At 49.9% G+C, this 57,671-nt stretch carries 53 protein-coding genes and 2 pseudogenes (2 of these 55 cut by a window edge); 38 read left to right on the forward strand and 17 right to left on the reverse strand.

The genetic code is table 11. The features are described 5' to 3' along the window. From glmS to AYY17_RS12295, 8 genes are all read left to right on the forward strand, one after another. Window positions 1-357 carry the 3' portion of a methylaspartate mutase subunit S gene (glmS, locus tag AYY17_RS12260; protein ID WP_067424063.1) on the forward strand. It extends 87 nt beyond the left edge of the window, so only the last 357 of its 444 coding nucleotides appear in the window; the start codon falls outside the window, past its left edge; its stop codon occupies window positions 355-357. After that, window positions 357-1,748, forward strand: coding sequence for a methylaspartate mutase accessory protein GlmL (glmL, locus tag AYY17_RS12265; protein ID WP_067424065.1), 1,392 nt, complete (start codon window positions 357-359; stop codon window positions 1,746-1,748). Before glmS ends, glmL begins: the two co-directional genes overlap by 1 nt. Window positions 1,749-1,769: 21 nt before the next feature. Next, window positions 1,770-3,215 (forward strand): methylaspartate mutase subunit E, encoded by a 1,446-nt coding sequence (locus tag AYY17_RS12270; protein ID WP_067403516.1) that lies wholly within the window; start codon window positions 1,770-1,772, stop codon window positions 3,213-3,215. Continuing rightward, a complete protein-coding gene (locus tag AYY17_RS12275; protein ID WP_067424068.1) occupies window positions 3,215-4,456 on the forward strand; it encodes a methylaspartate ammonia-lyase in 1,242 nt (413 codons plus the stop codon). The genes AYY17_RS12270 and AYY17_RS12275 overlap by 1 nt, the downstream gene beginning before the upstream one ends. A 9-nt stretch (window positions 4,457-4,465) precedes the next feature. Continuing rightward, the gene (locus AYY17_RS12280) at window positions 4,466-5,839 is read left to right on the forward strand and encodes an acyclic terpene utilization AtuA family protein (protein WP_067403522.1); all 1,374 of its coding nucleotides are present in this window, start codon (window positions 4,466-4,468) and stop codon (window positions 5,837-5,839) included. Then, entirely contained in the window at window positions 5,836-6,153 is a 318-nt protein-coding gene (locus AYY17_RS12285) for a DUF4387 domain-containing protein (RefSeq protein WP_067368143.1), read from the forward strand. The genes AYY17_RS12280 and AYY17_RS12285 overlap by 4 nt, the downstream gene beginning before the upstream one ends. Before the next feature lie 238 nt (window positions 6,154-6,391). Beyond that, window positions 6,392-7,684, forward strand: a complete 1,293-nt coding sequence (locus AYY17_RS12290) for a dicarboxylate/amino acid:cation symporter (protein ID WP_067424070.1) — start codon at window positions 6,392-6,394, stop codon at window positions 7,682-7,684. Window positions 7,685-7,886: 202 nt separating this feature from the next. Continuing rightward, window positions 7,887-9,092, forward strand: coding sequence for a YjgN family protein (locus AYY17_RS12295; RefSeq protein WP_067424072.1), 1,206 nt, complete (start codon window positions 7,887-7,889; stop codon window positions 9,090-9,092). 70 nt (window positions 9,093-9,162) lie between these two features. On the opposite strand, the gene nirD is transcribed toward AYY17_RS12295, so the two are convergent. From nirD to AYY17_RS12320, 5 genes and pseudogenes are all read right to left on the reverse strand, one after another. Beyond that, window positions 9,163-9,501 carry a nitrite reductase small subunit NirD gene (gene nirD, locus AYY17_RS12300; RefSeq protein ID WP_067424074.1) on the reverse strand — a complete coding sequence of 113 codons (339 nt, stop codon included), beginning with the start codon at window positions 9,499-9,501 and terminating at the stop codon, window positions 9,163-9,165. 2 nt (window positions 9,502-9,503) lie between these two features. Further along, window positions 9,504-12,043: pseudogene (gene nirB, locus AYY17_RS12305) on the reverse strand (nitrite reductase large subunit NirB). A 219-nt stretch (window positions 12,044-12,262) separates the two neighbouring features. Continuing rightward, window positions 12,263-13,528, reverse strand: a complete 1,266-nt coding sequence (locus AYY17_RS12310; RefSeq protein ID WP_067424076.1) for an MFS transporter — start codon at window positions 13,526-13,528, stop codon at window positions 12,263-12,265. A gap of 217 nt (window positions 13,529-13,745) precedes the next feature. Next, window positions 13,746-14,717, reverse strand: coding sequence for a sugar phosphate isomerase/epimerase family protein (locus AYY17_RS12315; RefSeq protein ID WP_067424078.1), 972 nt, complete (start codon window positions 14,715-14,717; stop codon window positions 13,746-13,748). 20 nt (window positions 14,718-14,737) lie between these two features. Beyond that, window positions 14,738-15,448 carry a UTRA domain-containing protein gene (locus AYY17_RS12320; protein WP_067424080.1) on the reverse strand — a complete coding sequence of 237 codons (711 nt, stop codon included), beginning with the start codon at window positions 15,446-15,448 and terminating at the stop codon, window positions 14,738-14,740. A gap of 470 nt (window positions 15,449-15,918) precedes the next feature. On the opposite strand from AYY17_RS12320, the gene eutS reads away from it, so the two are divergent. The 23 genes from eutS (at window position 15,919) to AYY17_RS12430 (ending at window position 37,067) form a co-directional block, all read left to right on the forward strand. Beyond that, the gene (gene eutS, locus AYY17_RS12325; RefSeq protein ID WP_067403544.1) at window positions 15,919-16,254 is read left to right on the forward strand and encodes an ethanolamine utilization microcompartment protein EutS; all 336 of its coding nucleotides are present in this window, start codon (window positions 15,919-15,921) and stop codon (window positions 16,252-16,254) included. Between the two features lie 27 nt (window positions 16,255-16,281). Continuing rightward, entirely contained in the window at window positions 16,282-16,728 is a 447-nt protein-coding gene (eutP, locus tag AYY17_RS12330; protein ID WP_067424082.1) for a EutP/PduV family microcompartment system protein, read from the forward strand. Between the two features lie 12 nt (window positions 16,729-16,740). Continuing rightward, the gene (gene eutQ, locus AYY17_RS12335; RefSeq protein WP_067424084.1) at window positions 16,741-17,508 is read left to right on the forward strand and encodes an ethanolamine utilization acetate kinase EutQ; all 768 of its coding nucleotides are present in this window, start codon (window positions 16,741-16,743) and stop codon (window positions 17,506-17,508) included. 11 nt (window positions 17,509-17,519) lie between these two features. Beyond that, the gene (eutT, locus tag AYY17_RS12340; RefSeq protein WP_067403554.1) at window positions 17,520-18,365 is read left to right on the forward strand and encodes an ethanolamine utilization cob(I)yrinic acid a,c-diamide adenosyltransferase EutT; all 846 of its coding nucleotides are present in this window, start codon (window positions 17,520-17,522) and stop codon (window positions 18,363-18,365) included. Further along, window positions 18,355-19,377: a phosphate acetyltransferase gene (pta, locus tag AYY17_RS12345; RefSeq protein ID WP_067424086.1), complete on the forward strand. Its 1,023-nt coding sequence runs from the start codon at window positions 18,355-18,357 to the stop codon at window positions 19,375-19,377. The genes eutT and pta overlap by 11 nt, the downstream gene beginning before the upstream one ends. Window positions 19,378-19,415: 38 nt before the next feature. Then, the gene (gene eutM, locus AYY17_RS12350; RefSeq protein WP_067368103.1) at window positions 19,416-19,709 is read left to right on the forward strand and encodes an ethanolamine utilization microcompartment protein EutM; all 294 of its coding nucleotides are present in this window, start codon (window positions 19,416-19,418) and stop codon (window positions 19,707-19,709) included. A 143-nt stretch (window positions 19,710-19,852) separates the two neighbouring features. Beyond that, window positions 19,853-20,140, forward strand: coding sequence for an ethanolamine utilization microcompartment protein EutN (eutN, locus tag AYY17_RS12355; protein ID WP_067368098.1), 288 nt, complete (start codon window positions 19,853-19,855; stop codon window positions 20,138-20,140). Window positions 20,141-20,178: 38 nt separating this feature from the next. Next, window positions 20,179-21,612 carry an aldehyde dehydrogenase family protein gene (locus tag AYY17_RS12360; RefSeq protein WP_067368091.1) on the forward strand — a complete coding sequence of 478 codons (1,434 nt, stop codon included), beginning with the start codon at window positions 20,179-20,181 and terminating at the stop codon, window positions 21,610-21,612. Between the two features lie 68 nt (window positions 21,613-21,680). Beyond that, entirely contained in the window at window positions 21,681-22,526 is an 846-nt protein-coding gene (gene eutJ / locus AYY17_RS12365) for an ethanolamine utilization protein EutJ (RefSeq protein WP_067424088.1), read from the forward strand. Then, the gene (locus tag AYY17_RS12370; RefSeq protein ID WP_067424090.1) at window positions 22,516-23,718 is read left to right on the forward strand and encodes an iron-containing alcohol dehydrogenase; all 1,203 of its coding nucleotides are present in this window, start codon (window positions 22,516-22,518) and stop codon (window positions 23,716-23,718) included. Before eutJ ends, AYY17_RS12370 begins: the two co-directional genes overlap by 11 nt. 45 nt (window positions 23,719-23,763) lie before the next feature. Beyond that, window positions 23,764-25,035 carry an ethanolamine utilization protein EutH gene (gene eutH, locus AYY17_RS12375; RefSeq protein WP_067424092.1) on the forward strand — a complete coding sequence of 424 codons (1,272 nt, stop codon included), beginning with the start codon at window positions 23,764-23,766 and terminating at the stop codon, window positions 25,033-25,035. Further along, on the forward strand, window positions 25,032-26,450 hold the full coding sequence (gene eutA / locus AYY17_RS12380) for an ethanolamine ammonia-lyase reactivating factor EutA (protein WP_067424094.1): 1,419 nt from the start codon (window positions 25,032-25,034) through the stop codon (window positions 26,448-26,450). The genes eutH and eutA overlap by 4 nt, the downstream gene beginning before the upstream one ends. 11 nt (window positions 26,451-26,461) lie before the next feature. Beyond that, a complete protein-coding gene (locus AYY17_RS12385; RefSeq protein WP_067403575.1) occupies window positions 26,462-27,823 on the forward strand; it encodes an ethanolamine ammonia-lyase subunit EutB in 1,362 nt (453 codons plus the stop codon). Between the two features lie 18 nt (window positions 27,824-27,841). Beyond that, window positions 27,842-28,735 carry an ethanolamine ammonia-lyase subunit EutC gene (gene eutC / locus AYY17_RS12390; RefSeq protein WP_067424096.1) on the forward strand — a complete coding sequence of 298 codons (894 nt, stop codon included), beginning with the start codon at window positions 27,842-27,844 and terminating at the stop codon, window positions 28,733-28,735. Window positions 28,736-28,748: 13 nt separating this feature from the next. Next, a complete protein-coding gene (gene eutL, locus AYY17_RS12395; RefSeq protein ID WP_067424098.1) occupies window positions 28,749-29,405 on the forward strand; it encodes an ethanolamine utilization microcompartment protein EutL in 657 nt (218 codons plus the stop codon). A 40-nt stretch (window positions 29,406-29,445) separates the two neighbouring features. After that, window positions 29,446-30,018, forward strand: a complete 573-nt coding sequence (locus AYY17_RS12400) for a BMC domain-containing protein (RefSeq protein ID WP_067424100.1) — start codon at window positions 29,446-29,448, stop codon at window positions 30,016-30,018. Further along, window positions 30,011-31,363 (forward strand): 4Fe-4S dicluster domain-containing protein, encoded by a 1,353-nt coding sequence (locus AYY17_RS12405; protein WP_067424102.1) that lies wholly within the window; start codon window positions 30,011-30,013, stop codon window positions 31,361-31,363. Before AYY17_RS12400 ends, AYY17_RS12405 begins: the two co-directional genes overlap by 8 nt. A gap of 2 nt (window positions 31,364-31,365) precedes the next feature. Continuing rightward, window positions 31,366-31,920: a BMC domain-containing protein gene (locus AYY17_RS12410; protein WP_067368057.1), complete on the forward strand. Its 555-nt coding sequence runs from the start codon at window positions 31,366-31,368 to the stop codon at window positions 31,918-31,920. Between the two features lie 34 nt (window positions 31,921-31,954). Then, window positions 31,955-32,989 carry an HTH-type transcriptional regulator EutR gene (gene eutR / locus AYY17_RS12415; RefSeq protein ID WP_235845374.1) on the forward strand — a complete coding sequence of 345 codons (1,035 nt, stop codon included), beginning with the start codon at window positions 31,955-31,957 and terminating at the stop codon, window positions 32,987-32,989. A gap of 462 nt (window positions 32,990-33,451) precedes the next feature. Then, a complete protein-coding gene (locus tag AYY17_RS22325; RefSeq protein WP_235845375.1) occupies window positions 33,452-34,438 on the forward strand; it encodes a TonB-dependent receptor in 987 nt (328 codons plus the stop codon). Window positions 34,439-34,546: 108 nt separating this feature from the next. After that, on the forward strand, window positions 34,547-35,413 hold the full coding sequence (locus AYY17_RS22330; RefSeq protein WP_235845376.1) for a TonB-dependent receptor domain-containing protein: 867 nt from the start codon (window positions 34,547-34,549) through the stop codon (window positions 35,411-35,413). 12 nt (window positions 35,414-35,425) lie between these two features. After that, window positions 35,426-36,145, forward strand: coding sequence for a (2Fe-2S) ferredoxin domain-containing protein (locus AYY17_RS12425; RefSeq protein ID WP_067424104.1), 720 nt, complete (start codon window positions 35,426-35,428; stop codon window positions 36,143-36,145). Window positions 36,146-36,173: 28 nt separating this feature from the next. Next, window positions 36,174-37,067: an ABC transporter substrate-binding protein gene (locus tag AYY17_RS12430; RefSeq protein WP_235845377.1), complete on the forward strand. Its 894-nt coding sequence runs from the start codon at window positions 36,174-36,176 to the stop codon at window positions 37,065-37,067. 8 nt (window positions 37,068-37,075) lie between these two features. Here AYY17_RS12430 and AYY17_RS12435 read toward each other — a convergent pair whose 3' ends face one another. Continuing rightward, window positions 37,076-37,798, reverse strand: coding sequence for an NUDIX hydrolase (locus AYY17_RS12435; RefSeq protein WP_067424108.1), 723 nt, complete (start codon window positions 37,796-37,798; stop codon window positions 37,076-37,078). Window positions 37,799-38,002: 204 nt separating this feature from the next. Between AYY17_RS12435 and AYY17_RS12440 the strand changes: the two genes are divergently transcribed. Both AYY17_RS12440 and AYY17_RS12445 read left to right on the forward strand, forming a co-directional pair. Further along, on the forward strand, window positions 38,003-39,025 hold the full coding sequence (locus tag AYY17_RS12440) for an SPFH domain-containing protein (protein WP_067424110.1): 1,023 nt from the start codon (window positions 38,003-38,005) through the stop codon (window positions 39,023-39,025). Then, window positions 39,022-39,948, forward strand: coding sequence for a diacylglycerol kinase catalytic domain-containing protein (locus AYY17_RS12445; RefSeq protein ID WP_067424112.1), 927 nt, complete (start codon window positions 39,022-39,024; stop codon window positions 39,946-39,948). The genes AYY17_RS12440 and AYY17_RS12445 overlap by 4 nt, the downstream gene beginning before the upstream one ends. A gap of 23 nt (window positions 39,949-39,971) precedes the next feature. On the opposite strand, the pseudogene AYY17_RS12450 reads toward AYY17_RS12445, so the two are convergent. The 11 genes and pseudogenes from AYY17_RS12450 to AYY17_RS12500 form a co-directional block, all read right to left on the reverse strand. Next, window positions 39,972-40,270: pseudogene (locus tag AYY17_RS12450) on the reverse strand (helix-turn-helix domain-containing protein). Beyond that, complete coding sequence (locus tag AYY17_RS12455; RefSeq protein WP_067424469.1) at window positions 40,258-40,611, reverse strand: type II toxin-antitoxin system RelE/ParE family toxin; 354 nt, start codon at window positions 40,609-40,611, stop codon at window positions 40,258-40,260. Before AYY17_RS12455 ends, AYY17_RS12450 begins: the two are co-directional and overlap by 13 nt. Window positions 40,612-40,908: 297 nt before the next feature. Continuing rightward, window positions 40,909-41,130 (reverse strand): hypothetical protein, encoded by a 222-nt coding sequence (locus tag AYY17_RS12460; RefSeq protein WP_067424114.1) that lies wholly within the window; start codon window positions 41,128-41,130, stop codon window positions 40,909-40,911. Window positions 41,131-41,566: 436 nt separating this feature from the next. Then, window positions 41,567-41,791: a hypothetical protein gene (locus tag AYY17_RS12465; RefSeq protein WP_067424116.1), complete on the reverse strand. Its 225-nt coding sequence runs from the start codon at window positions 41,789-41,791 to the stop codon at window positions 41,567-41,569. 214 nt (window positions 41,792-42,005) lie between these two features. Beyond that, window positions 42,006-43,373, reverse strand: a complete 1,368-nt coding sequence (locus AYY17_RS12470) for an NCS2 family permease (RefSeq protein WP_067424118.1) — start codon at window positions 43,371-43,373, stop codon at window positions 42,006-42,008. A gap of 61 nt (window positions 43,374-43,434) precedes the next feature. Continuing rightward, window positions 43,435-44,751, reverse strand: a complete 1,317-nt coding sequence (gene guaD, locus AYY17_RS12475) for a guanine deaminase (protein ID WP_067424120.1) — start codon at window positions 44,749-44,751, stop codon at window positions 43,435-43,437. Between the two features lie 62 nt (window positions 44,752-44,813). Further along, the gene (locus AYY17_RS12480) at window positions 44,814-47,684 is read right to left on the reverse strand and encodes a molybdopterin-dependent oxidoreductase Mo/Fe-S-binding subunit (protein WP_067424122.1); all 2,871 of its coding nucleotides are present in this window, start codon (window positions 47,682-47,684) and stop codon (window positions 44,814-44,816) included. Between the two features lie 3 nt (window positions 47,685-47,687). Next, entirely contained in the window at window positions 47,688-48,464 is a 777-nt protein-coding gene (ygfM, locus tag AYY17_RS21600) for a molybdopterin-dependent oxidoreductase FAD-binding subunit (protein WP_067424124.1), read from the reverse strand. 57 nt (window positions 48,465-48,521) lie between these two features. After that, entirely contained in the window at window positions 48,522-49,850 is a 1,329-nt protein-coding gene (ssnA, locus tag AYY17_RS12490) for a putative aminohydrolase SsnA (protein ID WP_067424126.1), read from the reverse strand. Window positions 49,851-49,853: 3 nt separating this feature from the next. Then, entirely contained in the window at window positions 49,854-52,964 is a 3,111-nt protein-coding gene (ygfK, locus tag AYY17_RS12495; RefSeq protein ID WP_067424128.1) for a putative selenate reductase subunit YgfK, read from the reverse strand. A gap of 336 nt (window positions 52,965-53,300) precedes the next feature. After that, the gene (locus AYY17_RS12500; protein WP_082981387.1) at window positions 53,301-53,963 is read right to left on the reverse strand and encodes an NTP transferase domain-containing protein; all 663 of its coding nucleotides are present in this window, start codon (window positions 53,961-53,963) and stop codon (window positions 53,301-53,303) included. A 73-nt stretch (window positions 53,964-54,036) separates the two neighbouring features. On the opposite strand from AYY17_RS12500, the gene yqeC reads away from it, so the two are divergent. The 5 genes from yqeC to AYY17_RS12525 all read left to right on the forward strand — a co-directional run. After that, the gene (yqeC, locus tag AYY17_RS12505; protein ID WP_067424130.1) at window positions 54,037-54,852 is read left to right on the forward strand and encodes a selenium cofactor biosynthesis protein YqeC; all 816 of its coding nucleotides are present in this window, start codon (window positions 54,037-54,039) and stop codon (window positions 54,850-54,852) included. A 39-nt stretch (window positions 54,853-54,891) separates the two neighbouring features. Then, window positions 54,892-56,508, forward strand: coding sequence for a selenium-dependent molybdenum cofactor biosynthesis protein YqeB (yqeB, locus tag AYY17_RS12510; RefSeq protein ID WP_067424132.1), 1,617 nt, complete (start codon window positions 54,892-54,894; stop codon window positions 56,506-56,508). A 157-nt stretch (window positions 56,509-56,665) separates the two neighbouring features. Then, window positions 56,666-57,211 (forward strand): toxin-activating lysine-acyltransferase, encoded by a 546-nt coding sequence (locus AYY17_RS12515; protein WP_067424134.1) that lies wholly within the window; start codon window positions 56,666-56,668, stop codon window positions 57,209-57,211. Beyond that, the gene (locus AYY17_RS12520; protein WP_235845378.1) at window positions 57,208-57,552 is read left to right on the forward strand and encodes a hypothetical protein; all 345 of its coding nucleotides are present in this window, start codon (window positions 57,208-57,210) and stop codon (window positions 57,550-57,552) included. The genes AYY17_RS12515 and AYY17_RS12520 overlap by 4 nt, the downstream gene beginning before the upstream one ends. 80 nt (window positions 57,553-57,632) lie before the next feature. Beyond that, window positions 57,633-57,671: the beginning of a PhzF family isomerase gene (locus AYY17_RS12525; protein WP_067424136.1), read on the forward strand. The gene runs 855 nt beyond the window's last position; only the first 39 of its 894 coding nucleotides appear in the window; it begins with the start codon at window positions 57,633-57,635; its stop codon lies beyond the right edge, outside the window.

Here is a 57,671-nt window from a genome sequence, read left to right on the forward strand (position 1 = left end):
CACAATTTCAACGTGATCAATCTTGGTGTCATGGTAAGCCAGGACGAATATATTGATGCCGCCATTGAAACCGGTGCACAGGCGATTGTTGTTTCTTCTATTTACGGACACGGTGAAGTTGACTGTTTAGGGATGCGTGACCGTTGCATCGAACGTGGTCTGGGTGAAATTCTGCTGTATGTCGGCGGTAACCTGGTTATCGGTAAACAGGCACCGGCTGAAATCGAGAAAAAATTCTCAGCTATGGGCTTTAACCGTGTGTTCTTCCCGAATACTGACCTGGAATTTGTCTGCGATATCATGAAGAAAGATATCGAGAAAAGCCTGTCAGCTAAAAAAGAAGGAATGACCGCGTAATGATCTCTGTCTCTATAGATATCGGTTCTACCTGGACGAAAGGTGCCGTGTTCGACGTGGGCAGTGATGATCATATTGATGTAAAGAATTATGCCCTGACCCCCACGACGACTGACCATCTGGCTGACGGATTTTTTACTGTACTGAATAAAATCCTCAATGTGTCTGATGCACGTCCTTTATTAGAAGCAGGAAAAATAGATATCAGTTATTCCTCTTCTGCAAAAGGCGGGTTAGCGGTAGCGGCACTTGGTCTGGTTCCGACTATAACCCTGGAGTCGGCGAAAGTAACCGCTCACTCAGCGGGCGCAAAAGTGTCACAGCACTTTGCTTATAAACTTAACCGGACTGATATCCGCGCACTCGAACAGACACCTCCGGATATTTTTCTCTTTACCGGCGGGACGGATGGCGGTGATGTCGGGTACGGATTACAAAATGCCAGAATGCTGGCGGAATCCGACCTGAACTGCTCCATCATTTATGCGGGTAACCGCGATATTCAGGATGATGTTGCTGAGATCCTCAGTGATAAAGATCTGACTATCGTAAACAACATTTTACCGAGTCTGGATAGCCCGAATCCGTTCGATGCACGTAAAGCTATCTGTGACATATTTCTTAAAAAGATTGTTAAAGGCAAGGGACTGGATGTCATTGTTGAACAGACAGGCGAAGAGCCTCGTCCGACACCATTTTCTGTCTTTGAATTAGTGCAGCAAATCCGTGACACCATTCCCGGTTGGGAAGAGTTTGTTCTGATGGATATGGGTGGCGCAACGACGGATATCTATTCGTCCTGCAACAACAGTTTACTGCCGGATACTATTTTACACGGTATTCCGGAGCCGAAAGTGAAGCGGACGGTGGAAGGTGACCTCGGTATGCGGGTGTCAGCAGTCATCGCCGGTGAAGCAGGCCGTGAGTTAGCAGAAGCACAGTTTGTCAACCATCCGGAGCAACTGGACGCGTTTTACCGGTATACCCATCACATCAATGCGCATCCTGATTATTTGCCGCAGACAGACGAAGAACGTGTTTATGACCATCTGTTAGCCGGAATTTGCGTCGCCCTCGGTACAGAGCGCCATGCAGGAACCAAGCAACAGGTCACAACATGTGCAGGAACGGTGGATTTACAGATCGGACGTGATTTATCACGCGTTCGTAAAATCATCGGCACCGGCGGCTGGTTATCACGCACGGATGATTTTGCCATTCAACAGTATATGAAGTACCGCAAATTCGATAACAAAGGCCGCCAGATTTTGCTGCCGGACGAATTTGAGTATTACCGGGATTCACAAGGACTATTTCCTCTGTTAGCCAATGTCGCCTGTCGGCATCCGAAAGCAGCAGCTCAGACTGGCGTACAGATTTTGACCAGATAGCGATATTATTGGAGCCATTAAATGGAACTGAAAAATAAAAAGATTGCGATCGATGACTTTATGTCTGAGCGCAAAGACGTTTTAAAGACCTGGGTAACAGGGAAAGATGTAACCAATTTCGAAGATGGTGTGAAATACCAGTCGACTATCTCTGCTGATAAAAACTTTGCGAAAAAATTATTTGAAGCAGATCGCGATGGCATCACATTAAGCCAGCCGCGTGCAGGTGTGGCATTAATCGAAGAGCATATCGAGCTGCTGAAAAAATTACAGGTTGAGTGTGACCTGCTGCCGACAACTATCGATGCGTATACCCGTCTGAACCGCTATGAAGAAGCGGCTGTCGGTATCCAGAAATCTGTTGAAGCCGGTACATCCAAACTCAATGGTCTGCCGGTGGTAAACCACGGTGTGGCAGCTTGCCGTCATATTACTGAATCCCTGGATAAGCCTCTGCAAATCCGTCACGGGACACCAGATGCGCGTCTGCTGTGCGAAATCTCCATGGCGAGTGGTTTCACCAGTTATGAAGGCGGTGGTATCTCTTATAACATCCCTTACGCAAAACGCGTCACCCTGGAAAAATCTATCCGTGACTGGCAGTACTGCGACCGCGTAATTGGTTTATATGAAGAAAATGGTATCCGCATCAACCGTGAACCATTCGGTCCGTTAACCGGTACGCTGATCCCGCCATTTATTTCTCACACTGTGGCGATTATCGAAGGTCTGGTTGCGCTGGAGCAGGGTGTTAAATCTATCACTGTCGGTTACGGTCAGGTAGGTAACTTAGTACAGGATATCGCGGCAATCCGCTCTCTGCGTGAACTGTCCCATGAATATTTCCGCGCTTACGGTTTCGAAGATTATGAACTGAGTACCGTATTCCACCAGTGGATGGGTGGCTTCCCTGAAGATGAATCCCGCGCAGCGGCAGTTATCTCCTGGGGTGCGGCAGTCGCCGGTATGTCCGGTGCAACTAAAGTTATCACCAAATCTCCGCATGAAGCATTCGGTATCCCGACTGCAGAAGCTAACTGTCAGGGTCTGCGTGCTTCAAACCAGATGCTGAACATGATGCGCGACCAGAAATTCCCGCCTTGTAAAGACGTCGATCTGGAAGTGGAACTGATTAAACGTGAAGTCCGCGCTGTCATGAAGAAAGTGCTTGAGCTGGGTAACGGTGACATTGCAGTCGGTACTGTCCGCGCATTTGAAGCCGGCGTACTGGATATTCCGTTCGCTCCGGCTATGTGTAACTCCGGGAAAATGCTGCCTATCCGCGACAACAACGGTGCAATCCGTGTGTTCGACGCAGGTGCGGTACCTCTGCCGGATGATGTACTGACTATGCACCAGGATTTTGTTGCTGAGCGCGCCCGTGTTGAAGGTCGTGAAGCTTCATTCCAGATGATTATTGATGACATTAACGCAGTATCTCACAGTAAATTGGTAGGAAGACCATAATGAAAATTAAACATGCATTGTTCACGGCGGGTAACTCATCTTTCTATTTTGATGATCAGCAGGCGATTAAAGACGGCGCAGGTCACGATGGTTTCGTTTATACCGGTAAGCCGGTAACGCCGGGCTTTACTGCAATTCGTCAGGCGGGTGAGTGCGTATCAGTTCAGTTAGTCCTCGAGAATGGTTCTGTGGCTATCGGTGACTGTGCGGCTGTTCAGTATTCAGGTGCGGGTGGTCGTGACCCGTTATTCCTGGCGGAAAACTTTATTCCGTTCCTGGAAAAACACATTAAACCACTGCTGGAAGGCCGTGATATCAGTGAATTCCGTGCTAATGCCAAGTTCTTCGATGAACTGAAAGTGGAAGGCAAACAACTGCACACTGCGATTCGTTATGGTCTGTCCCAGGCTCTGCTGGACGCTGCAGCATTAGCAACTAACCGCGTGAAAGCGGAAGTTGTCTGCGACGAATGGCATCTGCCGGTTGTCGCTGAGCCGATTCCTCTGTTTGGTCAGAGTGGTGATGACCGTTATAACGCCGTTGACAAAATGATCCTCAAACACGTTGATGTGCTGCCGCACGGTCTTATCAACAACGTAGATGAAAAACTGGGTCGTCAGGGCGAGAAACTGCGTGCATACGTTTCATGGCTGGCAGAGCGCATCGTTGAATTACGCACAGAAGACAGCTACAAACCTTCTCTGCACATCGACGTTTACGGCACTATCGGTATCATTTTCGACAAAGATCCAATCCGTTGCGCAGAGTATATCGCAAGTCTGCAGGAGCAGGCCGGTGATTTAGAACTGTACATCGAAGGCCCGATTGATGCCGGTAACAAACCAGACCAGATCCGCCTGATGAAAGGCATTATGGATCACCTGAAAAAAATCGGTTCAAAAGTCAAAATTGTTGCTGACGAATGGTGTAACACCTGCCAGGACATCATTGATTTCACAGATGCAAAATGCTGTGACATGGTTCAGATTAAAACCCCTGACCTGGGTTCAGTTCATAATATCGCTGACGCAGTGCTGTATTGCCAGAAGAACGGTATGGAAGCATACCAGGGCGGTACTTGTAACGAAACTGACGTCAGTGCACGTACCTGTGTTCACATCGCTATCGCAACACGTCCGATGCGTATGCTGATCAAGCCGGGTATGGGCTTCGACGAAGGTATGAATATCGTTAACAACGAAATGAACCGCACACTGGCTGTACTGAAAGCAAAAGGGTAAGGAAACATTATGTCTGAGACATTTAAAATTCTGTCTCCCACTGCCATTCTGGGGTACGGATTTCCCGAAGAGAGTTTCATGAAGGCGATGGAAGAATCGCCGGACCTTATCGCCGTTGACGCCGGGTCTTCTGACCCGGGTCCGCACTACCTCGGTTCAGGTAAAGCATTTACTGACCGTGCCGGTGTGAAACGCGACCTGCGTTACATGCTGAAAGCCGGTGTGAAAAACAACATTCCGGTTGTTATCGGGAGTGCGGGTGGTTCCGGTGCGCAGCCGCATCTGGAATGGTGCCGTGAAATCATCCTGGAGCTGGCAAAAGAAGAGAATCTCTCTTTCTCTATGGCGCTTATCCCGGCGGATGTTGATAAGAAAACCGTTCATGAAGCACTGGATGCCGGTAAAATCACACCACTGCATTTCGTGCCTGAACTGACTCATGAAGTTATCGACGAAAGTACCTATATCGTTGCTCAAATGGGTATCGAGCCGTTCCAGGAAGCTCTGGCAGCAGGTGCTCAGGTTGTTCTGGCCGGTCGTTCTTATGACCCTTGCTGTTTCGCGGCACTGCCGATTATGAAAGGGTTCGATGAAGGTCTGGCACTGCACTGCGGTAAAATCCTGGAGTGTGCGGCAATCGCTGCAACACCGGGCTCCGGTTCAGACTGTGCGATGGGTATCATCGACAAAACCGGCTTTACCCTGAAAGCGTTCAACCCGATTCGTAAATTTACTGATACCTCTGCAGCGGCGCATACCCTGTATGAGAAATCAGATCCTTATACTTTACCGGGTCCCGGCGGAGTGCTGGATCTGAAAGAGTGTAAGTTTGAAGATCTGGGTAACGGACAGGTTCGTGTAACCGGTTCACGCCACGTTTCAACACCGTATACGGTTAAACTGGAAGCAGCACGTCCGGTTGGTTATCGCACCATCACCATCGCGGGGACACATGATCCAATCATGATCGCCGGAATGGATAAGATTTTGGTTGAAGTGCGTAAGAGTGTTGAGAAAAACCTCAGCATTGACCCTGACAGTGTGAAAATGAATTTCCACCTGTATGGCAAAAACGGTGTAATGGGTGATGCAGAACCAGAAACCGTGACTAAGAGTTATGAGCTGGGAATTCTGTTAGATGTTGTTGCACCGACTCAGGAGCAGGCTGACAGTATTTGTTCTCTGGCACGTTCAACCATGCTGCACTACGGGTACGACGGTCGTATCGCTACAGCGGGTAACTTAGCCTTCCCATTTTCGCCATCGGATATTCGTGCCGGTAAAGTGTATGAGTTCTCCATCTATCACCTGATGGAATATACACCGGACATTAAATTCAAATTCCGGATGGAGAATGTGACACCAGAAGGAGTGGCGAAATGAAACAGTCAATTTTAGAATTAGCAAAAGTTGTGCGTTCTAAAAACTCCGGCCCGTATGAAATTGTAATGGATATTTTATTCAAGGATAAAGCAACTTATACCGCGGTAAAGAATTCAAAACAGTTTAATAAAGAAGTAGTGGCTGGTTTATATTGTGTCAAGCCTGACTTTATCGATAATATTGTTTGGTTTGACCCTGCTAATGCTGTGAAAATTGTAATGCCGAGACATATTGTTTCTGGTGCTGTCGGAGATACCGATGTTTATGGTGCTCAGCAACATGCGCCTTTGTTAAAACTGGAATTTGATATTTAATTAATATCAATACTCCATCATCTCTATAGCTAGACAACTCGGTGTGGTGAGTAGCGGGGCTTTCTCTCTATCGCCACATCGATTTCAGAAACAGAAATCGTCATTTTTCTCAGTAGGTTGTCTAAATTCGTTTAATATTTAAAGCCATGGAAGGCCGGGTAAAAATAACTGAAATAAAATTTCAGAGGATATTAAGTGAGTTGAGAATAAATGCGACCCAACACAGAATGGAATTATTATGAAATCGAAGAGTTTAACCACTTGGATAGTCATTGGTCTTATTGTCGGTGTAATTGTCGGCTTTAGTTTTAATGAAATGGCATCTGCTGAATTTACCAAGGTATATGCAAAAGATATTTCAATTATTACTGATATCTTTTTAAGACTGATTAAAATGATTATCGCACCATTGATTATATCAACACTGGTTGTTGGTATTGCGAAAATGGGTGATGCGAAAACGTTAGGTCGTGTTTTCTCTAAAACATTATTCTTATTTATCTGTGCATCGTTTATCTCAATCCTGTTAGGTCTGGTTATTGTTAACCTGTTCCAGCCGGGTGCCGGTATTAACTTTGTGGCAGATACTGCAGCTGCAGTTGAAGGTATGGTTGAGCCTGTTCCATTCTCATTCAAAACCTTTATTGCTCATGCTATCCCGACCAGTATCGTTGACGCCATGGCGCGTAACGAAATTCTGCAAATCGTTGTGTTCTCAATCTTCATGGGTATCAGTCTTTCCGCTATCGGCGATAAAGGTCTGCCAATCATCCATGTTCTTGAGTCTCTCGTTAGTCTGATGCTGAAATTAACCGGCTATGTCATGCTGTTCGCACCGCTGACTGTATTTGCCGCGATTTCAGGTATGATCGCAGAACGTGGTCTGGGTGTTCTGGTCAGTGCCGGTATCTTTATGGGTGAATTCTACTTCACACTGGCGCTGCTGTGGGTCATTCTGATTGGTCTGGCGGCCCTGGTTGTCGGTCGTTGTATCTTCCGTCTGACTAAAGGCATCACTGAACCTGCACTGCTGGCATTCACCACATCAAGTTCTGAAGCCGCATTCCCGGGTACCCTGGAAAAACTGGAAGAGTTCGGTGTTTCCAACAAAATTGCCAGCTTCGTACTGCCTATCGGTTACTCCTTTAACCTTGTCGGTTCAATGGCTTACTGTTCGTTTGCAGTTATCTTTATCGCTCAGGCATGTAATATCACCTTAACAACAGGTGAGCAGATTACCATGCTGCTGATTCTGATGCTGACATCCAAAGGGATGGCGGGTGTGCCACGTGCTTCTCTGGTGGTTATCGCCGCAACACTTAACCAGTTCAATATACCGGAAGCAGGTCTGATATTGCTGATGGGTGTGGATCCATTCCTCGACATGGGCCGTTCAGCAACGAACGTGATGAGTAATGCGATTGGTGCTGCAATGGTAGGTCGCTGGGAAGGTGAGCACTACGGTGAAGGCTGCCGTGGTAAACCAAAGGCCGGTATTGAGCCACCTGTGTCGCAGGCAACCTCTGCCTGACCACTGAGAGTTCAGCATAATGTAGTCAGCGCGGTACGGTAAGACATATCATCCGTACCGCCCGTAAAACAAATGTGTTGTTAGTGAAACGCAAAAGGACCTCCGCCTTTTGCGTTTTTTTATTGTTGAGAAATAGCGCAGTGCTTGTCCTTAAGTTAAATGTCATAATCGGGCTACGCTATAAATTTATGGGATATCATGGATGGACGATAATATTGCACTGAGTACTGAAGCCTTTCTCAAACAAAAATCACTGCTGCCGGACCAAACGATTAATAATGTGACATTTCACGGGAATGCCGGTGAGTATTTTTCTATCTGGCTGAAAAATATTATATTTTGCATATTGACGCTGGGTATTTACCTCCCTTGGGCGATGGTTAATCGCCGGCGTTATTTTATGAATGCCACTGAAATTAATCATGCCCGCTTTGAATATCATGCAAAACCGACAGAAATTTTATTTGGTTTTATTCTTACCGGTATATCGCTGTTGCTTATTCCGGTTTTAACATCGGTATCTCCGACATTAGGGTTACTGATGATGCTTGTTGTTATAATCCTGATGCCTTACGCCCTGATCCGGCTGTGGAATTTTAATGTACGAAATACCTCTTTCCGGGAATACCGTTTCGCCTACCAGTGTAATTACATGCGCCTTTATCTGGTGGTATTAATTCTTCCGGTTCTGCTGCTTGTCGTGACAATGGTGTGCAGCGTGATGTTTTCTCAGTGGTATGTAAAAGTATCCACAGGACCCGCAGTTGATAATGTATTCAATCTGATGCTGGTGACCAGTATCATACCGTTGACCGGATTATTTCTAATCTGGTCGGTGCAGGGTAAGCAGCTCTGTGAATTACTGGTTAATAATCTGTCATATAACAAAACCGCATTTTCACTCAGCCTGCTGTATAAACGGCTGATGCTGATAAGCCTGATCACGGTATTACTGTTATCACCATTTGTGGCAGCCGGATTTTCACAACTGAGTGACCTGACTTTTCTGATGATGATCCCGGAGGAAGTGTGGACAGCAAATCTCCGTGCGATGGTGATAATAAAAATTTCGCTGTTCTATCTGCTGTTTTTTTGCGGTGCGATGACTGCCGGTATCTATTTCCGGGTGTCCTGCCGGACATATGTCATTAATTCAATGACTCTGGGCAATCTGCGTTTTCGCTGTAATATGACGTATCTGTCTTATTTATTTCTGATCCTGAGTAATTTCCTGCTGATAATATGTACGCTGGGATTCGGTTCCGCTTACGCCGATATCCGCCATGCCCGTTATCTGGCACAGCATATTTGGATCATCGGTGATATGGATGCTATTTCAGACAGTAATAAAAGTGAAACCCCGGCGGATCTCAGTCGCTATGAGAATGTTGTGGTTTCGGCGGACTGACGGGCTATAAACGTCGTCACTGTCAGTGCGGTACGGTAATACATATTATCCGTACCGCTTTTTGTGTTTTTTATTGCTGTGGCGCGGTATGAATACGGATCTCCCCGCCTTCTGTCCGTACGGCAAAATGGGCAACAGAATAGGCGGCATCCTCAAGACACAAACCATCTGTTAAGCGAAAGTGCTGTTTTTTCAGCGGGCTGACAATCCACAACTCATTGTCATGTTCTGCGATTAGCCCGCGTGATAACACACTGGCTTTTGCAAAGGGGTCGATATTACTTAATGCAAAAATCTGGTCATCATTGTAAGGGCGAAACAGCGCAACCTGTTCACCATTTACCAGTGCACAAACGCCGGTTCCGGGCGTGATATCACTAACCTGACATACTGTTATCCAGTGGCTCATCATTACTCCTCCCCGATAAGTGTTACGGCTATCCGCTCTTCAGGACGGGCCGGGCGATGTTGTAAGCGCTCACTAACTATTTGTACATCCGGATCCGGCAGCGGGCTGTTAATAAAGTGATTAAAGCGCTGACGTGCGTGCGGGTTATCCACCGTTTCCTGCCATTCGCAGATGACTTTTTTGCGCAGATGGGTCAGCTCCTGCTCCAGCTGTGCATTCAGACCCAGTGTGTCGCTGACAATCACATCGCGCAGATAATCAATGCCACCCTCCAGGCTTTCAAGCCAGGTGGATGTCCGGTTCAGTTTGTCCGCGGTGCGGATATAAAACATCATAAACCGGTCGATATAATTTATCAGTGTTTCTTTATCGAGATCGGCCATCAGCAGATCGCCGTGACGTGGTTTCATGCCGCCGTTACCGCAGACATACAGATTCCAGCCTTTATCTGTGGCAATAATCCCGATATCTTTTCCCTGTGCTTCTGAGCATTCGCGGGTGCAGCCGGAGATACCAAACTTCATTTTATGCGGTGTGCGGATGCCTTTATAGCGGTGTTCGAGTTCAACACCCAGTCCGGTACTGTCCCCGACACCAAAGCGGCACCAGGTCGACCCGACACAGGTTTTTGCCATACGCAGTGCTTTGGCGTAGGCATGTCCGGTTTCAAACCCGGCAGCAATCAGTTTCTCCCAGATAGCCGGAAGATCCTGCTTATGCGCACCAAACATGGCCAGACGCTGAGAGCCGGTAATTTTGGTGTATAAATTATATTCCTGTGCAATGGTACCGACAGCAAGCAGGCCTGCCGGGGTGATTTCTCCGCCCGGTGAACGGGGGATCACGGAATAGGTGCCGTCTTTTTGTATGTTGGCGAGAAAATTATCATTAGTATCCTGGAGGGAAACCAAATCATCCCGCAGGATATAATCATTCCAGCAGGACGCCAGCAGAGAGCCGATAGTTGGTTTACATACTTCACAGCCATAACCTTCGCCGTATTTTTTCAGCAGATCATCAAAGGTCTTTATTTTTTCCACGCGGATCAGGTGATACAGCTCCTGGCGTGAATATGCAAAGTGTTCACAAAGATGATGATTAACCTCAATACCCAGGTTGGTCAGTTCAGCATTCAGTACCTGCGTTATCAGCGGAACACAGCCGCCGCAGCCGGTACCGGCTTTGGTTTGTGCTTTGATAGCCGCGACGGTTTGGCAGCCGTTTTGAATGGCCTGAATAATGTCACCTTTGGTGACGTCAAAGCAGGAGCAAATCTGCGCGCTGTCCGGCAGGGATTCAACACCAATAGCCGGTTTATTGCCTGCATGGGCAGGTAAGATCAATGTATCCGGATTTTCCGGCAGTTCGATACGGTTGAGGGATAATTGCAGCAGATTACCGTAATCTTCAGTATCACCGACCAGCACTGCTCCCAGCAGATATTTATTGTCCTTACTGACAATAAGGCGTTTATACACCTCGTTAGCTTCATCCAGATAAATATAGCTGTGGCAACCCTCTTCATGGCCATGTGTATCGCCGATCCCGCCGACATCCACACCCAGCAGCTTCAGTTTTGCACTCATATCTGCGCCGGTAAACTGATTATCATTGCCCAGCAGACTGTCAACCGCGACCTGTGCCATTTTATAGCCCGGGGCAACCAGCCCGTAGGTTCTGCCGTGCCATGATGCACATTCACCGATGGCATAGACATCCGGATCAGAGGTCTGACACTGGTTATTAATCACCAGACCGCCGCGCTCGGCAACAATCAGCCCGCACTGACGGGCAAGTTTATCCCTTGGGCGGATCCCGGTGGAAAACACCACAAAATCGGCTTCCAGTGATGAGCCGTCGGCAAAGTGCAGAATTTTGCGGCTGTTGCCGCTGTCTGAACGGGTAATTTCGGCGGTGTTTTTACGGGTGTGAACGGTTACACCCATCCGCTCAATTTTTTGTTTCAGTTGCTCACCACCGAGCGCATCAAGCTGCTCTGCCATTAACACCGGTGAGAATTCGATTACATGGGTTTCAATACCTAAATTTTTCAGTGCTCCGGCGGCTTCCAGCCTAATAATCCGCCGCCGATAACCACACCTTTGCGGCTGCGGCGGGCGCAGGCTTCAATGGCATTCAGATCTTCTATCGTCCGGTAGACAAAACAGTCCTGAGTGTCATTGCCTTTGATAGGCGGCACCCACGGGTACGACCCGGTGGCAATCACTAATTTGTCGTAATGGACGGTGCGTCCGGTATTGGTGTGCAGCACTTTTTCCTGCCGGTTAATGGTGATTACCCGCTCACCGGTCAGTACGGCGATAGTGTGCTTTTCATAAAAACCGGGTTTAACGAGGGATAACTCTTCCGCCGTGTGATGGGAAAAGTAAGAGGAAAGATGCACCCGGTCATAGGCTACACGCGGCTCTTCACAAAAAACGGTAATGTCAAAATGTCCGCTTCCGGCTTTATCGGTAAGCTCTTCAATAAAGCGATGCCCCACCATGCCGTTACCGATTATCGCTAACTTGACGTTGCTCATTTAAGCCTCATATTTTGTATGGATTAAGGCTAAAAATACGGCGATCCGGGTTTTTCTCATTGATGTATATCAAATGCAGCTTAATCAATTCAGCTAATGCAAAACAAAGATGTGATTATTTTTTGTCAATACCTCTCAGGTGGTAGGTATGACTCCGGTTTAATGCGTTTATGCCGCTGAATAGTCAGCGGCATAAACGGAGCATGAAAGAGTAAGCGATTACTGTGCAGCTAATTCAGCCCGTGCTTTACGCTTTTTAATATTAATAATTAAAATACCGGAAGCAAAAGCTCCGCAGAAAGCAAATAACGCCATTAAACCAAAGACGATTTTATAGCCCGTCATGCCCGGGTAGATATCCAGAATATGACCATACAGACTGAAGCAGAACATAGCGGGCGCATAGCCGATAAAGCTGCCCAACGCCATGGCGGAGCCGGTATTGGACTCTTTAATATTGGCTTCACCGATAGGTGCAAAGAAAATAGCACGTTGCGTGAAGACGATGGTTCCGAAGCCCAGTGTACATACCATACCTAAATAAACCGGCATACTTTCATGCGGCAGGAAAATAAAGACGACTAATACAATGACACTGAGAATAAAGGTATAGAACAGGTATTTTGTCGGTGATTTTAATATTTTATCAGCAATTAATCCGCCGATAGGGCCGCCGACCATTTTCAGACAATATTGATTCAGAATACCGTAAACACCGACTAATGCGATGGGCAGCGCATAAATATTACTCAGGAACGGAATGAAAAAGGTTAATCCGCAATAGACGGCGTAGACAAAGAAAATACTCAGAGCGATAAGCCACACTGTGCCGTCTTTTAATACTGCACCCACGCCCGGTTTTTTCTCTGTGCTTTCTTCTTTGGTTATCTCTGCCGGGGTAACTGTTTTGTCATCTTTCAGGAACAGGAAGATAACGCCACCAACAAGAATAGCCATGCCGGAATAGAATAAAATCCCCATTTTAAAGCCAAGTAAACCACTGCCGAACCAGGCAAATACTGCCAGCGCGGAAAATGCCACAATGGTATCGACAACACCGCGACCGGTTTCAAAGAAACCAAAGATCCGCCCTTGTTGCGAACTATTACCCAGCAAACTGACAGATTTTAATAATACCGGCCAGTTGAGCATGTCACAGGTAACACCAAATAATGCCCAGACAAATAATATTCCCCAATAACCCGGCATAGTGGATAAGTAAATACCCAGTAATCCGGTGGCAATTAATGAAAATGAAATTGTCAGGCGGCGGGGCAATTTATCTGAAAAATAAATAGATAAAAAGAAACCGATAGTGGTGACGACGGAGTTCACCGACATCGCATTACCTATCTGACCATTAGTCAGATGAAAGTATTCCTGCATCGGAATATAAAATGCATCTTTAAGTGAAGGCAGTTTATATATAGTACCGCCGCATAAAACTAATAAGCTGAATATTGCCCATCTTTTTTTATCAAGCATAGTGCCTCCCGCCTGAAAAGTAATTTACGTTTTCAGCCAGTGTGAATTGTTATTTTAAGAGTTTGCTGTGTGTAGAACAGGTAGTCGTTCTATTCTTTTATTTTTATACTCGTCATACTTCAGGATGCCCGGGTATTGACTGCGTTCAGCTTGCCAGGTCACATAGTTTATCTATGTTCCCCGTCTATCTTCACTTGTCGCCTACATGCATCCGGAATTATTCAGAGTATAGAATGGCCTCTGTTTTAATTTCATTTATTATTTTACGGACATAATTGATTTGATTAATGGCATCCTCTTTTTCCAGGGCTAAACGGGTACTTATTTCATTTTCCGGCAGCGGTGTTTCACTCATCTGACGCCACGGGATCCACGGGTCGGCAACTTCATCTGCAAAACGGAATGCCGGTGCGTAATAATCCACTTCTTCTTCCAGGCCGTAAGAAATGACCTGCGGACTCTTTTCACCCAGGCATATTAATGCCTGTAACATCTCTTTAAACGGCAGATTTCCTTCACCGGAACGACAGGCTTTATGACCAAAACCCTGTCCTTCTTCCAGGATCACCGCATCTTTGATATGCACCTGGGTAATATATTCCTGCATGGCAGAGAGTGCATCCATTGGTAATTCACAGGCATTAATCATATTACCGAAATCAAATAACAGGGTCAGCTGCGGAAAATCCGCATTTTTTATCAGCTCAACCAATTCATGACTTTTTAAATCTTCATGTTGTTCGAGGACAAATGTCAGGCCGCTGTGCTGATAATGTTCTTTAAGATAGCGCAGGTCGGCGGCAATGGTTTTTAACACGTCTGAAAGCGCACCTTCATAACGCGGATAGAAACGCACAGAGCTTGCACCGGTTTTCAGTGCAATTCTGACCGCGTCATCAAGGGTTTTATTATCTGACGCACTGGTTTCAATATTAATATCGAGATTATAACGCGTTGCTTTTTCGCCGAACTCGGCCAGTTTTTCATCATTCATGGTGGACAGCGATTGTGTTTCACCATCCAGCACATGTATTTTGACGCCCGGCAAATTATGCTCGTGTGCGATATCAAGAAGATCGCCGGGCAGCAATTTTTCAAAACGCATATTCAGGTGGTAAGCATACGCGTGCAGATACAGCGGCAAATTATCTGCACGTTCAATAATCCGGCGGGCTTCATCTGATGTCATGGGTATATTTCCTTTCTCTCTCAAAGCTCAACAAAAAAATTAACAGATTCAAAGCGCCAGTATTCGATATCTATCTGAACAATATTATGTGCAGGATCACAGCGGTATTTCTCGACCCGGATACCCGGCGAATTGGCAGTACAGCCGATTTCTTTACTGGCGGATTCAGGCATGCGGGCAGGTTTAAATGCCAGGCGTGCCGTGGTGGTGGTTATGTGGTATTCCTCTTCCCAGATAGCGGCAAAAGAGTGATTATCCAGTTTGTCAGTAAATCCCGGACCGACTGCCGGGTTGATATACGTTTGGTGCCAGAATACTTTGTGCCCGTCGAGTGCGCCCCAGCCGCTGATGCAGTAAACCGGCTCTCCCGCCGCAAGTCCCAGTTTTTCAGCTATTTCCGCAGGCGGATTGGTTATCAGTGATTTCTCACTGTATTCCCACGAAGGCTCACGCCCTTGTGCTCTCGCTGCCTGATTAAAACTGGCGGGTGATTTCGGGTTGTAATTAAACCGCGGAAGGGCGGCAAACCAGCCACTGCGGTTTTTGCGAAAAATCTTCCCGTCACTTTCCATACTCAGCAACGCCTGGCGCAGTGACATCCGGTTTACACCGAGTTGTTCTGTCAGCGCGCGCTCAGCAGGTAATTTATCACCGGGTGTTATTACACCGTCAGTGAGCAGTATTTCTAATTTTTCTCTGGCAAGGTCAGCTGCTGTTTGTGTGTTTTTCATATTAGTTATTTTTTTGGTTTAAACCAGATTGATTATAAGTTACGTGAGTCGCATTGTGCACGCAAGTGAGTAATCCCGGGATAAATGTCAATTTGGGAGATACTTCACAGTCTGGTGCTCACAGGTGACAGGGAAAATAACAGATCAATCCACTATCCGGTAAATATTTGCTGTTCATAAACTAAATTGTATTTCGGAATAATAAGCAACTCGTCGAACTACGTATTTATATGTAATTGATAATATGTGTTTTCGTTATTTCCTGCCGATTTATCTTTTTTGTCACAATACAGTCATGATGAAACCTCACTATTTACGCACTATTTCCTCCCGGTGATCTCCCGGTGTTACAAATTAACATTTCTGCCAATTAGTGATCTGTTTCAACTTTTAGGCGTACTTGCCGATTTTTGTTATCCCCTTTTTAAGAGTATGACTAGGATTGAATTAATTCTTATGAGGAGAGCACGATGGAAAAGGAACGTATCATCCAGGAATTTGTTCCCGGCAAACAGGTAACCCTGGCGCATCTGATTGCGCATCCCAGCCCTGATCTGGCTAAAAAAATCGGGGTTCCCGGTGCCGAAGCCATCGGAATAATGACACTGACCCCCGGCGAAACCGCCATGATCGCCGGTGATATTGCCACCAAAGCGGCCGGTGTTGAAATCGGTTTCCTTGACCGCTTTACCGGTGCGCTGGTGATTTACGGCTCAACCGGAGCGGTAGAAGAAGCTCTGGTTCAGACTGTACGCGGGCTGAGCCAACTCCTCAAATACGCTATTTGTGATATCACCCGCAGCTAGCCGGGTGCAGTTAAGGATGCCGTCTGAATGAAACGAATTGTGTTTGTGGGTGATGTGGGAGCAGGAAAAACGACATTATTCAATGCGTTGCAGGGAGATTTTGATCTCGCGCGTAAAACACAGGCGATTGAATTCAATGAAGAAGGTCGTGTTGATACACCGGGTGAATATTTCAGCCATCCCCGTCTCTACCACGCATTAATTAATACGCTGGCAGATTGTGATGTTCTGATTTATGTCCACGCAGCAAACAATCCGGAGTGCCGTATTCCGTCCGGATTACTGGATATCTACACTCACATGCGCCGTTTTGCCGTGATAAGCAAAATTGATGCAATTGATGCAGATGTGCCGGCAACCCGTGAACTTCTGGCCTCACGCGGCTTTGAAGAACCGATGTTTGCTATCAACAGCCTGAATCCTGACGACATTCTGCCAGTGAAACAGTTTTTGGCCTCACTCGACAGCCAATAAGAGGAATATCCGATGAAGAAATTAATAACGGCCAATGACATCCGGGATGCACACGCAGCGGGCAAAACCCGTCTCGATGTTGTGCTCAAAGATAGCATTATTACCCCGGAAGCCCATGTTGTGGCTGAACAATTGGGCTTTGCCATTTGCGAAGTGGCGACTGCACAAAATACCGCGCCGACAGCAGCGCCGGTTGCAGCAACCGCCGGAACAGAACCCAATATTTCATCCGCAGAGCGGCAGAAAATCCGTGAATGCATTATTGCCCAGCTGCCTGCCGGTAATGTGACTGAAACCCTGATCGCCCAGTTGGTTGATAAAGTGGTTCAGGAGCGTATCGCGCAGATCAAAGCGAAAGTGGCGGCATTCAAACCTGCCGCAGATGAGAGCACCGATACCCCGAATACCCAGAGCTACCGCAGCGTTACCGGCAAAGGCGGCATTAAAGTTGTCGACAGCAGTTCGGTAAAATTCGGTAATTTTGATGGTGCAGGTCCGCACCGTGTCGGGATTGCCGATTTAATCACCGCACAGGATAACAGCAGCATGGCTGCCGGATTTATGCAGTGGGACAAAGGCTTCTTCCCGTGGACACTCAATTACGATGAAGTGGATCTGGTACTGGAAGGTGAGCTGCATGTGCGCCATGAAGGCGAAACCATGATAGCGAAAGCCGGTGACGTGATGTTTATTCCGAAAGGCTCAGCTATTGAGTTCGGAACAACCTCCACCGTCCGTTTCCTTTATGTGGCCTGGCCGGCTAACTGGCAGGAGTGCTGAGGAGTATCGCCATGACCTTTATCACTGAAGACTGGCTGCGCGACAACTTTACCCTGAGTGAGGGCAGTGAAATTCATCTGCCCGCAGACAGCCGCATGACGCCGTCTGCCCGTGAGTTGATCGAAGGCCGTCGTTTACAGGTGAAATTTCAGGATAAACAAGGTCGTCTGTTTGTGGAAAAACCGGATGCGTCCGGTAAAACTGAAACAGCGGTTCCTGACCTGAAAGCGGTACACGGATTAACCAGTAAAGATAAAGCGGATGTTGCAGCCTGCGAGCTGTGCCATCAGCCGGTGGCGAAAAAGCCCGATACCCTGACGCACCTGAACGGTCATACGATGGTGGCAAAAAATGATCCGCGCCTGGCGTTTCGTGCCGCGCTGGATGCGACCATTGCAGAAGCAGTCTGGTTACAGACTGAATTTGCTCAGACGCCGCTGAAAGGCTGGCTGGCAGATATCCGCTCTGTTCTCGGCAACATTATGCGCGCCGATGCACTGAACGAGCCGTTAGACGACCAGCGTATTGCCGACCTGAGTGCGGATGAGCTGCATAAGCTCTCGCATAACCCGCTGAAATACCTGGGTCACGACCATATTGTTCCCGATGTGAGCCACGGGCGTGATTCCGCAATACTGAATCTGCTGCGCACCAAAGTCCGTGAAACAGAAGTCAGTGCCGCGCGTATTTATATTGATTGTTATTTTCAGGTCATCCGTCCGGACATTATGCAGGCGCTCAACCGCCTTTCAAGTGCGGTCTATGTCCTGATGGTGATGGTGGTCCGCGAAGGCGGCTTTATGACCACACAAGCCCTCAAACAGGCGCTGACCCAAGGAGAAACTCATGCTCATTGAACGATGCCGTCAACAGGCAAAACTGAACCCGCCACGGGTGGTTCTGCCGGATGCACTGGATGAGCGGGTTATCCACGCAGCGCGTTATCTGAAACAAAATGGTCTGGCTGAGCCAATTCTGCTGGCAAACCCGTTTGCACTGCGTGATTTCTCACTGCGCACGGGTGTCATTATGGACGGACTGACCACGATTGACCCGGACAATGCCGATGAGTGGCGGGCAGAATTTGCTGCCGCAATCACCGAACGTCTCGGCGAAAAAGCGCCTGAAGATGCAGACAAAGCGATGCGCCAGCCGCTCTGGTTTGCCGCAGCGATGGTTGCTGCCGGAAAAGCGGATCTGTGTGTGGCGGGAAATGTCTCGTCAACAGCTGCTGTCCTGCGTGCCGGACTGAAAGTGATTGGTCTGAAGCCCGGCGTCAAAACATTATCCTCTATTTTCATCATGTTGCCGCCGGGAACGGAAGGCAATGTACTCGGTTTTGCAGATTGCAGTGTCGTACCTCAACCCACTTCGGCACAACTGGCGGATATCGCGCTGAGCAGTGCTGAAACCTTCACCGCAATCACCGGCGAAACCGCGCGCGTCGCAATGTTATCGTTTTCATCCGCAGGCAGTGCCAAACACCCGAACGTGGCAATGGTGCAACAGGCAGTCGAAATGATCCACGCACGCGCACCGCAGTTAAATGTGGATGGTGAATTGCAGTTTGATGCGGCATTTGTGCCGGATGTTGCTGCAAAAAAAGCGCCAAACAGTGAGTTAAAAGGCCGCGCAAATGTCATGGTCTTTCCGTCACTGGAAGCCGGTAATATCGGCTACAAAATTGCCCAGCGTCTTGGCGGTTACCGGGCTCTCGGCCCGCTGATTCAGGGATTAAACGCACCGGTACATGATTTATCACGCGGTTGTAATGCCCGCGACATCATTGAACTGGTGCTGGTAGCACAAACACAGTTAGCTCAGGCAGAACAACCTGTTCTCCGCCCTGAAGCAGAAAACGTTATTTAAACCGGTCCCTGATGGGATCTCAATGAGAGGAAGATATCATGGAAGCATTAGGACTGATCGAAACTAAGGGTCTGGTTGCATTAATCGAAGCATCTGACGCGATGGTCAAAGCAGCACGCGTTAAATTAGTCGGCGTTAAACAAATCGGCGGCGGTCTGGTAACTGCTATGGTGCGCGGTGACGTTGCAGCATGTAAAGCAGCGACTGACGCAGGTGCAGCAGCAGCTCAGCGTATCGGTGAACTGGTTTCTGTACACGTTATTCCGCGTCCGCACGGTGACCTGGAAGAAGTATTTCCTATCAAAATGTCCAGCGATCAATCTATCGATTAATTGTTGTTAGCGTGGCGTAGATCTGACGCCACGCTTATTTAATCTCCCCGGTTTTTTTGCTGTCACTCAGACGGCAGGGGATTTTTTTACCTGAAATCCGTAGCCGGCTGTATTCAGGCTGCTGAAATAGAAAGGAGGTGAACATGAAACTCGCTGTTGTTATCGGACAGATCGTGTGCACCGTGCGTCATCCCGGATTGGATCACGACAAATTACTGCTGGTGGAAATGATTGACCGCCAGGGAAATCCAAACGGTGAGGTGGCCGTCGCAACCGACAGTATCGGTGCGGGTAATGGTGAATGGGTGCTGATCGTCAGCGGAAGCTCGGCGCGGCGTGCCCAGAACAAAGAAGCATCACCGGTTGATCTCAGTATCATCGGCATTGTGGACGAGGCCGTTATGGAAAGTCAGGTGATTTTTCATAAATAAATCGCCGCAACGAGTCACAGAAAGAGGCGTGGGTGAATATGGATCAGAAAGAAATTGAAAATGTGGTCAAAGCAGTTCTGGCCAGCATGAGTGCAGGCGCACAACCGGCTGCATCAGCAGCACCACAGCAGGCGTCAGCCTCACAGAATAATGGCTCCGGTGTTTTCGACTCATTAGATGACGCCGTACTTGCCGCAAAAGAAGCACAAAAATCATTAAAAACCGTCGAAATGCGCAAACGCTGCATCGATGCTATCCGTCATGCTGCCGCTGAACATGCCCGCGAACTGGCTGTTATGGCAGTTGAAGAAACCGGCATGGGCCGCGTGGAAGACAAACTGGCAAAAAACTTAGCACAGGCAAGCGGTACACCGGGTGTTGAGTGTCTGCGTCCGGAAGTTTTGACCGGCGACCGTGGTTTGACCCTGATTGAAAATGCACCGTGGGGCGTTATTGCCTCTGTTACGCCGTCAACTAACCCGGCGGCAACCGCAATCAATAATGCGATCAGTATGATCGCGGGCGGTAACAGTGTGGTCTTCGCACCGCATCCGGCAGCAAAAAAAGTATCACAGCGCACTATTACTGTTCTGAATCAGGCAATTGTTGCCGCAGGTGGTCCGAACAACCTGCTGGTTACCGTTGCAAATCCGGATATTGAAACCGCGCAGCGTTTATTCAAATACCCGGGGATTGGTCTGTTAGTCGTGACCGGCGGTGATGCAGTTGTTGAATCTGCCCGTAAACACACTAACAAACGTCTGATCGCAGCCGGTGCCGGTAACCCGCCGGTGGTTGTTGATGAAACGGCTGATATTGAACGTGCGGCAAAAGCTATCGTTCACGGCGCGTCATTTGATAACAACATCATCTGTGCTGATGAAAAAGTGCTGATCGCGGTTGACAGTATCGCTGACAAACTGGTCACAGAAATGCAGCGTAACCACGCGGTATTACTGACCCGTGAGCAAAGCGAAAAACTTATCCCTGTTCTGCTGAAAAATGTGGATGAGAACGGACACGGTACTGTAAGCCGTGACTGGGTTGGTCGTGATGCAGCGAAAATTGCGGCAGCTATCGGCATGACAGTTCCGGCGGATACCCGTCTGCTGATCGCAGAAACGGATTGCAAACATCCGTTTGCCGTCACTGAGCTGATGATGCCGGTTCTGCCGATTATCCGTGTGAAAGATGTGGATCAGGCAATCGATCTGGCGGTGAAACTGGAAGGCGGCTGTCACCATACAGCAGCAATGCATTCCAATAACATCAGTAACCTGAACCGTATGGCAAATGCCATCGACACCAGTATTTTCGTGAAAAACGGACCGTGTATTGCGGGGCTGGGTCTGGGCGGTGAAGGCTGGACAACCATGACTATCACCACACCAACCGGTGAAGGTGTGACTTGTGCGCGGACATTCGTTCGTCTGCGCCGCTGCACCATGGTGGATTCATTCCGCATCGTGTAAGCCACTGCGGTGGGATCTGTTATCCCGCCGCCTTTTTTCAGACGTTAGGTTTTTAACCGGAGGAACCGATGGTTCAACGCAATCAGGAATGGCTGGCATCACGCTTACAGCAGGCAGCGACAATCTGTAATCAGCCGGCAACGGATGATAAGAAAGATGCGCCGTTATGGCTGGGGATTGATCTCGGTACCTGTGATGTGGTGTCCATGGTGGTCAATGCAGAAGGTCAGCCGGTGGCGGTTTGCCTTGATTGGGCAGATGTTGTCCGTGACGGCGTTGTCTGGGATTTCTTCGGTGCGGTAACTATCGTCAATAAACATCTGGATACGCTGGAAAAGCAGTTGGGTTTCCGGTTTGACGTCGCCACTACCTCCTTTCCGCCGGGAACTGACCCGCGAATTTCAGTCAATGTGCTGGAATCCGCCGGGCTTACGGTCTCCAAAGTGCTGGATGAGCCGTCTGCGGTTGCTGACATGATGGGGCTGGATAAAGCCGCTGTTGTTGATATCGGCGGGGGCACCACTGGTATTGCTATCGTGCAGAACGGCGAAGTTGTCCGTTCCGGTGATGAAGCGACCGGCGGTCATCATATTTCTCTGACCCTGGCGGGTAATCAGCGTATTGAACTGGAAGTCGCCGAGCAGATGAAACGTGAGCGCGGCGAAAGTATCTGGCCGGTGATCCGTCCTGTTTACGAAAAAATGACGGACATCGTTGAACACCATATTCGCGGTGAAGATGTGACCGAACTCTGGCTGGCGGGCGGCTCTTGTATGCAGCCCGGTGTGCAGCCGTTGTTTCAGGCGCGTTTCCCGCATCTTAACGTAGTACTGCCACAGCAATCTATCTTTATGACACCGCTGGCGATTGCCGTCTGCGGTGTATCTCAGGGGGAAAAGCATCATGCCGGATAATAAATTACCTGCGGACGCGATGCAGTCTGCAATCTATCAGGCGCTGGATCTGGTCAATGCCCGTCAGGTGCGCGAGTTTTCTGTTCCGCCAACCACTTTAATCGGTCCGGGTGCGGTCGGGCGCAGCGGGGATGTTCTCGCTGAGCGCGGTATTAAGCACGTTTTCATTATGGTTGACGGCATGTTATTGCAGGCCGGACTGACCGATGTGCTTGAGCGTAATCTGACCCGCAGCGGCATTGCCTATGAAATCTGGTCGTGCCCGCCGGGTGAGCCGATGGACAAAGATGTCTTCAATACTGTTGATCATCTGCTGAAAGTAAAATGTGACGGGATCATCGCCCTCGGCGGCGGCTCTGTCCTTGATGCAGCAAAAGCGGTCGCTGTGCTGGCAGCAAATCCCGGTCTGCCGCTGGCAAATTTAATGCCCGGAGCAGCACTGAATCCGCGTCTGCCGTTTATCGCTATTCCGACCACTGCCGGAACAGGCTCTGAAGCCACCAATGTCTCCGTCATTATTGAAGCACAAAATCACATCAAACAAGTGCTGGCACACAGTCAGTTACTGCCTGACCTTGCGATTATCGATGCCTGTCTGACACTCGGCGTGCCGCCGCACATCACTGCGATGACCGGAATCGATGCCTTAACGCATGCCATCGAAGCCTATGTTGCCAGCAACGTGACTCCGCTGACACAGGCGCTGGCACTGCGGGCGATCACTATGATAAGCCACGCCCTGCCGGTGGCGGTTGGTCAGGGTCATGATATTAAAGCACGCGAAGACATGATGCTGGCGTCCTATATGGCGGGCATGGCGTTTTCCAATGCCGGTCTGGGATTGTGTCACGCGATGGCGCACCAGATTGGTGCGGCATACAACATTCCGCACGGCAAGGCAAACGCCATTATGTTGCCGTGGGTGATGCGTTTTAACCGCCTGGTGTGCAAACAGGCGTACAGCGAAATTGGTCATGCCCTGACTCAGCGTCAGATGACCGACATCGGGGCCATTGAGGCCGTGGAACAACTGATTAGCGACGTGGAACTTGCGCAAACGCTGCCATCTCTGGGCGGAAAACGTGAGGATTTTGATGGTTTTGCCAAAGCAGCATTGCAGGATATCTGCATCAAAACCAACCCGCGTGCGGTCACAGCGGCTCAGATAGCGGCGATTTACGAATCTGCCTGAGTCAAATAAGAACAGCCTGCGCGACAGGCACGGAAGGAGCAGGGTATGGGTATCAATGAAATTATCATGTACATCATGATGAGTTTTATGCTGATAGCAGCTGTGGATCGTATCTTTAATCAGTTCGGCGGTTCAGAAGCTATCCTCGGTAAAATTGGTCTGGGTAAAGTCGGGAAAGGCATTGCCGGTTCCGGTGAGCAGTTTGAAGAAGGCTTTATGGCAATGGGTGCACTGGGTCTGGCAATGGTCGGTATGACTGCGCTGGCACCGGTTATCGCCATGTTGCTGGGGCCGGTTATTATTCCTGTATATGAAATGCTGGGCGCGAACCCGTCAGTATTTGCGGGCAGTATCCTGGCTATCGACATGGGCGGTTTCTTCCTCGCGAAAGAGCTGGCAGGCGGTGACGCAGCAGCATGGTTATACTCCGGCGTGCTGTTAGCTTCCATGATGGGTGCGACTATGGTGTTTTCCATCCCTGTTGCACTCGGCATTATCGATAAAAAAGACCGTCGTTTTCTGGCACTCGGTGTGCTGGCGGGTATTGTCACCATTCCGATTGGCTGTATTGCCGGCGGGCTGGTCGCGAAGTTCTCCGGTGTTGAATATAACGGTCAGGTTGTTGATTTCAGCATGACCATGCTACTGGTCAATATGATCCCCGTGATCATTGTGGCGGCGCTGGTTTGCCTGGGTCTGAAATTTATCCCTGAAAAAATGATCAACGGCTTCCAGATTTTCGCCAAAATCCTGGTCGGTATCATTACTATCGGCCTGGCGGCTGCGGTGGCTAAATTCACTGTGGGCTGGGATATTATCCCGGGTCTGGACCCAATCTTTATGACAGAAGGGGATGTACCGGGACAAGTGATGCGCGCCATCGAAGTTATCGGTTCTATCTCTGCGGTGCTGTTAGGGGCTTACCCGATGGTGCTGCTGCTGACCCGCTGGTTTGACAAATCCTTTATGAAGATCGGCAGCCTGCTGAAAATTAACAATATTGCAGCCGGCGGTATGATCGCAACACTGGCGAACAACATTCCTATGTTCGGCATGATGAAAAACATGGATACCCGCGGCAAAGTCATTAACTGCGCATTCTCTGTATCAGCCGCATTTGCCCTCGGTGACCACTTAGGTTTCGTGGCAGCAAATATGGCACCGATGATTTTCCCGATGATTGTCGGCAAAATTGTGGGCGGTATTACGGCGATTATTGTTGCCATCATTATGATGCCGAAAAATATTGAGCAGGAAGATGTTGCAGCAGGCGCTGAAGCACAGGCTGACAATGCAGCGGAGGAAAGCCGCGCATGAAAACCCTCGAACTCTTAAGTGTCGGTATTGATGTGGGCACGACCACCACTCAGGTGATCTTCTCCCGTCTTGTTCTGGTAAACCGCGCGGCGGTGTCACAGGTGCCGCGCTATGAGTTTGTGGATCGCTCGATTATCTGGCAGAGCCCGATATTATTCACACCGGTGGACAAAGACGGTCACCTGCGTGAAGAGGAACTGCTGGCGCTGGTGCTGGCACAATATAACGCCGCCGGAATGGATCCGGCGACGATAGATTCCGGTGCCATCATCATTACCGGTGAAACGGCAAAAACCCGCAATGCGCGTCCGGCTGTGGTGGCGTTATCCCAGAAACTGGGGGATTTCGTGGTCGCGACCGCCGGTCCGCATCTGGAATCGGTGATTGCCGGTTTCGGCTCCGGCGCACAGACACTCTCTGAGCAGAAGATGGCGCGGGTGCTGAACATTGATATCGGCGGCGGCACCGCAAACTATGTGCTGTTCGAAGCCGGTCACGTTATCAGCTCCGCCTGTCTGAATGTCGGCGGGCGTCTGTTTGAAACCGATGCCAACGGGCGTGTCAGTTATGTGCATGCGCCGGGTCGTCTGATTGCCCGTGATTGTTTCGGGGAGCAGACAGATCCGATGTCGCTGACTGTCGCACAGCTCAATATCGTGGCTGATCGCATGAGTGAGCTGCTGTATGAAGTGATCAGCGGGAAGTTATCGCCGCTCGGTCGTGAATTACTGATGACAGATGGTCTGCCGGAAAACAGTTCTTATTATGCGGTAACACTTTCCGGCGGTGTCGGCGAGTGCTACAGCAATCCTGAAACCGGTAATGACTTCCGTTTCGGGGATATCGGACCTCTGCTGGCGCAGGCTATCCGCCGCGATGCCAATTTCAATGCATTACCGATGCGGACCCCGGCGCAGACTGTCCGTGCGACAGTGATCGGAGCCGGTGCGCATACCTTATCACTCTCCGGCAGCACCATCTGGCTGGACAGCATCACATTGCCAATCCGCAATATCCCGGTTGTCCATCCGGCACTCGGTCGTGCGGATGATGAAGATCTGGTCAATACCTGGAGCCGTGCCCTGACGCAGATGGATCTCAATCCGCAGCAGGATCTTTACGCGCTCTCTCTGCCGGACTCTCTGCCGACCAGTTACGCCTCGGTGCAGTTCTGCATTGATGCCCTGGAACGCTTTACAAAAATGTACCCGAATACCATGCCGCTGCTGGTGATCGCCGGTCAGGATTTTGGTAAGGCGTTGGGTATGTTGCTGCGCCCGCTGATGAACGGCCGCGAACTGGCTGTCATTGACGAAGTTATCACGCGCACGGGCGATTATATCGATATCGGCTCACCGCTGTTCAGCGGTTCGGTCGTCCCTGTTACTGTTAAATCACTCGCATTTCCTTCCTGAGGGAACGTTATATGAAATTAAAAACAACGCTGTTTGGTCAGACCTATCAGTTCCGGGACGTCAAAGACGTCCTCGCGAAAGCTAACGAACTCCGCTCCGGTGATATCCTGGCGGGTGTTGCGGCAGGTAACTCGCAGGAACGTGTGGCGGCAAAACAAGTGCTCGCTGACCTGACTATTGCTGATGTCCGCAATAACCCGGTTGTTCCGTATGAAGAAGACTGTGTTACCCGTCTTATCCAGGATGATATTAATGAGACGGAATATAACCGTGTCAAAAACTGGACTATCGGCGAGCTGCGCGAACACGTACTGAGCGACACCACGTCCCTTGATAACATCAACCTGCTGCGCAAAGGGCTGACGTCTGAAGTTATCGCCGGTGTGGCAAAAATCTGCTCTAACGCCGACCTTATCTATGGCGCGAAGAAGATTCCTGTCGTAAAACGTGCCAATAACACCATGGGTCTGCCGGGTCACTTCAGCGGCCGTTTACAGCCGAATGACACCCGCGATGAAGTGCAGAGTATTGTTGCACAAATCTATGAAGGTCTTTCTTATGGTTGTGGTGATGCGGTAATCGGCGTCAACCCGGTCACCGACGATGTGGATAACCTCAGCCGCGTGCTGGATGCTATCTACGGCATCATCGACAAGTACGACATTCCGACGCAGGGTTGTGTGTTATCACACGTTACCACCCAGATGGAAGCTATCAAGCGCGGTGCGCCGGGCGGTCTGATTTTCCAGAGTATCTGTGGTAGTGAAAAAGGTCTGCGTGAGTTTGGTGTTGAGCTGGAAATGCTGGATGAAGCCCGCCACGTAGGCGCGCAGTATAACCGCATCGCCGGACCTAACTGCCTCTACTTTGAAACCGGACAGGGCTCTGCACTGTCAGCAGGCGCGCACTACGGCGCTGACCAGGTCACCATGGAAGCCCGTAACTACGGACTGGCGCGTCATTATGATCCGTTTATGGTTAACACCGTTGTTGGTTTTATCGGACCTGAATATCTTTATAACGACCGCCAGATCATCCGTGCCGGTCTTGAAGATCACTTTATGGGTAAACTGAGCGGTATCTCTATGGGCTGTGACTGCTGTTACACCAACCATGCGGATGCAGACCAGAACCTCAACGAAAACCTGATGATCCTGCTGGCGTCTGCGGGCTGTAACTTCATCATCGGTATGCCGCTGGGTGATGACATCATGCTCAACTACCAGACTACCGCGTTCCACGATATCGCCACCGTCCGTCAGTTACTCGGTCTGCGCCCTGCGCCGGAATTCGAAGCCTGGCTGGAAACCATGGGGCTGATGGAAAACGGACGTCTTACCAACCGTGCCGGTGACCCGTCACTGTTCTTCTGATTGTTGAGGTAAATCATCATGGATCAAAAACAAATTAATGACATTGTACGCAGCGTGATGGCTCAGATGGGGCACACGGGTACCAATGCAGAAGCGGTTGCTGCGGCAACACATGCGGCGCTGAATCAGGGTAATACCTCTGTTGAGTCAGTTGCATTAGATCTCGGCTCTCAGGAAGCAAAACAGTGGATCGGGGTTCAGAACCCGCACCGCGCCGAAGTGTTACAGGAACTGCGTAACAGCACAGGTTCACGTGTCTGCTCCGGTCGTGCCGGTGTGCGTCCGCGCACACAAAGTCTGCTGCGTTTCCTGGCGGACCACTCCCGTTCAAAAGATACCGTTCTGAAAGAAGTCCCGGCGGAATGGGTGAAAAAACAGAATCTGCTGGAACTGCAATCTGAAATTGCTGACAAAAACCAGTATCTGACCCGCCCGGACATGGGACGTATTCTGAACAAAGAATCCATCGAACTGCTGAAAACCAAGTGTGTGCAGGCGCCGGATGTGCAGGTCATTATCTCTGATGGTCTGTCTACGGATGCGGTCACCGCAAACTATGATGAGATCCTGCCGCCGCTGATGAAAGGTCTGGAGCAGTCCGGTCTGAAAGTCGGTACACCGTTCTTTGTCCGTTATGGTCGTGTGAAGATTGAAGATCAGGCCGGTGAAGTGCTCGGCGCGAAAGTGGTTATCCTGCTGGTGGGTGAACGTCCGGGTCTGGGACAGTCAGAAAGCCTTTCCTGCTACGCGGTGTATGCACCGACGGTTGCGGGCACAGTAGAAGCTGACCGTACCTGTATCTCGAATATCCACCGCTCCGGTACACCACCGGTTGAAGCGGCAGCGGTTATCGTGGATTTAGCCAAACGTATGCTGGAGCAGAAAGCGTCCGGCATCAACATGAATCGCTAACGGGGAATTTACTATGCCTGTATTAGATCTTATCCGTCCGAACGTCACTGCAATGCGTCTGATTGCTAATGTACAGCAAGATTTCTGCCGTGAACTGAATTTACCGAAACACATCCGCAGTCTGGGTCTTATCACTGTTGACTCTGATGATGTTGCCTATATCGCCGCGGATGAAGCCACCAAGCAAGCGATGGTGGAAGTGGTGTTCGGGCGCTCCCTGTATGCAGGGGCGTCAAACTCACCGTCACCGACCTCCGGTGAAGTGATGATTATGCTGGGTGGTCCGAACCCTGCGGAAGTACGCGCAGGCCTGGACTCAATGATGGCAACCATCGAGTCAGGTCCGGCATTCCGCTGGGCGAATGACAAAGAAGATACTGCATTTCTGGCGCATCTGGTGTCGCGTACCGGGTCGTATTTATCGGGCGATAAAATCCGTGCCGGTGACCCGATTGCGTATCTGGTGGCTCCGCCGCTGGAAGCCACATTTGGTATTGATGCCGCACTGAAAGCCGCTGATGTACAGTTAGCAACCTATGTGGCACCGCCATCAGAAACTAACTACTCAGCCGCTTTCCTGACCGGCAGCCAGGCAGCATGTCAGGCTGCGTGTAATGCCTTTACCGAAGCGGTTCTGGATATTGCGCGCAACCCGATTCAGCGCGCCTGAGTCGGGAGAACTGTTCAGTCATTAACACAGGAGAAAGGTCATGATCGATTCATTGGGATTACTGGAAGTGTACGGTCTGGTGTCCGGCATTGATGCGGCGGATGCGATGCTCAAGTCGGCCAACGTCCGCATCCTTAATTATGAAATGGTGATCCCGGGGATGGTGACCCTTGTTGTTGAAGGCGACCTGGCGGCATGCCGCGCTGCTGTTGACGCGGGCATTGCCGCCGCGTCACGCACCGGCAAAGTGGTTGGTCACAAAGTGATCGGACGCCCTGACAGTGATACCGAATGGCTGGTCACCGGGTTCAGCGGTGTGCCGGTTAAGGTCAAACCGCAGTCTCCGGCACCGGCTGTTCCTGCTGCTGCACCTGTTTCTGCACCGGCAGCGCCTGTGGCTGAAGCCGCAAGCGCACCGGATTCGGATGAACTGCTGGCGTTTACCGCTAATGCGCAGCATCGTCATGGTGTGACCGCCGGTGAAGCCGCTATGCACTTCAGTTGCCTGATTGAAGAGAGCCGCGATGCGCTGGAAAGCCTGTTTAAACAGGGAAAACTGCGCAAACGCGGCAGTCGCTACCGGGTGAAACAGGAAGGAAACCGTGATGAGTAACCTGACTGCGGGTCTGCATGAGTGCGGGCCCGACATTATTCGTCAGCGGGTGCAGGATGCCGGTGTTGTCGGTGCAGGCGGGGCGGGTTTTCCCACTCACGTCAAGCTGGCGGCACAGGCTGAAATCTACCTTGTCAATGCGGCTGAATGTGAGCCGCTTTTGCAGGTGGATCAGCAACTTGCTGTCCGTGAGGCTGATGCCCTGATCCGTGGTTTGCTGTACGCCATGCGGGCGACCGGCGCAAAAGAAGGCATTATTGCCATCAAGGGTAAATATCAGGCAGCTATTGATATCCTGAATGCGCGACTGCCTGATACCCTGCGTCTGCATATTTTACCGGATGTCTACCCGGCGGGTGATGAAGTGATCACTATCTGGCTGGCAACCGGACGACGCGTACCACCTGCGGCACTGCCGCTCGCGGTCGGTGTGGTGGTGAGCAATGTCCAGACATTGATCAATGTGGCGTATGCTGTTGAAAAAGAACAGGCGGTCATTTACCGGGTCTTAACCGTTAATGGTGCGGTTCACCATCCGGTCACGCTTTCCGTCCCTGTCGGCACCACACTGCGTGAAGTGCTGGCGCTGGCGGGTGGTGTAACCATCAGTAACCCTGCTTATATTAACGGCGGGCCGATGATGGGGAAATTACAGACATCACTCGATGATGCGGTGACCAAAACGACCGGCGGATTATTAGTGCTGCCGGACGATCATATTTTAATTCAGCGCCGGACGCGCTCAGAGCGCACGGTGATTAACCAGGCGCGCACAGTGTGCGAACAGTGCGGAATGTGTACCGAGCTTTGCCCGCGCCATATTATTGGTCACGAACTGCCGCCGCACCTGATTGTCCGCGCGGTGGGTTATGAACAAATCTCGTCTCCGTCAGCGGTTGTGGCCGCACTGACCTGCTCGGAATGCGCGATCTGTGAAGCCTGGTCCTGCCCGGTCGAAATTTCCCCGATGCGCCTGAATCAGATGCTGAAAGTGAAGCTGCGTGAAGAAGGGATCCGCTACGAAGGTGAATTGCGCCCGGAAGATCCGATGGCACAACACAGGATGCTGCCGGTAAAACGCCTTGTCCGTCGTCTGGAACTGACTGAATTCATGCACAAAGCACCGATGACCGATGATATTTACGCGCCGCAGCAAGTCATTATTCCGCTGCGTCAGCACATTGGCGCACCGGCGGTTCCGGTGGTCAGTGAGGGTGATAAAGTCACCGCCGGTATGCTTATCGCAATGATTCCGGAAAAAGCGCTGGGCGCACCGGTTCATGCCAGTATCAGTGGCGTTGTCCGCCATATTGACAGCACCGCTGTCACGATAGAGAGAGAATAAATATGCACAGCGCAATTGCGATGGTTGAGCTTTCCAGCATCGCCAAAGGCATGGAAGTGACAGACTTTATGCTGAAAAGTGCCGATGTAAAGTTGCTGATGGGCAAAACAGTCTGCCCCGGCAAATATGTTGTCATGGTCGGCGGTGATGTTGCTGCTGCGCAGCAGGCGATGCAGTGCGGTGTTGAAAAGGGTGGCGCACAGGTGGTGGATGAATTTCTGCTCAGCAATATCCATCCTGACGTCCTGCCCGCTATCGGCGGTGTGACAGAGGTAAATGCCCGCGAAGCCGTGGGAGTAGTGGAAACCTTTAGTGTAGCGACCTGCATTGAAGCGGCAGATTTTGCTGTTAAAGCAGCCGGCGTCACGTTAATCCGTCTTCATATGGCGTATGGTATTGGCGGTAAGTGTTACTTTGTGATGAGCGGCGATGTCGCCGATGTCGAAACCGCGAAAAAAGCGGCATCACAGGTAGCTTCTGATAAAGGTGCACTGGTCTACAGCATGGTCGTACCTAACCCTCATCCTGATTTCTGGCAGCAACTGGTCGCAGGTTAATATGATGACGGCCGTCCATTTAGGGGAAAAACTGATGAAGAAAATCACGCCTGATTTACATCACCTTAATGATGACGTGCCGCAGGACCGCGATCTCAGCCCTATTGTGATCGAGCAGAATTTTACCCAGCGCTACACCCATGATGCCTATGATCAGGCCTGTGCTATCACCGCCTGGCAGCAGCTTTATGATCAGCTCACGCCGGGCCGGTTCGAGGGTGAACTGACAGAAACCCTGTTTGACGGGCTTCAGGTGTTCCATGAATACACTAACCTCTCTTTGCGCCAGTCCTGTATGGTCTGGCCGAACGCGTTCTGGTTCGGTATTCCGGGAGAGCAGCAGAATACCGGTTACATCGGTAATCAGATGCTGTGCAAACAGAAAATCGCGGTGCGTCCCGGTGGCAAAGAATTTGAGCTGAGCACGCCGGATGATTATCATATCCAGGGCTTGGTTATCTCCTACGATATCCTGAAAAAACATTCGGTTGTGCTGCAAAATCCGGAGCGGCTGATGAACCTGCTCAGTGAAAACCCGGCAATCGGTGTAAATCCATTTAAAAAAGAAGCGATCTGGCAATATATCCGCCATGCACTCTGGCACGCAAAAATAGAGCAGGAGCGTAATCAGAATGTCAGCCGTGTGCTGAGTCACAATCTGCTGACCTCTTTCCTGGGATTGCTGGAAGATGCCAGTACAGTTGCAGATGAACATTACACCAACCGCGTCAATTACCTGAAACTGGTCTCCAAAGCCCGCGAATACCTGTTTGAAAATGTATCAGAGCCGGTTACTGTGCTGGAGCTGTGTAATGAACTTTATGTCAGTCGCCGCACATTGCAGAATGCTTTTCAGCAGGTGCTGGGAATTGGTCCTAACGCATACCTGAAAACCATCCGTCTCAATGCCGTGCGCCGTGAGCTGGTCAGTCCGTATTCAAAACAGACGACAGTCAAAGACGCCGCCATGCAGTGGGGATTCTGGCATTTAGGTCAGTTCGCCACAGATTATCAGCGTTTATTTAATGAAAAACCGTCGGTGACATTAAGTAAGCGACTGTGCAGTTAATATAATTTATACCCTTATTCATTTAAGACGTTACAACGACCCTGCGGTTTGAATTAATAAGGATATACATCGTCATACCGGTATTATTTCTCACTGATTCCCTCTTTTATTGTTATTGATTCCGGCTGCCAAAAATACGGAGTGTCTTTCTGTAGATATTATTACCAGAATAATTCATTAATTATCCCTAATGTATATATCTATATGATTATTAAGCCAGATTATTTTAATTTACTGTAATTTAATTATTAACAAAAAAAACAATCACGCTACGCAATTCAACACTTCCTTAAAGAAATCCGCATCTTTCATTACCTTTAATTTGTCCGCTTTCACAAAGCAGTAAAAAGAATCGTTCTCATATTTACCCTTTGAATTTGTTCAGTATATTGACTGGCTATAAGTCAGGGATGGTTTTTAATCTGCCATATTTATCACGATAAAATAAAAAATGAGAAGGGTATGACACCAACTAAATTTGTACTTGCACCATTGGCCGCCATGGTGATTTTACCGCTTTATGTGCAGGCGAAAACAGCGGAGAAAAATGACACGATTGTTGTCAATGCCTCGACGATTGAATCGACAAAAGTGAATGAACTGGCAGATTACGGTAATAAACTGCATGTTATCACCCGTGATGAAATAGAACGCTCCGGTCCTTCTTCCGATTTAAATCAGGTATTACAGCAATATGTTCCCGGTTTATATGTCTCTATGGGACAGGGGGCTTTCGGGTACGGGAAATATTCTTTTATGGGCGGACGCCCGGATGACACCTTAATTTTAATTGATGGTGTCCGTCTGAATAACCGCCTGTTCGGCGGGATCTATCTTGATACTCTGCCGCTGGTCGCCATTGATCGTATTGAAATTCTTCAGGGCGCGCAAAGCCTCTCTTTCGGGACTCAGGCAATCAGCGGTGTGATTAATATTGTGACGAAAAAACCCACCTCTGAAACCCTGACCGGTGAATTCAGTGTCGGCGCTGACACAGACAAAGGTCGCTCCGGGGAAGGTTATGTTCAGAAAGCGTTTGATAATGACATTGGCAAAACCGGGCTGATGGCGTGGGTCAGCCGTCATAAATCTGAGGGCTATCAGCCATACCGTGACCGTGATTACAACGGCAAAATCGGTGATAAAAATCGCGGCTATGACCTGACCTCTGTCGGGATGCAGGTTACACAAGTCTTTGCGGATAAAGCACAATTACAGGCATTTTATCAATATACCGATGCCGATCTGGATATGGTGTCTCCGAATAATCACCGCAGCGCGGTAAACAAGCGCGACCATCATCTCGGCACGCTCTCTTTCGAGCACTTTCTGACCGCTGACACCAGTTATTCCCTGCGCGCACACATGAATGACTGGAACACCCGCTACGATCGCAGCCGGTATCTGGCGAACGGCTCAGTCGAGATCCAAAATGATGATTCATATTAGGGATTCCGTGATTACGGCATCCAGGCACAGTTAAAAAGCTATCTGTTTGGTGAGAATGAATTTGTCTTAGGCTCTGATAACCAGTGGTATAAGGGCAAAGATGAGGTGATGAAAATTGAGACGGATACAGCAAAAGCCAATGCGCTGTATTTACAGGTGCGCCCGGCGGTAGCCGCTCTTCCTGAATTAAAACCGAGCCTGGGTGTGCGCTATGAACGCTTTGAGGGCGGACAGGACGCAACTGTCTGGATGGCAAGCACGGCGTATGAAGCGAGCGATAACCTGACACTGCGCGGGCAGGTAGGAACAGCCTTCAAACTGCCGAATGCAGAGCAGTTATTTGTCAGTGATGCGGATAAACAGGTAGTGGGCGATCCGGATCTGAAAGCGGAAAAAAGTAAGAATATTGAAGCCGGTTTTGATTATCTGACGCAGTGGGAAAACGGCGGAGCGTGGCAGTTTGGTGCCACAGGATATGCCCGCGAAATCAATGATCTGATTACAACTGTTAAAGTCGGGAAAGTCGACCGCTGGGTTAATGGTGACGGTGAAATCCGCACCAAAGGCGTGGTGCTCGCTACCAAGCTGAATTTCAATGAAGAGTGGTATGTCTCCGCAGATATGACCCGCAACTGGCTCGATACCAAAAACGGCGCAACACTCAATGATATTCCGGATTTCTTCACCCGCGGGCGCGTTGGTTATGATGCGCCGGCGAAACAGTGGGGCGCAGAGCTGTCCACCCGCTATGTCGGTGAGCTGAAATCCGGCGGGGTATCTTACGGTCATTACACCGTGTTTGATGCCGGTGCGTATCTGTATGCCGACCACGCACAGCAGCACAAATTCTCTCTGTTAGTGGAAAACCTGCTTAACCGCGATTACCCGGCAGGGCTGACCAGCAACGGTCTGGTCAAAGTGGATAACCTGGGGCGTCCGTTAACCGCAGAACTGCGCTATACCTACCGTTTCTGAGGAGTCTGAAAAATGGGAAAGAGCATCACACTGTTTCTGGATACTTTACAGAACGCGGCTTTTTTATCTCCGGATTTCCGGGGGGCGCTCAGTGAGAGAGGCTTTCCCGCTGATATAGCCTGCTGCTCTGACAGTGAGATGGTATTGCAGCAGCTGGCACAGCAGATAACGGATAATACCCGGCATCTGCTGCTGCTGGTATTTACCGGTGCAGAACAATCTGCTGAGGCACTGATGTCTCTGACATCCGGGCTGGAGCAGCAAATAACGGCACAGTATCCGCAGTTACGGGTTCACCGAAGTTTGTGTGTACTCACCGGGGCGGATAACACACTGAATTCAAAACACGCCGCAGAGCTGCTGACCTGCCTGGAAAAGCAGTCGCAGAGCCGTGAACCGAAAGCAGAGTCTAATCCGAACTGGGAAAAAACACCGCCGCACCGCTATCACCTTTTCTTCTGTATGGGACCGCGCTGTGTTTGCCGTGGGGCAAAATCACTGCTGACACAACTGCGCCATCAGCTTGCGGCCCGTAATTTGTTTGAGAATGAAAAGGGCGTATTACTGACCCGCTCGCATTGTCAGTATCCTTGTAATCAGGGGCCGCTTGTCACTGTTTATCCTGATAATTTATGGTACCGGCTGACTACGCCGGAAGAGATACATCTGTTTGTTTCCGAGCAGATTGAACAGGGACGACCGGTGCCGTCTTTGCTGGTGGAGCATAAATAACATTATGTATATTCAGCATTTTTTAAGAGTGGCAATCAGTTCTGTATTTTTGTTTCTCTCTTTCTCTGTGGCTGCTGAAAAACAGTGTGATCCGCTGTGGACAAAAGCGACACCGCCGCAACATATCATTGCGATGAATCAGCACGCCGCAGATATGCTGCTGGCACTGAATGCCGGAGAGCAAATGCTGGGCGTCAGCTATATCGATGATTCAGCCGAAGCGATTAAAACCGGGTTCTATCATCAACTGCCTGTTTTTTCGGTTAAATATCCGGGATCGGAAAAGTTAATCGCCTCCGGTGCTGATTTTGTTGTTGCCGGGTTTTCTTCCGCATTTACAGCATCGGTGAGCAGCCGTGCCGATTTACAGCGGGCAGATATCGGCAGCTATTTGCTGACATTCGCCTGTGAACGTCAGGCGTACAGCGGATTTGACGGAATAAAAATCGATCTGCGCAAACTGGGTGCCGTTCTTCACCGGGAAAAAGAGGCAGATGCCGCGATAGCCCGCGTCGATGCGACTCTCGCACAGGTAAAAGCATTACCGCCGTTGGCGCGTAAACCGGTCATTTTTTACCTCGACAGCCAGAGTGATACTCTGATGTCGCAGGGGAAGAAAGGCTTTATGACAGAGATTATCCGTCTGGCGGGCGGTGAAAATGCGTTTATAAACATGCCGATGGCAGGGATCCAGGTATCTCCGGAGATCCTGCTCGGCAGTCAGCCGGACTATATTATCCTGGCGGATGCGGTTTGGTCGCCGGCAGAGAAGAAAAAAGCCTGGCTGGCAGATCACCCGGCACTTTCTCACCTGGAAGCGGTTAAAGCACAGCGCTACATCGTTATCCCTTTCAGCGCGATCTACCCGAATATTAAAAGCCCGGACGCACTGCTGACAGTGGCAAAGGCTATTCGTCAGTAAGTGGTCACTTACTCTTCATCTGTTTCCAGATTGCGGATAAACCGGTAATCCTTTGAGGCCGGTTTCAGGCGGTACAATGCCGCCGGACGCCCGCGATCAGCCCGTTTTTCTCCGGTCTCAATCAGTAAATCAGCCTGTTCCAGGCGGCGGCGGAAGGATTTTTTCTGAATCGGCTGCCCGATAAGAATTTCATGCACCTGTTGCAGCTCCGGCAGGGTAAAGGTTTCCGGTAACGCAAACCCCGGCACAACGGAATAGAGTGATTTCTGCCTCAGGCGCGCCTTTGCCTGTTGGATCAGTGACTGATGATCAAATGCCAGGCTTAGCTGTTCCGCCTCTTTCAGTGATACCCATTTCACATTACTGACGGTATCAATATGTTTTTCACATACCTGATGCGCGATCAGCGCGGTATAGCAAACCGTGACTGACCAGCCGCGCTTATCCCGGCTATCATTGCCGGTGGTGCATAGCTGCTCAATATACGGCGGCAATACCCCGGTTTTCTCGCGCAGTTTGCGCATCACGGTATCTTCCAGACTCTTATCCTGAGATTCATCGATAAACCCGCCCGGCAGCCCCCACTTACCTTTCTCCGGGTGCTCCGCGCGCTCAACCAGTAACACTTTGAGTGTCTCTTCGTGGCAGGTAAAAAGAACGGCATCCACGGTTATCAGCGGGGAGAGAAAGTCACGACGCTGATAGTGCGCAAGGTAAGTTTGTTCGTCCATAGGGTTATCCTGCTCAGATTCTGGAGATGTTCATTCAAACTGCCGGTTCTCTGCCTGCATCCTGAATAATATTGGGTTTATTGTAAGGCGCCTGCGACAGATTGCAAATTAAATGTCATTGAGACACTAATTCTGCTTGACATCAATAGTGTCCATGAGTCACTATCGCCTTGTTGTCATAAGGACACTTAATGGAGCGATATCATGTTAAATCTCAGATTCTTTAAAGCAGACCCGTCCACATTTGTTATTAAATCCGTCAACGGCACTATCCGTCATCAGGGAAAAGGACTGAGTTTCTGGTACAACACGGCGACAACCTCTGTTGCTGCGTTGCCGCTTAATGCTCAGGAAACACCGTTTATCTTTAATTTTCAGACTGCCGATTTTCAGAGCCTGCGGGTGCAGGGACAGCTCTCATTTCAGATAAGTTCGCCGGAAAAAACGGCCGGTGTGCTTAATTTCACACTGAATAAAGATGGCAAAACCTATGCTTCAGAAGACCCGATGAAACTGAGTGACCGGGTTGTCCGTGCCGCCCAGACCATCATTCAGGCCGAAATTCAGGCAACGCCTCTGCGCCGCGCGTTGTTACTCAGCCAGTCTCTTGTCGCCCTTGTGCAATCGCGTTTATCACAGCTGACCGCACTTGGGGCGCAGGGGCTGGCGGTACTGGATTTCTCTGTCACAGCTATTACGCCGACACCGGAAACGGCAAGAGCACTGGAAGCAGAAGCCCGCGAATCTCTGATGAAAGAAGCTGATGATGCTATTTATGCGCGGCGCAAATCCTCTGTTGAGCAGGAGCGGACCATCAAAGAAGCGGAGCTGGAGACTGACCTCTCTATACAGCAAAAGGAGCAGGAGATTGAAGAGGCCCGGCTGGAAAATGAACGCACATTGTTACGTGAACAGGCAGAAATGGCGCAGGAGCGGCTGGCTGCGGAGATTGGGGAAGAGGAGCAGCGCCGGACACTGGTTTCACTCAGTGCCGGGAATCAGCGGGTTCAGTCAGAGGCAGATGCATATTCCATTGAAACAAAAATGAAAGCATACCGTGAATTGCCGGTGGAGAATCTCAAAGCCCTGGCATTAAGCCGGATGGCACCGGAGCAATTGATGGCGATGGCATTTGAATCCCTGGCACAGAACGCAGGAAAAATTGGTGAGCTGAATATTTCACCGGATATGTTCAGTCAGATGATGAAAAAAGGGAGCAAAGCATGAGTATAAAAGAAGATGTCCGCGTGGTGCTGGTCACCCGGAAAACCCGTTTGCAGGAACTGACCGAACGTTTCAATACCTGGCCGCAGGCAAAATTTTATCTGGAACACAGCGGGGTTTCAGTCAGTGATTATCTTGCGGAGCATGACCGTTATCAGGCGCAACTGACACAAGCAAAACAGATCCTGCAACCCTTTGGTCACTTCCAGTTGCTTGAGCGCACATTGCTGCCGGGCTATCAGTTTTCTGCCCGTGATCTTGTGGTGGTGATAGGCCAGGACGGGCTGGTCGCCAATACACTGAAATATCTGAGTGGTCAGCCGGTTATTGCAGTTAACCCTGATCCGCAGCGCTGGGACGGGCCGCTACTGCCTTTTGAGCTGGCGCAATTACAGGATGTGGTGACGAACACGCTGAACGGAAAAATGGACTGGAAAACCCTGAGTTTTGCACAGGCAACCACCAATGACGGGCAGCAGATGCTGGCGGTAAACGATTTATTTATCGGACCTAAAAGTCACACCTCAGCGCGTTATGTTCTGAGCTGGTCAGGTAACAGTGAAACACAGTCCTCTTCCGGGATTATTGTTTCGACCAGTCTCGGATCAACCGGCTGGCTGCAATCCATTCTTGCCGGTGCGCTGGGTGTGACCGGTCAGGTATCTCACCCGCTACAGCAGGGGGTTAGCTGGTCAGATAAGCGGCTGCGCTTCAGTGTGCGTGAGCCGTTTCCCGGACGCACGACCGGCACCAGGCTGGTATTCGGTACAATTGATGATACCGCTCCGCTGCAACTGGAATCGCTGATGCCGGAGAACGGCGTGATTTTCTCCGATGGCATCGAATCTGATTTTCTGCACTTTAATGCAGGCTGTATTGTCACTATCGGGACAGCAAAAACAGAAGGGCGGCTGATATGGGGATGAAATTGTCTGCCGCTTCTGTTGTACTACAAATGGAGCGCTATTTTTTTCCCGTCCGGTAAGGTGATATCAAGAGCCAGTTCACCGCCGAGTGCTTTCACATAGCGTCTGAGAGTTGATAATTTAGGATCACTGCCTACCCGCTCCATTTTTGCCACCGCAGGCTGCCTGACACCCAGCTTATTGCCAGCTGAGTCTGAGAGATCGCCAGTTCTTCGCGTAGTGTTGCCAGAGTCAGTTCACGGCGGATTTCTTCTGTTCTTTTTTCTACCCGCATCCTGCTTTCAGGTGTGCGTTTTGCCAGCATTTCGTCTAACGTTGACATGTTTCCTCCAAATGCGCTTTATACTCTGTCTCAGCCTCTTTTATCAGCTTCTTATAGAAGCGTTTTTCATTCTGACCTTTTTTATTTCCTGCACATAAAATAACTGCTCTGCGGATAGGATCGAAAGCAAAACAGATCCTTACCGGGTGCCCGGAAACCTGTATTCTGAGCTCTTTTATGTTGCAATAGCAGGAGCCGGTTAGTGTATCAACCAGCGGACGACCAAGATGAGGTCCGTCTTCTCTCAGAATACAAAGGATAGCTAATATTTCTTCCTGTACGGCATTCGGCTGTATTTCAAACCAGTTATCGAAATGCACTCTCGTTATGATAGACCACATCGGAGAAGCCATAACCTCTGAGTTATATATTATAACCCTGAGGTTATAAAATGAGTATCAAAAATAAATCTGATTAACTAACATTATTAATTAATCTAATTTATTAACAATGAGTTAGGTTTCTATTTTAGATTTATTATTTTGGTGAAGCTATACCGGAAAACGTAGTCAGAGGTGGATTTTAACTATCGGGACAGCAAAAACAGAAGGGCGGCTGGTATGGGGATAAAATAACAAGAGGGACTTTAATTACGTAAAGTCCCTTTATAAAAATAACAGATTAATACGGCATCAATATTATTTACGGCTTGCTTTAGCCCATGATGAAATCAGGGAAACAGATTGATCTACGATAGTACCGATAGTTTCACCAAACTGTGAACCAATATCAGCACTCTGCTCTGTACCTCTGTAGTGGCCTACGATAGTACCAACACCGCGACCAATTAATGCACCTGCATCAGAATAGACACCGGCACCAGAAACCATATCAATTTCAATTACGCTTAATTGTTTCATTTTATATCCTTATTAAATTTCCATTATTAAAATACAGTACCCGCTATGTATCAGGTATATATTAACGCAACTGTTTTAAATCAATTCACAGAAGAGTAAGTTGCAAAAAATGCTAATCAGCATATATGAGGTTAAATAAAAGTAGATGCTTGTTTTTCATTTCTAACTTTAAGTATTAAAACCCATCATTAAATATACTATCCTGGCGGTGATTAAGAATTCCATGTGTGATGACGATTGTATTTTTATAATAAAATCATGCTGATGTATAATTATATTTCATTAAGTAAAATGACGCGTGAAATAAATAATTAAGTTAAAGGTATTTAAGAAGAACTGATTACATCAGGAGGGAAATACGGAGAAGGGGCCGGTAATATCCGACCCCTGAGATAACACGGTTATGGAACAAAGTATTTATAATACGCTGTGCATATTATTTTTTGATAGATTTAAACCATGAAGAAATCATAGAAATAGATTGGTCAACTGCAGTGCCGATAGTTTTACCAAAATCTAATCCAATCTGTGCGCTCTGCTGCTCAGTACCTTTGTAGTGACCAACAATACCACCGATAGCCTGACCAATTAATGTACCTGCATCAGAGAAAATACCTGCACCGGAAACTGCCTGAATTTCTGCTACGTTTAATTCTTTCATTTTATATCCTTATTAATTTTGTCCATTTTTAAGAGAAATTGTTCTGTACGCACGCTGCATTACAGACAACACCTTATTGTCTGACTTAAAAAAATAACAAATCAATTGGTAAGAGTTGTTAATATAATAATAAGAAGATTAAATACGTCACTGCCATATAATAAAAAAACCGGTGCTGAAAGGCACCGGTATATATACATCACTCAGAATACGATTAAATCGCCCAGCCACCCGCATAGAACGCGACTAACACAACAGCAATAATGACCGTACCTGCATTCAGCTTGCGCCACTCTTTGGCAACCAGACGCCCGATAACCAGGGTGACGTAACCCAGCATGATCCCGGTAACAATATTACAGGTCAGCACGATAAAGACAGCGCACACAAGCCCGGACATGGCATCCACAGAGTCATCAAAATCCAGTTTTGATACATTGCTCAGCATCAGCAGCCCGACATACATCAATGCCGGTGCGGTTGCATAAACCGGGATCAAATAAGACAGCGGTGAGAAAAAGAGAATAAGCAGGAACAATACGCCGACAGTGACGGCAGTCAGTCCGGTTTTCCCGCCCGCCGCCGTACCGGCAGCAGATTCGATATAAACTGCCGCAGGCGATGCCCCGACACAGCCTGAGACAATGGAGCTGACGGAGTCCACTGTCAGCGCTTTGCCGCCATTGATAATCTGATTATCTTCATCCAGCAGATTTGCCTGACCGGCAACCGCGCGGATAGTCCCGGTGGCATCGAAGACGGCGGTCATCACCAGCGCAAGAACACTCGGCAGAACGACAGGCTGTAATGCACCCATAATATCCATACTGAATATCAAGGAATTACCATTGTCATCATTCAGCGATGGCATCGCAATCAAACCCTGATAGGTAACATTCGGGTCGACTATCAGACCAATAACGGAGATCCCGACGATAACCAGCAGGATCCCGCCGGGAACGTGCATTTTTTCAAGGCTGACAATCATTGCCAGCCCGATCAGCGCCATGGCAACCGGGAAAGAGGTAAATGCACCCATTGCGACCGGCAGACCTTCCAGCGGGTTTTTGATAACCAGTCCGACGCCGTTTGCTGCGATCAGCAGCAGGAACAAGCCAATCCCTATCCCGGTGCCGTTTGCTATTCCCATCGGGAGATTACGCAGTATCCATTTTCGCACACCGGTGACAGAAATCAGGGTAAAAATAACCCCCATCAAAAACACAGCGCCGAGAGCGACCGGGATACTGATATGCTGACCAAGCACCAGACTGAAGGCGGTAAAAGCGGTGAGGGAAATTGCACAGCCGATTGCCATCGGCAGATTTGCCCACAGCCCCATCATGATGGAACCGATACTGGCGACGAGACAGGTGGCGACAAAAATAGCACCCGGCGGGAAACCGGCTTTACCGAGCATGGAAGGTACGACGATGACAGAATAGACCATGGCGAGGAACGTGGTCACGCCTGCCAGGATCTCCCGCTTGACACTGCTGCCGCGGGAGGAAATTTTAAAGTATGTATCAAGTGCGCCTTTAGCGGCGGCACCTGAACTATCCGGTGTTGTATTATCAGACATAATTGCAGACCCCGAGAATGAAATGAAAAAAATGTTTTTTTATTCACTACGCCGGTGTGCGTCAGGTCCGTTCATAGACCAGGCGTCCATCGATATAAGTCCGGTAAATCGTGCGGTCATCACCAAGCGCAATCAGCACAAATAGTTTTTCCGCCAGCGTGCGGGAGTTGTCATAACGCAACTGCTGGAGCGGGGTCGCGGTCGGTTCCAATACCACAAAGTCGGCTTCTTTGCCGATATCAAAGTTACCAATGCAGTTATCCAGTCCCAGTGAATGCGCGCCGCCGAGAGTGGCGAGGTAAAAGGCTTCAAAGGCGGATAAACAGGTTTTCTGCAACTGCATCACTTTGTATGCTTCACTCAGTGTTTGCAGCATATTGAAGGTCGTTCCGGCACCGACATCGGTACCAATCCCGACTTTTACTTTTTTGGCGAGTGCTTTTTTCAGATTAAACAAGCCACTGCCGAGATACAGGTTTGAAGTCGGGCAGAATGCCACGGAAGAGCCGGTATCGTGCAGGCAATCCCACTCTTCTTCCTCAAGATGGATACAGTGGGCAAACACACTGCGCTCACCGGTTAAACCATAATGGTGATAAACATCCAGATAGTTTTTACTGTCCGGATAGAGCTCTTTCACCCAGGCGATTTCATCTTTGTTTTCATTCAGATGCGTATGTACCCAGGTATCCGGATACTCTTTACGCAGGCGCTGACAGACAGCAAGCTGTTCCGGGCTGGACGTCGGGGCAAAGCGCGGGGTGATGGCATAGAGCAGACGTCCGTTTTTGTGCCAGCGTTCGATAAGCGTTTTGCACTCTTCATAACTGCTTTCCGGTGTATCGGTCAGGTAATCCGGCGCATTTCTGTCCATCATCACTTTACCGGTGATCAGCCGCATATTGAGCTGGCTTGCCGCATCAAACAGGGCATTGACGGATTCCGGGTGAACAGTACTGAATACCAGCGCCGTGGTGGTACCGTTGCGTAACAGTTGTTTGATAAAAAATGCCGACATTTCCCGTGCGTAATCAATATCCTGATACAGTTTTTCAGTCGGGAAAACGTGCTTATTCAGCCACTCAAGCAGTTGTTCGCCGTGAGCGCCGATCATTTCACTCTGCGGATAGTGGACGTGGGTATCGATAAAGCCCGGTACGACCAGTTTTCCGGTGTAATCACGCACGCGGACGGTGTCAGGAATAAGGTGTTTTCCCTCTTCCCACTGACCGAACCATTCTATTTTTCCGTGGCGAAGAAGCATTAACCCGTCATCAATCAGGCGGACTGCGCCGGGTAAATCATCCATTGAGGTTACTACACGGGAGATATCGAGAAATTTCCCGCGTACCGCCTTGACGGTATGTTCCGAAGACATAGCTGACTCCTCTGCTTACAAAAAGCCCTCACCGGAACCGGTGAGGGCGGGTGTTGGCCGGATTACATTTTGCCCATGCCGCGCAGAATTTTTTCCGGAGTGAAGTGCCATTCACGCAGCCAGACACCACAGGCGTCATGGATAGCGGTGGCGATAGCAGGAGAAGCCCCGTTGACGGCAATTTCAGAGATGGATTTCGCGCCATACGGACCAACTTTATCGTCACTCGGTACCAGGAATGCGCGGAAGTCACGCGGGATATCCCCGATTTTTGGTGCGCCGTAGGTTTTCAGGTCGCGAGTCAGCGGTACGCCTTTCGCGTCGTAGCGGATCTCTTCTGACATACTGTGACCAATGGCACGCATGGATGCGCCGTAAATCTGACCTAATGCCAGATCCGGGTTCACCGGGGTACCGCAGTCGAGCAGCGCATAGAATTTATCCAGACGAATTTCACCGGTACGGGTATTCACTGACACTTCAGCAAAGTTTGCGCCATACGGGAAAGCAAAGTCCGGCGTGATATAACTGGCGTTCGCCACCAGCACACCAAACCCGGTTCCGCCTTCGGCGGCGTGCGCCAGATCCCCGAAAGAGATTTCCCCTTTCTTACCACGCACCACACCAGGCGCGGCAAGTGTGACATCTTCCACCGGTTCACCAAGCTGTGCCGCGCCGTGGAACAGGATTTTTTCACGCAGATTTTCAGCTGCCATTTTCGCCGCGTTACCGGAGAAGCAGGTACCGGATGACGCGTACGCGCCTTTATCAAACAGGGCGTGGTCGGTATCACCTGAAATGACATGGATATCATCAAGGTTGCAACGCAGCACTTCGGCGGTCAGTTTTTTCACAACAGTATCAAGCCCGGTCCCGATATCCGCCCCGCCTGAGTGGACGATAAAGGTACCGTCGGATTCCAGTTTCACCATACAGTTTGCCTGGTCGATATCCGGAATACCGGATTTCTGCATGATGATGGCAACGCCGCGCCCGGTTTTCCAGTCGCCGTTCTGTTTGCGCGGGGAATCCCAGTTAATCAGTTCGCGGCCTTTTTTCAGGATAGGACCGAGGGCACAGCTTGCTGCGCGCGGTACGGAGGTCGGCATTTTCCCTTCCCCGATAGCGCCGAGGATCTTCAGTTCCTGACCTTCATGCACACGGTTTGTTTCAATCAAATCAAGCAGGTCGATATTCAGCTCTTTTGCCAGTTCTGCCAGGATCATAGTCAGCGCAAAGTTACCTTTTGGTGCGCCGTATCCCTGATAAGCCCCGGTCGGACAGATATTTGAGTAATAGGTGGTGACCTGAAAATCGACGTTATCACATGGATAAAGCGGCAGTGATAATGCAGGGCCGTTACTCGGTACAGTCAGTGAGTGGTTACCGTAAGGTCCTGTATTTGCCAGAAATTCCATATTGATGGCGGTGATTTTACCGTCTTTGGTGGCACCCAGCTTAATTTTCACTTTTGCAACGTGGCGGCTGGTATTGGCGATAAACTCTTCTTCACGGGTGTAGCGGAAAGAGACTGCACGCCCGGTTACATAGGTTGCCCATGCGCAGACTTCTTCCAGCAGGATGTCCTGCTTGGAGCCGAAGCCGCCGCCGACACGCTCTTTGATAACATGGACTTTATTTTGTTTCAGACCAAGAATGCGCGCCACCTGGCGGCGTAAGTGCCACGGCACCTGAGTGGAAGCATGAATAACCAGACGGTCGCCGTTCATATAGGTATAACAGATGTGCGGCTCAGTCGGACACTGCTGAACCTGGCGGGATTCGTATGTGCGCTCCAGCACAACATCCGCTTCTTTAAAGCCCTTATCCAGATCGCCGATATGACCATGTACACCGGCAGCGATGTTTTTGCACGGTTTTGAGCCGATAGGGAAGTTAATCTGCATGTGCTCGCCGCGATCGGCCGCATTCTTGTTTTGTTCAGCCAGATCCGCCGGAGCGCCGTTGACATAAATAACCGGCTCATCGTGCACCAGCGGTGCGCCGTCGGCTTTGGCTTCATCCACACTCAGCACATGTTTGAGGACTTCGTATTCCACACTGATCAGAGACAAGGCTTTCAGTGCAATCGCTTCATTTTCAGCGACAACAGCAGCAACCCGGTCACCGACGTGACGGACTTTTTTGCCGAACATGCGGCGGTCAAGCGGAGACGGCTCCGGTGCACTCTGTCCGCCCGGGGTGTAATAAATATCCGGACAGTTTTTATGTGTAATAACATGTACCACACCCGGCAGCGCTTCCGCTTTGCTGACATCCAGATGCGTTATCAGCGCATGTGCGTGCGGGCTGCGCAGCATTTTTATCACACAGGTATTAGCCGGAATGCGATCTTCCACATAGCAGGGTTTTGCCTGCACCATGACGGCGGCATCGGTTTTTGGTGTGACTTTTCCGACGACAGTCAGGTCATCGCGGAAGTCCGGTGCGGTATCCGCTTTATAATGCGGATCTTTGCGGCGTTTGACCAGTAATTCGATAACCTGATAAAACTGCTGATAACCGGCATCTCGGCTGAATAAACCGGAAAGTGCATCATCAATTTGTGCGCGATTTGGCTCCGGAATGCGGTTGATAAGATCCGTCAGGATCAGGGCTGCGGCAGGATCGTTATAACCGGACTGGATCACACCGACATCCACCATGGCCTGCTGTACATCACTCAGTTCATTCCATTTGCCGAGGGATTCGGCGGTTTCGATTACCGACCCTTCCAGTTGGGCGGCGATCAGCAGTGAGGCATTAACAATATTGCCGTTGAGTAAAATGGCATCAGAGCCGGCAAAACCAAAGCCGTCATCACTGTTGCGCACGGAGTGCATTCCTAAACCAAACAGAATATCGCGGACATTTTCGCCCGGGATGCAATCAAGTGAATGCGGGGTGCCGTTAAGTATAAAATGGACGTTCATCTGTTATTTCTCCCCCATTTGCCGGCAGTCTGTCAGCAGGTCTGATACTAAAATTCCGGTGATATAGCGTTTGTACTCTTCGCTGCCCGTCAGGTCAGCTTTCGGGTTTATTGCCTGACTGACCGCTTTTTCCAGCGCTTCGCCACTGAGCTGTTTTGCTTCAATCTGTGGCAGACGGGCAATTGTGCAACCAACACCATCCACTGCAATTCGTTGCTCATTGTTGCCGGTCAGAGCGACGGCAGCGGTAACGACAGCCCAGCCGTCAGCGGTTTCGCGGACTGTCCGGGTCGCGCAACGGCGGAACGGATCCTGTAATACCAGGTGCGTGATCAGGCGCTCATCCGGTTTAGCGAGGTAGCTTTCCAGTGAAATAACATCATTGCTGTTAGCGAGTTGTACCTGTGCATCCAGCACCAGCAGAACCGGCAGCAGCGCATGCTCGCGCTGGCAGGCGGCAATTTCCCCGCCGATAGTTGCCTGGTTGCGGATATGGCGTGAATAAACAAAACCCAGTGCGTCATACAGCGCGCGCGGAATAAGCGGGCTTTCACGCAGTGCTTCCAGCGTAACAGTGGCACCAATACGCAGAATACCGTCCTGCCATTCGATGGTTTTCAGCGGCAGCAGAGACAGCGAAATCGCAATATTGCGACTGGTTTTTGTCAGTAAGGCATTCAGTTTACTGCCACCGGCAAGCCAGACTGCGCTGTCCTGAAAGCGGTTTTTCAGCTCGGTTGCCTGCGATAAAGTGGCAGGGCGGAAAAATTGTTCGATCATGGGTTACCCCTACATTGCTCTTCAGGCCTGCGGTATCACCGCAGGCCATGGTTTTATTTATTTCAGTGCGTCCATCCGGGCCCACATTTTCTTCGCGGCTTTGCGCGCATCGGCAAAAATTGGTTCGATATCAAACGGGAACTGTCTGTCTTCATAAACCATCACGCCATCTACCATCACACTGTGAACGCTTGACGAGCCTAATCCGAACGCCAGATGACCCGGTAGATTGTCACCGACAAACGGGGTCGGCGGCATGTAATCACAAATAGTTAAATCTGCCTGATAGCCGGCTTCCACGCGACCAAACTGTTTACCGAAGTTGCGCGCCAGCAATTTGTTGCCGTTCCACAGGAAGCGGGTAAAGCTGTCCGGCCACATAGAACCACCCGCATCGCGGTGTTTGAAGAAAGCGAATTTAAGTTCTTCAAACATATCGGAGCCGATACCGTCTGTGCCGAGCACCAGATTGTTGTAATCACCCAGGCGATGGTTATAACCGACATGGTTATTCATATTGGAGCGGGCGTTATGAACCAGGAAGCCATCTTTTTTATTCAGCAGGTCAATATCTGCGGAAGATAAATACAGCCCGTGTGCGACAAGGGTTTTTTCATCGATAAGATCAAAATCACCCAGGCGGATCAGCAGGTCTTTGCCATATTTATCATGGCTGTATGATACATCGTAGCTGTCTTCTGCCGCATGAATGTGCAGCCCGCGCCCGGTCTTTTTAATCGCATCGCGCAGCATTGCCAGACCTTCGTCAGCAACAGTGAACGGTGCGTGCGCCCCGATATGTGCTTCCACCAGATAGCGGGATTTACCGCTTTTGCGCTCACTGTCAATCAGCTCTGCGAAGGCGATATTTTCTGCCACACCGGCTTCCAGCTCTTTCAGTCCGCCGTTGCGATCAGTGGTTTCATAACAGGTCATGCCGCGCAGACCGGCTTTCAGGAAGCCGTCGCGCAGTGTTTTCAGTGAGCCGGAGATATAATCAGGTGACGCGTGATGATCGATTACGGCGGTACAGCCGCTTTTAATCGCTTCAAGTGAGCAGATAAGCCCGCTGTAATAAAGAGACTCTTCATCCAGCGCGCGATCCAGCCGCCACCACAGATTTTTCAGTGTGGAAATAAAATCAGGGCTTGGTGCGATATTCGCCATGATCCCGCGGGATAAACCGGAATAAAAGTGATTATGGGAGCAGACAATTCCCGGCATCACCAGGCGCCCGTGCATCTCTTTGGTTTCCGACCCCGGATAGCGGGAACTCAGCCCGCTGCCGGTAGCGACAATTTTGTCTCCGTCGATGGCGATATCAACCCCTTCACGGATGGCCGCCGGTTCAAACTCAACAATAGTGGCATTTTTCAGGATAAGCATGGTTTATACCTCCACCCGGCCTAACAGATAGTGATAGTGCTTATTGACGTGACTCATAATGCGGCACATCGCTTCCAGCTCCGGCGGAACATTACTGAATTCACCATCACTGTTCAGTTTCATCTCGCAGACCTTGCCGTCCAGACGTACGGTAAATTTATCGCCGTCAGCCAGAAAACCCGGGTTGGTGCTGTTGGTGAAATCTTCCGGCAGACTGAAGATAGTGACTTTATCTTTGTAAGGCTTACCCTGCCACGGACAGAACTGCGCACAGTTACCGCACTCATTACACATCGCGTCGAGGTGAAGTGTCTGATAACGGTCACGAAAGCCCGGGATAGCCAGGGAGATATTGGCGCGGTTCGGACAGACATCCACACATTTCGCACAAACGTAATTACATTCCAGGCAGCGCTGAGCTTCCTGTTTTACAAAGGCCTCACGGTCGTCGCTGTTTACCATCTGCACGGCGATAGCACCTTTGCGGTCAGTGATTTCCTGCGGATCGGCATTGAGCCAGTATTTATTACCATAATGAGAAAGGATATTTTCGCGCTCAAGAATGGCATCCACCGCATGTCCGGCGTCACCGATAGCGGCAACAATAGAAGACGGACCGCTCTGTACGTCACCAATCAGGAACACATTGGCGCGGGTGGTTTCACCGCTGTTGCGGTATACCGCAGGCCAGCCGTCATCACCCATCGGCACACCGATTTGTGATAACGCTTCGCAATCCTGTTGTTCACCGATGGCGGTTATCACGCTGTCAATTTTCAGCGTGACCGTTTCGTCAGTTGCCACAGGGCGGCGGCGGCCTGACTCATCCGGCTCACCGAGTTTCATGGTGCGCACCAGCAGTGTGCCGTCAGCATTAAACTGTTCCGGATTGTGCAGGAACATAAATTTCACATCATCTTCAACCGCTTCTTCATACTCTTCCGGCCAGGCAGGCATTTCAGACTGAGAGCGGCGGTAGATAACTGTCACGTCCTGTACACCGGCGATGCGTTTGGCGGCGCGGGCACAGTCCATCGCGGTATTACCGGCACCGATAACCGCAACGTGTTTACCCATCTGTAATGGTGCGTTGTTGTTGTAATCGTGCAGGAACGGCAGAGATTTGTAGACATTGCGGTTATCACCGGCGAGTTTCACGCCGCTGTTTTTATCTGTTCCGATCCCGACCAGCACATAATGGAAACCCTGCTCCAGCAGTTTATCGACAGTCAGTTTCGGGTCGCAGCTGTATTCAAATTTCACGCCGTGGTCGGCAACAAACTGAATATCATGCTCGATGGTTTCACGCGGAATACGAAAATGCGGAATGATATTGGCGACGACACCGCCCGCATTGGCTTCTTTTTCAAAAATAGTCACCTGATGACCAGCGCGGGCGAGGAAATACCCGGCAGCCAGACCGGCAGGGCCGGCACCAATCACAGCAACAGGATTTTTATCACCGGTTCCGGCGGGTTTATGCCAGCGCGCTTTATACTCTTTCCAGCCTTTTTCCACGGCGATTTTTTTCAGTTCGCGGATATTCAGCGCACTTTCATAATCCAGGCGGGTACAGTTGTACTGGCACTGGTGATCACAAATATGACCGGTGATAGCCGGCAGGGCGTTGCGCTGATAAATCAGCTCCAGTGCATCGGCGTAGCGGCCTTCGCCCAACAGGCGGATATACTCAGGAATATCCTGCTTAATCGCACACGCGGTCACGCAAGGTGCGACATAGCAATCTGTCATCGGCAGCGGACCGCCGGCATCAATTTCCTGGTCTGATTTCCAGTGTTTCTGGGTATATTCCATACTGACGGAGCGCTCAGCAAGTGCATTCAGTTTGCCCACATCAACCTGTGTCATGCCCCAGGCATCTGAGTCTTCCAATGCATTCAGACATTCAGTCTGGCGCATGTAACCACCTGGTTTGAGCAGGTCAGTTGCCATGGTGATCGGACGAATACCGGACTCAAAAATATCGCGGATATTAAATTTGCTGGCACCACCAGAGTAGGAAATCGGCAGTTTGCCGTCAAAGTGGCGGGAAAGCAGGGCGGCAACATTGATAGAGAGCGGGAACAGGGCGCGCCCGGACATATACATCTCTTCGCCCGGCAGACGACCTTTGTGATTCACTGTGCCGAGGGTATTGGTCAGTTTCACGCCGAAGCCGCGCTTCACTTCTTTCCCGAGATCCAGCAGACGCTGTAACATTTCCAGCGCGCGATCCAGTTTCAGGTCATGTGAGAAAGACTCCTCACTCAGCCCGATATAATCAAATCCGCAGGTATCGAGAATTTCACGCACGCGCGGGAAGCCGAGCAGCGTCGGGTTCAGCTTCACATAAGTGTTGATGTGCTTCTCTTCCAGCATATAGCGGCAGATAGCTTCAATTTCATCCGGCGGGCAACCGTGCATGGTGGACAGTGTCACACCTTTGGATAAATCACCCGGAACCAAATCCGCCATCGCCAGTAAATCAGCTTTGCGGCTCTCTAATCCCAGTTCTGCCAGGAAACCCGGACGGGAAATAAAGGCTTTCATTTCGTCGCGGTACTGCGCGAAAGACGGTAACTGAGAGGAATCCATCATGGCATGGATATACTGCTGCATGCGCGGCTGTTTAATGCCGTCAAGGTTATAGCCGACACTCATATTAAAGATGAAGGATTTGGCTTCGCCTTTGGTGCGCGGGTCAAAAATAGCTTCTAATAAATGGAGGGCAAACCAGGCTTTCAGATATTCATCGTGGGCTTTCGGCAGGGTAAATTCGGTGGACCATTCGGTGTTGAAACATTCATCCTGCGCATCAATGCAGGGTTTTTCCAGCTCCAGGGTATCGATTATCTGAACGGTTTTTACCTCGATAAAGCGACCGCCGGTAAGCCATGACACCACAATATTTTGTGCAAGCTGAGTATGGGGACCGGCTGCGGGGCCAATCGGCGTCTCATAGGTTTCACCAAATACGGACAGCAGCGGATGCTGCTGAGCCTTGCGGTAAAATTGCCGTTCATTGATCCCAAATATAGAACGGCTTGCCTTATATTCTTCAAAGATCCGGTTCAGAAGTTCACCGAACGGAACGGGACGCATTATATCTCCCATAAAAACTCTCCTTGCTGCAATGTGAGGGGGCATGCCGGTGGAGCGGGACATGCAGCTGTATACACTCAACGGTTGCAACAATTACGCCAGATAGCGTAATTCATCATCGGGGAGATAAAAAAGTGTGAGACAAATCTAATATTAATAACAAAGTGTGAAACAGCTCGCACCATGCTAAATGCGAATATGAATCAATAAAAAACATCTTGATTACTATGAGGTTAACATATGAATGAGATTCTCAAAAAAAAGAAAATCTGTATCAGATTGATAATGGCAAAAGCATATTAACGGTTAATGTTATTAATGAGACGGATGTAATAGTGTGCAGATGCCTTACACGCGATAATGCTGCTGATAAACATCCCTGGTGTCGATATCGGTTATCACCGCATCGCTGTCCATCTCGAGGAAGTGATGGGGTCCGGCAAGCAGGCGTTTTTTCATATTACTGCCTTCCGGCAATGCCAGTGCATTCAGCAGACACCCGCGGGAGAGCAGCACGGGGTGGCCCGGAACTTGCTTGTATCGGGGGAGCAGTGCGGCATCACTGCGCCGTACCCATAATTGCTGCCAGATATCAGGCGTGAGAAACGGCACATCGCCGTGTGTAAGAAAACAGTAGTGAGTACTCACAGCCTGCGCAGCAAGGCGCTGTGAGGAGAGCAGACCGGCTTCAAAATCCGGATTATGCAAAATCTGAATACGGCTGACTGACTGATAACGCGCTGCCAGCTCTGCACCCCGGTAGCCGGTCACCAGGATGATGTGGTGACAAAAGTGCAGTGCATTGTACAGACTGGTATCCAGCAATGTATTGGTGCCATCGCCCCAGGGCAGCATCATTTTCCACTCACCCATCCGTGAGGAGAGCCCGGCGGCTGTCACAATGCAGGTTGTTTCCTGCGGGCAGAGCGGCGCGGGTAAATCATGCAGACAGAGCACAGAAGAGGATAAATCAGACAAGGCGGTATCGGCTGAAGCCGGGTCAGACGGCATAATAGATGTGACTCCGTTGATAGTTAATATTAACCTGTGACTGTAAAAGTGACCGATATTCAAAGGCTTAGAAATGACAATGACAAGTGCTCTGAACACCCGGATACCTGCCCGTAGTTGCGCCACTATACCTGAACCGCTGCGCCGGTTATGTGATACACATCCGGGCGGACACGCCATGGTGATAAGTATTGTCGGCGCAGGCGGTAAAACCAGTTGCCTGTTCTGGCTGGCACGTGCTTTTTCTCAATTAGGGAAAAAGGTGATGATCACCACGACGACCCACATGTTTCTGCCCGATGAGGGTTTTCCTGTGATTTTTGCCTGCCACCCGTCCCGGTTACCTGATGCGGTCATCAAACGGGGATCGTTTGCCTGCTATGCAGGCTGGAACCCGCAGAATAACAAGGTTTGCGGCTTCTCTCCTGCCGAAATCAATGCGCTGGCAGAAAAAAACGCAGTTGATGTTATTTTGACCGAATCTGACGGAGCCCGCGGTTTTGGCATAAAAGCGCCGGGTGAGCATGAACCTTGCATACCTGAATACAGTGATTGCGTTATTGCTGTAACGGACGGGCAGCTCCTGGGCGCGGCCGTCGGGCCTGATAATGTTCACCGGTGGTCACATTTCTCTGCCGTAACCGGCTTAAACAGCGGTGATACGCTGGATTTGAGCGCAATAAGCCGCCTGATCCGGCACCCGCAGGGGATGTGGAAATCAGCACCACCGGACGCATTACGGATCTGGCTGATAAACCGTTTTTCTCAAAATGAGAATTTCTCGCCGGATGCGCTGGCAGACTGGATCCGCGGTACTTCACTGAATGCTGTCTGGTTCGGTGCCGTCAGGGAAAACCCCGCAATTACGCATATTTTGCAGCGACAATAATATCAATGATAAATGCAGGGTATCCATTGAGGTCTGTTTATGAAAATTTTTACCGAAGCAGCGAAATTGGTTGAGAAAAACTGCCCGTTTGCCATGGCAGAAATTATCGAGTGTTCAGGCAGTACACCGCGTCACAGCGCACAAATGCTGGTGCTGGGGGACGGAAAAACCATCGGTACTATCGGCGGCGGTATGGTTGAGCGCAAAGTCATCGAAGAAGCGGTAGAGGCATTGCACGAAGGCCGCTCAAGAATGTTCCACGGGCGCATGGCGCGTAACGGGCAGCATGCGGTCGGTTCTGACTGCGGCGGTGCGATGTCGGTTTATATTGCGGTACACGGCGTGCGTCCGCGTCTGATTCTGCTTGGCGGCGGGCATGTTAACCGCGCGATCGCCCAGATGGCAGCATTCCTGAATATCGATATTCATGTGGCAGATGTTTATGCCGGCAGCCTGGAGCCGGACTTGTTCCCGCCGTCAACCCGTCTGTGGCATGTCCCTTCATTTACTGATGCGGTTGCTCAGCTTGATCCTCAGCCTGATGATTATGTGATTATTGCCACCAACAGCCAGGATCTGGAATCTCTCAATTGTCTCATTAATAAGCCACTGAAATACCTTGGATTACTCGGCAGCCGCCGCAAAGTACAGACATTCACCAAACAATTAAGTGAATCCGGGGTATCAGAAAATCAGTTGGCGAAACTGTATGCGCCGATTGGCTATGATATCGGCGCAGAAACACCTCATGAGATTGCTGTCAGTATTCTCGCGGAACTATTGCAGATTATGCATGGCGCACCGGGTGGTGCGATGAAACAGAGTCAGGTGGAAAGCCGCAGACCGAAACGGGTGGTTATCCGCGGGGCGGGCGATCTGGCAACCGGCGTGGCGCTGCGCCTTTATCACAGCGGCTTTGATGTGATTATGCTGGATATCAGCAAACCGACCGTTATCCGTTGCACTGTCTCTTTTGCCCAGGCGCTTTACGACGGTGAAAGCTGTGTGGAAGGTGTCTGCGCCCGTTATGCCCATGATATTGATGAAGTAACCCGCTATCTGAAAGAGGGCACGATCCCGGTGCTGGCAGACGAAAACGGCGAATTATTACCGGCACTTCAGCCGGATGTGGTGATCGATGCGATTATTGCCAAGCGCAATATTGCCGGGACGCACCGCAAAATGGCACCTTGTACCATAGCACTCGGTCCCGGCTTTGAGGCGGGAGTGGATTGTGACGCCGTGATTGAAACTCAGCGCGGGCATCATTTAGGGCGTGTTATCACCCACGGCTGTGCGGCACCCAATTCCGGCATTCCCGGTAATATCAACGGTAAAACCACAGAGCGGGTACTGCGTGCACCACACAGTGGCATGATGACGCGCCACATTAATATCGGTGATTTGGTTCATGAAGGCGATGTCATTGCGCACATCGGCGAAACCGAAATTCTCTCCCCGATGGACGGTATGGTGCGCGGTCTGCTTAATGAAGGATTATGTGTTCCGGAAGGTTTTAAAATTGCGGATGTCGATCCGCGCGGTGCACTGGCAGACTTCAATTCTGTTTCCGATAAAGCCCGTGCGATTGCCGGTGGTGTGCTGGAAGCGATAATGACCCGGCTGAATCAGATGGATAACGCAAAATCCTGCTGACAGACAGCCGTAAAAAAACGCCGGGATAGTATCAGTGATCCCGGTTTTTTTATGGCTGTAATCTCTGATTTTCACGGATTTCGGATGATACCGACTCCGGCCTCTTACGTATTGCGCTACCCTCTTCCGGGGCGGTATAAGTGTAAAAGGAAGGATGATGAAAATCGGTAAATACACAGTCTACGCGCCGTTTCTGGCTGATGATAAGCCCAGCGAAGCGGAGATTTGGGGCGCGGCAGTCTGGTTATGGATGCTCTCCCCCCGGCACAGTAAAACGCCGCTGCGCTCATTGGGAAAACTGTTGTTGCCGCTGGTGAAACAAAAACAGTATGTGCTGGCGCTGGATAATAATCAGCCCTGTTTTTTCCTTAGTTGGGGCGCGTTGAGTGCGGAGGTTGAACAGCGCTATTTAAGCGGCTGTGATGAATCCGACCTGTATCAGCAACTGCGCACAGGTGAGCGTATCTGGTTATTTGACTGGATAGCGCCTTTTGATGATGACAATGAAATGTCCGCTATTTTAATGAATACTATTTTTCCGGATCGCTGTTTTCGCATGCTGCGCCTCAATGAAACCGAAAAAAGTATAAAAATCATTGAATTTAAAGGAAATAACCTTAGTGAACAGCAGGCGCAGGCGTGGCGGGCAGTACATCCGGTTATGTACCCTGATAAAACGAGCCCGGAGAAAATAAAACAGTGAGAAAAATATACCTGTCCATTGCTCTGTTATCAGCCGGGTGCGCGGATGAATCCATTTATCCGGCCTATACCTCTGATTCGCTGATGATGCATGCGAACGTGGCAATAACAAAAGACTTCTCCGCGAATGATATTTCAGATCTGACCATTACTAATATTGTTGAAAGCCCGCCGTCATTTACCGGAAAAAGAGAAGTCTGTTTTACCGTTTCTTCCGGTCTTACAAAGAAAACGTATGATTGTGTCCGCTCCGACTATGCTGTCCGCCGGTTTGGTGAGCAGATTATGAACCCTGTATCGCCCGGTAATATGGAATGTAAAATACAAAATAAACAGGGATGAACCTTTATCAGCAGTCTCCCGCCGGAGAGTGATACTATCGGGTAAGATATCTGTTTTTCGTCGTATTACCGGAGAAAACCATGACACCCCATCTTTTTCATGTTGATGCTTTTACCAAA

It is taken from the genome of Morganella psychrotolerans (assembly GCF_001676055.1).
In the GTDB taxonomy this organism is placed as follows: domain Bacteria; phylum Pseudomonadota; class Gammaproteobacteria; order Enterobacterales; family Enterobacteriaceae; genus Morganella; species Morganella psychrotolerans_B.

Bases quoted from the DNA above. Each gene is read 5' to 3' on its own strand.
- glmL (WP_067424065.1), top strand. From the start codon at position 357: ATGATCTCTGTCTCTATAGATATCGGTTCTACCTGGACGAAAGGTGCC.
- AYY17_RS12270 (WP_067403516.1), top strand. From the start codon at position 1,770: ATGGAACTGAAAAATAAAAAGATTGCGATCGATGACTTTATGTCTGAG.
- AYY17_RS12275 (WP_067424068.1), top strand. From the start codon at position 3,215: ATGAAAATTAAACATGCATTGTTCACGGCGGGTAACTCATCTTTCTAT.
- AYY17_RS12280 (WP_067403522.1), top strand. From the start codon at position 4,466: ATGTCTGAGACATTTAAAATTCTGTCTCCCACTGCCATTCTGGGGTAC.
- AYY17_RS12285 (WP_067368143.1), top strand. From the start codon at position 5,836: ATGAAACAGTCAATTTTAGAATTAGCAAAAGTTGTGCGTTCTAAAAAC.
- AYY17_RS12290 (WP_067424070.1), top strand. From the start codon at position 6,392: ATGAAATCGAAGAGTTTAACCACTTGGATAGTCATTGGTCTTATTGTC.
- AYY17_RS12295 (WP_067424072.1), top strand. From the start codon at position 7,887: ATGGACGATAATATTGCACTGAGTACTGAAGCCTTTCTCAAACAAAAA.
- nirD (WP_067424074.1), bottom strand. From the start codon at position 9,501: ATGAGCCACTGGATAACAGTATGTCAGGTTAGTGATATCACGCCCGGA.
- AYY17_RS12310 (WP_067424076.1), bottom strand. From the start codon at position 13,528: ATGCTTGATAAAAAAAGATGGGCAATATTCAGCTTATTAGTTTTATGC.
- AYY17_RS12315 (WP_067424078.1), bottom strand. From the start codon at position 14,717: ATGACATCAGATGAAGCCCGCCGGATTATTGAACGTGCAGATAATTTG.
- AYY17_RS12320 (WP_067424080.1), bottom strand. From the start codon at position 15,448: ATGAAAAACACACAAACAGCAGCTGACCTTGCCAGAGAAAAATTAGAA.
- eutS (WP_067403544.1), top strand. From the start codon at position 15,919: ATGGAAAAGGAACGTATCATCCAGGAATTTGTTCCCGGCAAACAGGTA.
- eutP (WP_067424082.1), top strand. From the start codon at position 16,282: ATGAAACGAATTGTGTTTGTGGGTGATGTGGGAGCAGGAAAAACGACA.
- eutQ (WP_067424084.1), top strand. From the start codon at position 16,741: ATGAAGAAATTAATAACGGCCAATGACATCCGGGATGCACACGCAGCG.
- eutT (WP_067403554.1), top strand. From the start codon at position 17,520: ATGACCTTTATCACTGAAGACTGGCTGCGCGACAACTTTACCCTGAGT.
- pta (WP_067424086.1), top strand. From the start codon at position 18,355: ATGCTCATTGAACGATGCCGTCAACAGGCAAAACTGAACCCGCCACGG.
- eutM (WP_067368103.1), top strand. From the start codon at position 19,416: ATGGAAGCATTAGGACTGATCGAAACTAAGGGTCTGGTTGCATTAATC.
- eutN (WP_067368098.1), top strand. From the start codon at position 19,853: ATGAAACTCGCTGTTGTTATCGGACAGATCGTGTGCACCGTGCGTCAT.
- AYY17_RS12360 (WP_067368091.1), top strand. From the start codon at position 20,179: ATGGATCAGAAAGAAATTGAAAATGTGGTCAAAGCAGTTCTGGCCAGC.
- eutJ (WP_067424088.1), top strand. From the start codon at position 21,681: ATGGTTCAACGCAATCAGGAATGGCTGGCATCACGCTTACAGCAGGCA.
- AYY17_RS12370 (WP_067424090.1), top strand. From the start codon at position 22,516: ATGCCGGATAATAAATTACCTGCGGACGCGATGCAGTCTGCAATCTAT.
- eutH (WP_067424092.1), top strand. From the start codon at position 23,764: ATGGGTATCAATGAAATTATCATGTACATCATGATGAGTTTTATGCTG.
- eutA (WP_067424094.1), top strand. From the start codon at position 25,032: ATGAAAACCCTCGAACTCTTAAGTGTCGGTATTGATGTGGGCACGACC.
- AYY17_RS12385 (WP_067403575.1), top strand. From the start codon at position 26,462: ATGAAATTAAAAACAACGCTGTTTGGTCAGACCTATCAGTTCCGGGAC.
- eutC (WP_067424096.1), top strand. From the start codon at position 27,842: ATGGATCAAAAACAAATTAATGACATTGTACGCAGCGTGATGGCTCAG.
- eutL (WP_067424098.1), top strand. From the start codon at position 28,749: ATGCCTGTATTAGATCTTATCCGTCCGAACGTCACTGCAATGCGTCTG.
- AYY17_RS12400 (WP_067424100.1), top strand. From the start codon at position 29,446: ATGATCGATTCATTGGGATTACTGGAAGTGTACGGTCTGGTGTCCGGC.
- AYY17_RS12405 (WP_067424102.1), top strand. From the start codon at position 30,011: ATGAGTAACCTGACTGCGGGTCTGCATGAGTGCGGGCCCGACATTATT.
- AYY17_RS12410 (WP_067368057.1), top strand. From the start codon at position 31,366: ATGCACAGCGCAATTGCGATGGTTGAGCTTTCCAGCATCGCCAAAGGC.
- eutR (WP_235845374.1), top strand. From the start codon at position 31,955: ATGAAGAAAATCACGCCTGATTTACATCACCTTAATGATGACGTGCCG.
- AYY17_RS22325 (WP_235845375.1), top strand. From the start codon at position 33,452: ATGACACCAACTAAATTTGTACTTGCACCATTGGCCGCCATGGTGATT.
- AYY17_RS22330 (WP_235845376.1), top strand. From the start codon at position 34,547: ATGAAAATTGAGACGGATACAGCAAAAGCCAATGCGCTGTATTTACAG.
- AYY17_RS12425 (WP_067424104.1), top strand. From the start codon at position 35,426: ATGGGAAAGAGCATCACACTGTTTCTGGATACTTTACAGAACGCGGCT.
- AYY17_RS12435 (WP_067424108.1), bottom strand. From the start codon at position 37,798: ATGGACGAACAAACTTACCTTGCGCACTATCAGCGTCGTGACTTTCTC.
- AYY17_RS12440 (WP_067424110.1), top strand. From the start codon at position 38,003: ATGTTAAATCTCAGATTCTTTAAAGCAGACCCGTCCACATTTGTTATT.
- AYY17_RS12445 (WP_067424112.1), top strand. From the start codon at position 39,022: ATGAGTATAAAAGAAGATGTCCGCGTGGTGCTGGTCACCCGGAAAACC.
- AYY17_RS12455 (WP_067424469.1), bottom strand. From the start codon at position 40,611: ATGTGGTCTATCATAACGAGAGTGCATTTCGATAACTGGTTTGAAATA.
- AYY17_RS12460 (WP_067424114.1), bottom strand. From the start codon at position 41,130: ATGAAACAATTAAGCGTAATTGAAATTGATATGGTTTCTGGTGCCGGT.
- AYY17_RS12465 (WP_067424116.1), bottom strand. From the start codon at position 41,791: ATGAAAGAATTAAACGTAGCAGAAATTCAGGCAGTTTCCGGTGCAGGT.
- AYY17_RS12470 (WP_067424118.1), bottom strand. From the start codon at position 43,373: ATGTCTGATAATACAACACCGGATAGTTCAGGTGCCGCCGCTAAAGGC.
- guaD (WP_067424120.1), bottom strand. From the start codon at position 44,751: ATGTCTTCGGAACATACCGTCAAGGCGGTACGCGGGAAATTTCTCGAT.
- AYY17_RS12480 (WP_067424122.1), bottom strand. From the start codon at position 47,684: ATGAACGTCCATTTTATACTTAACGGCACCCCGCATTCACTTGATTGC.
- ygfM (WP_067424124.1), bottom strand. From the start codon at position 48,464: ATGATCGAACAATTTTTCCGCCCTGCCACTTTATCGCAGGCAACCGAG.
- ssnA (WP_067424126.1), bottom strand. From the start codon at position 49,850: ATGCTTATCCTGAAAAATGCCACTATTGTTGAGTTTGAACCGGCGGCC.
- ygfK (WP_067424128.1), bottom strand. From the start codon at position 52,964: ATGGGAGATATAATGCGTCCCGTTCCGTTCGGTGAACTTCTGAACCGG.
- AYY17_RS12500 (WP_082981387.1), bottom strand. From the start codon at position 53,963: ATGCCGTCTGACCCGGCTTCAGCCGATACCGCCTTGTCTGATTTATCC.
- yqeC (WP_067424130.1), top strand. From the start codon at position 54,037: ATGACAATGACAAGTGCTCTGAACACCCGGATACCTGCCCGTAGTTGC.
- yqeB (WP_067424132.1), top strand. From the start codon at position 54,892: ATGAAAATTTTTACCGAAGCAGCGAAATTGGTTGAGAAAAACTGCCCG.
- AYY17_RS12515 (WP_067424134.1), top strand. From the start codon at position 56,666: ATGAAAATCGGTAAATACACAGTCTACGCGCCGTTTCTGGCTGATGAT.